Annotated in this window: 73 protein-coding genes and 1 tRNA gene (1 of these 74 only partly in view); 15 read left to right on the top strand and 59 right to left on the bottom strand. The window is 71.1% G+C overall.

Annotation, left to right across the window (positions count from 1 at the left end; all coding sequences use genetic code 11):
* The 4 genes from F603_RS33605 to F603_RS0124500 all read right to left on the bottom strand — a co-directional run.
* Positions 1-1,077, bottom strand: the 5' portion of a protein-coding gene (locus tag F603_RS33605; RefSeq protein ID WP_051096351.1) for a hypothetical protein. Its footprint begins 72 nt before the window's first position; the window shows 1,077 of its 1,149 coding nt (coding positions 1-1,077); its start codon is at positions 1,075-1,077; its stop codon lies off the left edge, out of view.
* Positions 1,078-1,231: 154 nt separating this feature from the next.
* A complete protein-coding gene (locus F603_RS35220; protein WP_019548584.1) occupies positions 1,232-1,378 on the bottom strand; it encodes a hypothetical protein in 147 nt (48 codons plus the stop codon).
* The gene (locus F603_RS35215; RefSeq protein WP_019548583.1) at positions 1,375-1,518 is read right to left on the bottom strand and encodes a hypothetical protein; all 144 of its coding nucleotides are present in this window, start codon (positions 1,516-1,518) and stop codon (positions 1,375-1,377) included. Before F603_RS35215 ends, F603_RS35220 begins: the two co-directional genes overlap by 4 nt.
* Positions 1,518-1,922, bottom strand: a complete 405-nt coding sequence (locus tag F603_RS0124500) for a hypothetical protein (protein ID WP_019548582.1) — start codon at positions 1,920-1,922, stop codon at positions 1,518-1,520. The genes F603_RS35215 and F603_RS0124500 overlap by 1 nt, the downstream gene beginning before the upstream one ends.
* Positions 1,923-2,142: 220 nt before the next feature.
* Between F603_RS0124500 and F603_RS0124495 the strand changes: the two genes are divergently transcribed.
* Together F603_RS0124495 and F603_RS0124485 are read left to right on the top strand one after the other, a co-directional pair.
* The gene (locus F603_RS0124495) at positions 2,143-2,442 is read left to right on the top strand and encodes a hypothetical protein (RefSeq protein ID WP_019548581.1); all 300 of its coding nucleotides are present in this window, start codon (positions 2,143-2,145) and stop codon (positions 2,440-2,442) included.
* A 515-nt stretch (positions 2,443-2,957) separates the two neighbouring features.
* Positions 2,958-3,692 carry a GntR family transcriptional regulator gene (locus tag F603_RS0124485; RefSeq protein ID WP_019548579.1) on the top strand — a complete coding sequence of 245 codons (735 nt, stop codon included), beginning with the start codon at positions 2,958-2,960 and terminating at the stop codon, positions 3,690-3,692.
* Positions 3,693-3,828: 136 nt separating this feature from the next.
* On the opposite strand, the gene F603_RS0124480 is transcribed toward F603_RS0124485, so the two are convergent.
* From F603_RS0124480 to F603_RS32815, 8 genes are all read right to left on the bottom strand, one after another.
* Positions 3,829-4,338 carry a hypothetical protein gene (locus tag F603_RS0124480; protein WP_019548578.1) on the bottom strand — a complete coding sequence of 170 codons (510 nt, stop codon included), beginning with the start codon at positions 4,336-4,338 and terminating at the stop codon, positions 3,829-3,831.
* Positions 4,335-4,937 carry a hypothetical protein gene (locus F603_RS0124475; protein WP_019548577.1) on the bottom strand — a complete coding sequence of 201 codons (603 nt, stop codon included), beginning with the start codon at positions 4,935-4,937 and terminating at the stop codon, positions 4,335-4,337. Before F603_RS0124475 ends, F603_RS0124480 begins: the two co-directional genes overlap by 4 nt.
* Before the next feature lie 89 nt (positions 4,938-5,026).
* Positions 5,027-5,374, bottom strand: coding sequence for a hypothetical protein (locus tag F603_RS0124470; protein ID WP_019548576.1), 348 nt, complete (start codon positions 5,372-5,374; stop codon positions 5,027-5,029).
* Positions 5,371-5,601, bottom strand: a complete 231-nt coding sequence (locus tag F603_RS35210; protein WP_158678685.1) for a hypothetical protein — start codon at positions 5,599-5,601, stop codon at positions 5,371-5,373. The genes F603_RS0124470 and F603_RS35210 overlap by 4 nt, the downstream gene beginning before the upstream one ends.
* Positions 5,602-5,735: 134 nt before the next feature.
* Positions 5,736-6,008 (bottom strand): hypothetical protein, encoded by a 273-nt coding sequence (locus tag F603_RS0124460; RefSeq protein WP_019548574.1) that lies wholly within the window; start codon positions 6,006-6,008, stop codon positions 5,736-5,738.
* A 256-nt stretch (positions 6,009-6,264) separates the two neighbouring features.
* Complete coding sequence (locus F603_RS0124455) at positions 6,265-7,503, bottom strand: MFS transporter (protein ID WP_019548573.1); 1,239 nt, start codon at positions 7,501-7,503, stop codon at positions 6,265-6,267.
* Positions 7,500-8,900 (bottom strand): NAD(P)-binding domain-containing protein, encoded by a 1,401-nt coding sequence (locus F603_RS0124450; protein ID WP_019548572.1) that lies wholly within the window; start codon positions 8,898-8,900, stop codon positions 7,500-7,502. Before F603_RS0124450 ends, F603_RS0124455 begins: the two co-directional genes overlap by 4 nt.
* 295 nt (positions 8,901-9,195) lie before the next feature.
* Complete coding sequence (locus tag F603_RS32815; RefSeq protein WP_019548571.1) at positions 9,196-9,909, bottom strand: class I SAM-dependent methyltransferase; 714 nt, start codon at positions 9,907-9,909, stop codon at positions 9,196-9,198.
* 48 nt (positions 9,910-9,957) lie between these two features.
* Between F603_RS32815 and F603_RS0124440 the strand changes: the two genes are divergently transcribed.
* The 4 genes from F603_RS0124440 to F603_RS0124425 all read left to right on the top strand — a co-directional run bounded on the left by F603_RS0124440 (position 9,958) and on the right by F603_RS0124425 (position 12,459).
* The gene (locus tag F603_RS0124440; RefSeq protein WP_019548570.1) at positions 9,958-10,344 is read left to right on the top strand and encodes an ArsR/SmtB family transcription factor; all 387 of its coding nucleotides are present in this window, start codon (positions 9,958-9,960) and stop codon (positions 10,342-10,344) included.
* Positions 10,341-11,045, top strand: coding sequence for a cation diffusion facilitator family transporter (locus F603_RS0124435; protein WP_019548569.1), 705 nt, complete (start codon positions 10,341-10,343; stop codon positions 11,043-11,045). Before F603_RS0124440 ends, F603_RS0124435 begins: the two co-directional genes overlap by 4 nt.
* Complete coding sequence (lspA, locus tag F603_RS0124430; RefSeq protein WP_019548568.1) at positions 11,042-11,563, top strand: signal peptidase II; 522 nt, start codon at positions 11,042-11,044, stop codon at positions 11,561-11,563. Before F603_RS0124435 ends, lspA begins: the two co-directional genes overlap by 4 nt.
* A 293-nt stretch (positions 11,564-11,856) precedes the next feature.
* The gene (locus tag F603_RS0124425) at positions 11,857-12,459 is read left to right on the top strand and encodes a cadmium resistance transporter (protein WP_019548567.1); all 603 of its coding nucleotides are present in this window, start codon (positions 11,857-11,859) and stop codon (positions 12,457-12,459) included.
* A gap of 91 nt (positions 12,460-12,550) precedes the next feature.
* Here the strand turns inward: F603_RS0124425 and F603_RS0124420 are convergent, their stop codons facing one another.
* Complete coding sequence (locus F603_RS0124420) at positions 12,551-13,123, bottom strand: rhodanese-like domain-containing protein (protein WP_019548566.1); 573 nt, start codon at positions 13,121-13,123, stop codon at positions 12,551-12,553.
* A 69-nt stretch (positions 13,124-13,192) separates the two neighbouring features.
* Here F603_RS0124420 and F603_RS0124415 point away from each other — a divergent pair, with 69 nt between their 5' ends.
* A complete protein-coding gene (locus F603_RS0124415) occupies positions 13,193-13,471 on the top strand; it encodes a metal-sensitive transcriptional regulator (protein WP_019548565.1) in 279 nt (92 codons plus the stop codon).
* Positions 13,472-13,549: 78 nt separating this feature from the next.
* On the opposite strand, the gene F603_RS0124410 is transcribed toward F603_RS0124415, so the two are convergent.
* The 3 genes from F603_RS0124410 to F603_RS0124400 form a co-directional block, all read right to left on the bottom strand.
* Positions 13,550-14,293: a sulfite exporter TauE/SafE family protein gene (locus F603_RS0124410; protein ID WP_019548564.1), complete on the bottom strand. Its 744-nt coding sequence runs from the start codon at positions 14,291-14,293 to the stop codon at positions 13,550-13,552.
* The gene (locus F603_RS0124405) at positions 14,290-14,649 is read right to left on the bottom strand and encodes a rhodanese-like domain-containing protein (RefSeq protein WP_019548563.1); all 360 of its coding nucleotides are present in this window, start codon (positions 14,647-14,649) and stop codon (positions 14,290-14,292) included. The genes F603_RS0124410 and F603_RS0124405 overlap by 4 nt, the downstream gene beginning before the upstream one ends.
* A 65-nt stretch (positions 14,650-14,714) precedes the next feature.
* Positions 14,715-16,082, bottom strand: a complete 1,368-nt coding sequence (locus tag F603_RS0124400; protein ID WP_019548562.1) for an MBL fold metallo-hydrolase — start codon at positions 16,080-16,082, stop codon at positions 14,715-14,717.
* A 209-nt stretch (positions 16,083-16,291) separates the two neighbouring features.
* Between F603_RS0124400 and F603_RS0124395 the strand changes: the two genes are divergently transcribed.
* Positions 16,292-16,654, top strand: a complete 363-nt coding sequence (locus F603_RS0124395) for an ArsR/SmtB family transcription factor (RefSeq protein WP_026328690.1) — start codon at positions 16,292-16,294, stop codon at positions 16,652-16,654.
* Positions 16,655-16,968: 314 nt separating this feature from the next.
* Here the strand turns inward: F603_RS0124395 and F603_RS0124390 are convergent, their stop codons facing one another.
* Entirely contained in the window at positions 16,969-17,385 is a 417-nt protein-coding gene (locus tag F603_RS0124390) for a heavy metal-responsive transcriptional regulator (RefSeq protein WP_019548560.1), read from the bottom strand.
* 93 nt (positions 17,386-17,478) lie between these two features.
* On the opposite strand from F603_RS0124390, the gene merB reads away from it, so the two are divergent.
* On the top strand, positions 17,479-18,441 hold the full coding sequence (gene merB / locus F603_RS0124385; protein ID WP_019548559.1) for an organomercurial lyase: 963 nt from the start codon (positions 17,479-17,481) through the stop codon (positions 18,439-18,441).
* Positions 18,442-18,478: 37 nt separating this feature from the next.
* On the opposite strand, the gene F603_RS0124380 is transcribed toward merB, so the two are convergent.
* From F603_RS0124380 to F603_RS0124335, 10 genes are all read right to left on the bottom strand, one after another.
* Positions 18,479-18,889 (bottom strand): four-helix bundle copper-binding protein, encoded by a 411-nt coding sequence (locus tag F603_RS0124380; protein WP_019548558.1) that lies wholly within the window; start codon positions 18,887-18,889, stop codon positions 18,479-18,481.
* A gap of 142 nt (positions 18,890-19,031) precedes the next feature.
* Positions 19,032-19,553: a DUF4396 domain-containing protein gene (locus F603_RS0124375; RefSeq protein WP_026328689.1), complete on the bottom strand. Its 522-nt coding sequence runs from the start codon at positions 19,551-19,553 to the stop codon at positions 19,032-19,034.
* Between the two features lie 72 nt (positions 19,554-19,625).
* Positions 19,626-20,528 (bottom strand): F510_1955 family glycosylhydrolase, encoded by a 903-nt coding sequence (locus tag F603_RS32810; RefSeq protein ID WP_019548556.1) that lies wholly within the window; start codon positions 20,526-20,528, stop codon positions 19,626-19,628.
* A 96-nt stretch (positions 20,529-20,624) separates the two neighbouring features.
* Positions 20,625-21,251 (bottom strand): DUF305 domain-containing protein, encoded by a 627-nt coding sequence (locus F603_RS0124365; RefSeq protein ID WP_019548555.1) that lies wholly within the window; start codon positions 21,249-21,251, stop codon positions 20,625-20,627.
* Positions 21,252-21,371: 120 nt separating this feature from the next.
* Entirely contained in the window at positions 21,372-21,776 is a 405-nt protein-coding gene (locus tag F603_RS0124360; RefSeq protein WP_019548554.1) for a DUF6153 family protein, read from the bottom strand.
* A 179-nt stretch (positions 21,777-21,955) separates the two neighbouring features.
* A complete protein-coding gene (locus F603_RS0124355) occupies positions 21,956-23,215 on the bottom strand; it encodes an MFS transporter (RefSeq protein WP_019548553.1) in 1,260 nt (419 codons plus the stop codon).
* A complete protein-coding gene (locus F603_RS0124350) occupies positions 23,212-24,360 on the bottom strand; it encodes a PLP-dependent cysteine synthase family protein (RefSeq protein WP_019548552.1) in 1,149 nt (382 codons plus the stop codon). The genes F603_RS0124355 and F603_RS0124350 overlap by 4 nt, the downstream gene beginning before the upstream one ends.
* A 1,018-nt stretch (positions 24,361-25,378) precedes the next feature.
* Entirely contained in the window at positions 25,379-26,437 is a 1,059-nt protein-coding gene (locus tag F603_RS0124345) for an ArsO family NAD(P)H-dependent flavin-containing monooxygenase (RefSeq protein WP_026328688.1), read from the bottom strand.
* A complete protein-coding gene (gene arsB / locus F603_RS0124340) occupies positions 26,434-27,546 on the bottom strand; it encodes an ACR3 family arsenite efflux transporter (RefSeq protein WP_019548550.1) in 1,113 nt (370 codons plus the stop codon). Before arsB ends, F603_RS0124345 begins: the two co-directional genes overlap by 4 nt.
* On the bottom strand, positions 27,543-27,851 hold the full coding sequence (locus tag F603_RS0124335; RefSeq protein ID WP_026328687.1) for an ArsR/SmtB family transcription factor: 309 nt from the start codon (positions 27,849-27,851) through the stop codon (positions 27,543-27,545). Before F603_RS0124335 ends, arsB begins: the two co-directional genes overlap by 4 nt.
* Before the next feature lie 95 nt (positions 27,852-27,946).
* Between F603_RS0124335 and F603_RS0124330 the strand changes: the two genes are divergently transcribed.
* Together F603_RS0124330 and trxB are read left to right on the top strand one after the other, a co-directional pair.
* On the top strand, positions 27,947-28,369 hold the full coding sequence (locus tag F603_RS0124330; RefSeq protein ID WP_019548548.1) for an arsenate reductase ArsC: 423 nt from the start codon (positions 27,947-27,949) through the stop codon (positions 28,367-28,369).
* Complete coding sequence (gene trxB / locus F603_RS0124325) at positions 28,366-29,340, top strand: thioredoxin-disulfide reductase (protein ID WP_019548547.1); 975 nt, start codon at positions 28,366-28,368, stop codon at positions 29,338-29,340. The genes F603_RS0124330 and trxB overlap by 4 nt, the downstream gene beginning before the upstream one ends.
* A gap of 68 nt (positions 29,341-29,408) precedes the next feature.
* Here the strand turns inward: trxB and F603_RS0124320 are convergent, their stop codons facing one another.
* The 10 genes from F603_RS0124320 to F603_RS0124270 all read right to left on the bottom strand — a co-directional run bounded on the left by F603_RS0124320 (position 29,409) and on the right by F603_RS0124270 (position 37,418).
* Positions 29,409-31,562: a hypothetical protein gene (locus F603_RS0124320; protein WP_234350681.1), complete on the bottom strand. Its 2,154-nt coding sequence runs from the start codon at positions 31,560-31,562 to the stop codon at positions 29,409-29,411.
* Positions 31,563-31,761: 199 nt separating this feature from the next.
* Positions 31,762-32,109 carry a helix-turn-helix domain-containing protein gene (locus tag F603_RS0124315; RefSeq protein ID WP_019548546.1) on the bottom strand — a complete coding sequence of 116 codons (348 nt, stop codon included), beginning with the start codon at positions 32,107-32,109 and terminating at the stop codon, positions 31,762-31,764.
* Positions 32,106-33,275: a tyrosine-type recombinase/integrase gene (locus tag F603_RS0124310; protein ID WP_019548545.1), complete on the bottom strand. Its 1,170-nt coding sequence runs from the start codon at positions 33,273-33,275 to the stop codon at positions 32,106-32,108. The genes F603_RS0124315 and F603_RS0124310 overlap by 4 nt, the downstream gene beginning before the upstream one ends.
* Before the next feature lie 41 nt (positions 33,276-33,316).
* A complete protein-coding gene (locus F603_RS0124305) occupies positions 33,317-33,691 on the bottom strand; it encodes a hypothetical protein (RefSeq protein ID WP_019548544.1) in 375 nt (124 codons plus the stop codon).
* A 145-nt stretch (positions 33,692-33,836) separates the two neighbouring features.
* Positions 33,837-34,271: a hypothetical protein gene (locus F603_RS0124295; RefSeq protein WP_019548542.1), complete on the bottom strand. Its 435-nt coding sequence runs from the start codon at positions 34,269-34,271 to the stop codon at positions 33,837-33,839.
* Positions 34,272-34,377: 106 nt separating this feature from the next.
* Complete coding sequence (locus tag F603_RS33600; protein WP_019548541.1) at positions 34,378-35,124, bottom strand: hypothetical protein; 747 nt, start codon at positions 35,122-35,124, stop codon at positions 34,378-34,380.
* Positions 35,121-35,351 (bottom strand): hypothetical protein, encoded by a 231-nt coding sequence (locus F603_RS0124285; protein WP_019548540.1) that lies wholly within the window; start codon positions 35,349-35,351, stop codon positions 35,121-35,123. The genes F603_RS33600 and F603_RS0124285 overlap by 4 nt, the downstream gene beginning before the upstream one ends.
* Positions 35,351-35,530, bottom strand: coding sequence for a hypothetical protein (locus F603_RS0124280; RefSeq protein WP_019548539.1), 180 nt, complete (start codon positions 35,528-35,530; stop codon positions 35,351-35,353). Before F603_RS0124280 ends, F603_RS0124285 begins: the two co-directional genes overlap by 1 nt.
* Positions 35,527-35,976: a hypothetical protein gene (locus F603_RS33595; protein WP_051096346.1), complete on the bottom strand. Its 450-nt coding sequence runs from the start codon at positions 35,974-35,976 to the stop codon at positions 35,527-35,529. Before F603_RS33595 ends, F603_RS0124280 begins: the two co-directional genes overlap by 4 nt.
* Positions 35,973-37,418 carry a hypothetical protein gene (locus F603_RS0124270; RefSeq protein ID WP_158678684.1) on the bottom strand — a complete coding sequence of 482 codons (1,446 nt, stop codon included), beginning with the start codon at positions 37,416-37,418 and terminating at the stop codon, positions 35,973-35,975. Before F603_RS0124270 ends, F603_RS33595 begins: the two co-directional genes overlap by 4 nt.
* Positions 37,419-37,556: 138 nt before the next feature.
* Here F603_RS0124270 and F603_RS32795 point away from each other — a divergent pair, with 138 nt between their 5' ends.
* Positions 37,557-37,772, top strand: a complete 216-nt coding sequence (locus F603_RS32795) for a type II toxin-antitoxin system prevent-host-death family antitoxin (RefSeq protein ID WP_158678683.1) — start codon at positions 37,557-37,559, stop codon at positions 37,770-37,772.
* Between the two features lie 8 nt (positions 37,773-37,780).
* On the opposite strand, the gene F603_RS0124260 is transcribed toward F603_RS32795, so the two are convergent.
* The 20 genes from F603_RS0124260 to F603_RS32775 form a co-directional block, all read right to left on the bottom strand.
* Positions 37,781-37,993, bottom strand: coding sequence for a hypothetical protein (locus tag F603_RS0124260; protein ID WP_019548536.1), 213 nt, complete (start codon positions 37,991-37,993; stop codon positions 37,781-37,783).
* A complete protein-coding gene (locus F603_RS0124255; RefSeq protein ID WP_019548535.1) occupies positions 37,990-38,307 on the bottom strand; it encodes a hypothetical protein in 318 nt (105 codons plus the stop codon). The genes F603_RS0124260 and F603_RS0124255 overlap by 4 nt, the downstream gene beginning before the upstream one ends.
* 78 nt (positions 38,308-38,385) lie before the next feature.
* Positions 38,386-38,550 (bottom strand): hypothetical protein, encoded by a 165-nt coding sequence (locus F603_RS35205; protein WP_019548534.1) that lies wholly within the window; start codon positions 38,548-38,550, stop codon positions 38,386-38,388.
* A gap of 26 nt (positions 38,551-38,576) precedes the next feature.
* On the bottom strand, positions 38,577-38,918 hold the full coding sequence (locus tag F603_RS0124245; RefSeq protein WP_019548533.1) for a hypothetical protein: 342 nt from the start codon (positions 38,916-38,918) through the stop codon (positions 38,577-38,579).
* Entirely contained in the window at positions 38,915-39,175 is a 261-nt protein-coding gene (locus F603_RS36070) for a helix-turn-helix domain-containing protein (protein WP_019548532.1), read from the bottom strand. Before F603_RS36070 ends, F603_RS0124245 begins: the two co-directional genes overlap by 4 nt.
* Positions 39,165-39,569, bottom strand: a complete 405-nt coding sequence (locus tag F603_RS0124235; RefSeq protein WP_158678682.1) for a hypothetical protein — start codon at positions 39,567-39,569, stop codon at positions 39,165-39,167. Before F603_RS0124235 ends, F603_RS36070 begins: the two co-directional genes overlap by 11 nt.
* 263 nt (positions 39,570-39,832) lie before the next feature.
* Positions 39,833-40,189 carry a WhiB family transcriptional regulator gene (locus F603_RS0124225; RefSeq protein ID WP_078503745.1) on the bottom strand — a complete coding sequence of 119 codons (357 nt, stop codon included), beginning with the start codon at positions 40,187-40,189 and terminating at the stop codon, positions 39,833-39,835.
* A gap of 287 nt (positions 40,190-40,476) precedes the next feature.
* Complete coding sequence (locus tag F603_RS0124215) at positions 40,477-40,701, bottom strand: helix-turn-helix domain-containing protein (RefSeq protein ID WP_037956888.1); 225 nt, start codon at positions 40,699-40,701, stop codon at positions 40,477-40,479.
* Positions 40,698-40,997: a hypothetical protein gene (locus F603_RS33590; protein WP_019548526.1), complete on the bottom strand. Its 300-nt coding sequence runs from the start codon at positions 40,995-40,997 to the stop codon at positions 40,698-40,700. Before F603_RS33590 ends, F603_RS0124215 begins: the two co-directional genes overlap by 4 nt.
* Positions 40,994-41,878, bottom strand: coding sequence for a RusA family crossover junction endodeoxyribonuclease (locus F603_RS34295; RefSeq protein WP_078503739.1), 885 nt, complete (start codon positions 41,876-41,878; stop codon positions 40,994-40,996). Before F603_RS34295 ends, F603_RS33590 begins: the two co-directional genes overlap by 4 nt.
* On the bottom strand, positions 41,875-42,096 hold the full coding sequence (locus F603_RS0124200) for a hypothetical protein (protein ID WP_019548524.1): 222 nt from the start codon (positions 42,094-42,096) through the stop codon (positions 41,875-41,877). The genes F603_RS34295 and F603_RS0124200 overlap by 4 nt, the downstream gene beginning before the upstream one ends.
* On the bottom strand, positions 42,093-42,779 hold the full coding sequence (locus F603_RS0124195; RefSeq protein WP_019548523.1) for a hypothetical protein: 687 nt from the start codon (positions 42,777-42,779) through the stop codon (positions 42,093-42,095). The genes F603_RS0124200 and F603_RS0124195 overlap by 4 nt, the downstream gene beginning before the upstream one ends.
* Positions 42,780-42,944: 165 nt before the next feature.
* Positions 42,945-43,586 carry an exonuclease domain-containing protein gene (locus F603_RS0124190; protein WP_019548522.1) on the bottom strand — a complete coding sequence of 214 codons (642 nt, stop codon included), beginning with the start codon at positions 43,584-43,586 and terminating at the stop codon, positions 42,945-42,947.
* Positions 43,583-44,593, bottom strand: a complete 1,011-nt coding sequence (locus F603_RS0124185) for a RecT family recombinase (RefSeq protein ID WP_019548521.1) — start codon at positions 44,591-44,593, stop codon at positions 43,583-43,585. The genes F603_RS0124190 and F603_RS0124185 overlap by 4 nt, the downstream gene beginning before the upstream one ends.
* 2 nt (positions 44,594-44,595) lie before the next feature.
* The gene (locus F603_RS0124180; protein ID WP_019548520.1) at positions 44,596-45,636 is read right to left on the bottom strand and encodes a YqaJ viral recombinase family nuclease; all 1,041 of its coding nucleotides are present in this window, start codon (positions 45,634-45,636) and stop codon (positions 44,596-44,598) included.
* A complete protein-coding gene (locus F603_RS0124175) occupies positions 45,633-45,872 on the bottom strand; it encodes a hypothetical protein (protein WP_019548519.1) in 240 nt (79 codons plus the stop codon). The genes F603_RS0124180 and F603_RS0124175 overlap by 4 nt, the downstream gene beginning before the upstream one ends.
* Positions 45,865-46,740 (bottom strand): hypothetical protein, encoded by an 876-nt coding sequence (locus F603_RS0124170; protein WP_019548518.1) that lies wholly within the window; start codon positions 46,738-46,740, stop codon positions 45,865-45,867. The genes F603_RS0124175 and F603_RS0124170 overlap by 8 nt, the downstream gene beginning before the upstream one ends.
* Complete coding sequence (locus F603_RS35200) at positions 46,737-46,883, bottom strand: hypothetical protein (RefSeq protein ID WP_158678681.1); 147 nt, start codon at positions 46,881-46,883, stop codon at positions 46,737-46,739. Before F603_RS35200 ends, F603_RS0124170 begins: the two co-directional genes overlap by 4 nt.
* Before the next feature lie 84 nt (positions 46,884-46,967).
* Positions 46,968-47,285, bottom strand: coding sequence for a hypothetical protein (locus F603_RS0124160; RefSeq protein ID WP_019548516.1), 318 nt, complete (start codon positions 47,283-47,285; stop codon positions 46,968-46,970).
* A complete protein-coding gene (locus F603_RS32775) occupies positions 47,282-47,560 on the bottom strand; it encodes a helix-turn-helix domain-containing protein (RefSeq protein ID WP_019548515.1) in 279 nt (92 codons plus the stop codon). Before F603_RS32775 ends, F603_RS0124160 begins: the two co-directional genes overlap by 4 nt.
* Positions 47,561-47,807: 247 nt before the next feature.
* On the opposite strand from F603_RS32775, the gene F603_RS0124150 reads away from it, so the two are divergent.
* Positions 47,808-48,284, top strand: coding sequence for a helix-turn-helix domain-containing protein (locus tag F603_RS0124150; protein WP_019548514.1), 477 nt, complete (start codon positions 47,808-47,810; stop codon positions 48,282-48,284).
* A gap of 2 nt (positions 48,285-48,286) precedes the next feature.
* Positions 48,287-48,874 carry a hypothetical protein gene (locus F603_RS0124145; RefSeq protein ID WP_019548513.1) on the top strand — a complete coding sequence of 196 codons (588 nt, stop codon included), beginning with the start codon at positions 48,287-48,289 and terminating at the stop codon, positions 48,872-48,874.
* A gap of 67 nt (positions 48,875-48,941) precedes the next feature.
* Here the strand turns inward: F603_RS0124145 and F603_RS0124140 are convergent, their stop codons facing one another.
* Together F603_RS0124140 and F603_RS0124135 are read right to left on the bottom strand one after the other, a co-directional pair.
* Positions 48,942-50,714: a tyrosine-type recombinase/integrase gene (locus tag F603_RS0124140; protein ID WP_019548512.1), complete on the bottom strand. Its 1,773-nt coding sequence runs from the start codon at positions 50,712-50,714 to the stop codon at positions 48,942-48,944.
* 103 nt (positions 50,715-50,817) lie between these two features.
* Positions 50,818-50,899 (bottom strand) — tRNA-Leu (locus F603_RS0124135).
* A 533-nt stretch (positions 50,900-51,432) separates the two neighbouring features.
* Here F603_RS0124135 and F603_RS32770 point away from each other — a divergent pair.
* Positions 51,433-51,987 (top strand): ABC transporter ATP-binding protein (locus F603_RS32770; RefSeq protein ID WP_245600900.1); only part of this gene is annotated, 555 nt, incomplete at its 3' end.

Here is a 51,987-nt window from a genome sequence, read left to right as displayed (position 1 = left end):
GGGGTGGATCTTCTGTACGCGGGCGAGGAATGCGGGGTCGTCCTTGTCCATGGCCGGGTCCTGGTCGAGGGCGTCGCGGGCCATGGCGGCGATCGAGGGGACGGCGATGTCGCGCACGGCGACGTCGTCGTCGACGTTGTTGTTCTGGCCGCTTCCGGACGTGTCCGCGCCTTTGTCCACGTCCAGTCCGGACGTGGGCGGGGCGGGGGGCGCGGGCGGGGCACTGGCCTGTGCGGACACGGTCACGGACGGCTGTCCGGACGGGGCGGTCTGGACGGGTCGAGCAGGCTCCGGGGCGGGCTCGGCCGGGGCCGGTCCGGACGCCGGGGCGGACGCGTCCGGACGCTGCCCGGACATCGGGGCGGCCAAGGCGTCGGTGGTGGGCGCGGCGGTCATGAGGGCCTGCGCTGCCTGGTGCTCCCGGCCTCCGACCGCGCGCCGGTACGCCTCGCCGCGGTAGAGGCGGCGCAGCCGCTCGCCGACGAGAGCGCGGCCGGCTGCCTCCTGCTCCTGGGTGACGACCCAGTTCGTGACGCCCTTCGACAGGTGGACCTGCGTACGGCGCACGAGCAGCGCCCAGAAGCCCTTGGACAGCAGGTCGATGCAGGCGCCGACGGCGCCGACCCACGGGAGGTCGTTGCTGTAGCCGTAGACGAACACGGCACCCATCCCGATGACGAGGGCGACCCATCCGGCGATACGGGCGGGCTGGGCGCGGTCCGGGTCGATCCGGCCGTCCAGCCACTCAAGGCCGAGGCAGCCCAGCCAGCTCGCGGTGAAGACGAGGCCGATCAGATAGGCGACGAAGGGGTGCAGCAGCTCCGAGAGGAGTCCGCCGACACTGGCCGATGTCCCGATGAACGCGGCGATCGTGAGGAAGGCGGCGAGGCCGATGATGCCGCGCAGGATGACGGTGTCCCAGTCCTTCGGCGGGACGGGCTCCTGGACGTAGTAGTCCTCGGTGTGCGTGGACTCGCAGCCGTCGATGACGGTCACGACCTGCCGCTGCTTCTTGACGCGGCGGTACTTCACACCGGGCTCTCGGTACTGCGGGGCGTCAGGAGTCTCGTCGGGCATCGTGGTGCCTTCCTCTGGGGGCGTTCGGGCGAGGGATGCCGGACGTGCTGCTCCCGGGATCGGGAGAGGGGGCACATCCGGCGGAAGGGCCGAGGCGGGCGGCGCGGGGTCTACCGCCCCGGCCCTTCGGTCCCGTGCCGGCCGCTCCGAGGCGCTACTGCGCGTCCTCGGATGTGGGCGGCTGGGGGGTCTTCTCCGGCGGGTACCAGCCGCCGCGCTCGGGGTCGTAGTCCGTGCGGTACGGGCTGTCGTCCGGCGTTTCGGGTTCGCGGATCGGCATGCTGCGGCGCAGGGGGCTCATGCGGACCACCGCCCCGCCGGCGCCAGTACGGCGACGATGCGAGTGATGCCGGGGTCGAGCCAGCCGTGGCAGCGGCGGCACACGAACTTGCTGCCCTCGCGCTTCATCTTCCGGCCGCAGCACTTCGGGGCGTCGGACATCAGGAACGCCCCCCTTCCGGCTGCGGCTCGCGGCGCGGCCCGGGGATGCGCGGGATGACCCGCTCGTTGTCGTCGCTGGCCTGAGCGATCTCCGGCGGGAGGCCGACGGTCTTCCGCAGTCGCAGGGCGTACTCGCCTCGGGTGATGGCCTGCTCGACGGCGGGGGCGACGGACAGCGTGGCGCGGGAGATGTGCGCGGCCTGGCTGCCGATGCTCCGGCCGCAGACCTTGTACGATTCCGCGCCGATGCTGACCAGCAGCGCGTTCTGGTCGAGGGGTTCGGTCGGCCGCGTGGTGGTGAAGTGCTCCGCGACGTTCACGAGGACCCTTGCGACGGTCTCGACGAAGTCGGGGCTGTCGGCCGAGGCACGCTCGGCCGGTTTCAGATCAGTAGAGTGGCCCATACGTCAGCTCCTGTTAGTGGCAGGTGTCTGGCGCCCGGATTCCGTGTGCGACCACGGGCCGGGGTATGAGGCGGTGTCCGGTGTGCGACCACCGGGCACCGCCGCTTTGTTCAGCGCCCCGGCTCTCACGTGCGACCGCGAAGCCGGGGTTTTGTGCTGTTATGGATCAGTCTACCTGTTTTCGCAACTCGCGCAAACAGGTTCGTGAGAGGATGGCGGTATGTCCGACTCCCCCGACGTGGAGCCGCGCGTGGACGAGCAGCCTGTGCTCGTGTCGATTCCCGAGATGCCCGACCATCTGGAGGCGGCCGGGCTACCGCGATTGACCCCCGCCCGCATCCGCCAGCTCGCGCGTACACCCGCCTTCCCCCCGGTCGTCTACGAGCGGGGGCGACTGCGGCTGTGGATGTGGAGCGCGGTGGAGCGGTACTTCCGGAGCCGGGAGCTGAACCCCGGACAACGGACCGACTTGGAGCGGGGGGCCAGCAAGTCACCAGATGGGACCGGCGCCGGGGGCTGATCTGCGCGTTCATCAGGTGTTTACCACCGCACGGTCGGGCGGCGCGGACACCGGCCCGGCCCGGGGCGAAGGCGTCGCCCCGGGGCGGTGGGGCAGGCGGAAGCGGGCACGTCGAAGCCCCCGTACCGGTGCTCTGGTACGGGGGCTTCGGGTATCGGGCCGGCGTCTACTTTCCGCTCCCGTTGCGGCTGCGGTCGTTTACCTCGCCGACCTTCTTGGAGAGTTCTTCCCTCTCCTTCGGGTCCTTCGTGTCGTGCGAGAGAACGGCGTTGTCGAGATCCATGTTTCCCCCCTCCTTGGGTGCGACGTGGGGATGAATCTGCTCGGCGCAGGCGTGCGACCGCCTGCGCCGAGCGCGCCCCGAGACGACGTCGCCGGCGGTTAGTGGCCACTCGGCGCCGCCTCGCGTCTCGGCGCGAATGCGACTGTCGGAGCAAGCCCCGACTGACTTAAGATGTCTTAAGACACCGGGGGGTGTCAACCCGACCACTCTCCGTCACAGGAAGGAGCCTGCGATGGCAGCTCATGGAGCCCTGTCGCCGTATCGCCGGATCGCGCAGCAGATCATCGACCGGATCGAGAGCGGTGACCTGCAACCGGGCGACAAGGTGCCCTCGGTCCGCGACATCGTGCGGGAGACCGGGGTCAGCTCGGGCACGGCCTCGAAGGTCCCGGGCGTCCTTCGGGAACTCGGCTACGCCGACGCGGCCCCCGGCGTCGGAACGGTCGTTCGCCCCCGGAAGTCGGTGACTGCGGGCGCTGACCGGCTCGCCCTGGTGCGCGCCGCGCGGCCGTCGGTCGGTGAGGACGAACGCGTCGAGATTCTGGACCTCCGGCGAGAGGAGGCGTCACAGGAAGTTGCCGATGCCCTCGGCGTCGAGCTGGGCGTCGAGGTGGCGCGGCGGCGCCGGATGTATTGCGACGCCGCCGGCGTCGTCACGGTGTCGGCGACGTGGGTCACCGGCGCGGTGGCCGACGCCGCCCCGGAGTTCCTGGAGTCGGCGCCCCTGCCGAAGCTGACGTTCGGGCTGATCGAGGAGCGCACCGGGCGGGCGGTCGCCGGGCGCCGGGACACGTACGAGCTGCGGCGGGTGCCGACCGATGTCGCCGCGCACCTGGGCGTCGACGAGGGCGCCGTCGCCCTGGCGGTGGTGAATCACTACTGGGACGCCGACGGTGAGCCGACCGAGTACGCGGTCGACTTCCTCGGCCCGGGGCGGTCGCTGGTGATCGAGCACGACGTCACGTGACCCCGGAACCGGCGTACAGTCTTCGCCGGTGCACGGTCGCGGCCCCCTCTCCCTTGTGTGCGGGAGAGGGGGCCGCGCCACGTCCGGACGCTGTCCACGTGTCCTGTCCGGACGTTGTCCGCCCTGGTAACGAGGGTTATCGCCGTCCGGCGGCGACGGCCGCCGCGAGGCCGATCCAGGCCCGGTGCCATGCCTGGTCGAGGAGCGGGCCGGCCGACGGGTCGCGGGTGAGCCATTTGCTCTTGCCCGCCGCGTGGGCGGCACGGACCAGCCGCGGTGCACCTTCTTCGGCGGTCTCGTGCCAGTGCCCGTTGCAGCGGTCGGCGACGTAGTGCGTGACGGCCGACAGCGCGAGGCCCGCGCTCGCGCGGCGCCAGCCGAGGCCGAGACGCAAGTACCGGTCGGCTGCCGCGAGCGCGACCGCCTGGGTCGCGGTGTACGAGGCGACGTGGCGGAGGCAGGCGGCGGCGCCGTCGGGGCCGTGCTTGCCCTTGGCGACTGCGTCGCTGTCCCGCTGGAGTATGTAGTCGCCGACTTCGTGCGCGGCCATCAGGGCGGCGTACGCGGCTCCGGCGCGGGCGCCGGCCGAGGCCCCGGCCGCTCGGGCTTCCTTGGACGTGGCGCGGCGGGCGGGATCGAGACTCACAGTGAGACTTCTTCGGTGCGGGCGCGGGTGGGTGCCCCGGGCGGTGGCGGTGCCTCAACGTCGGTGGCCAGGAACAGGTGGGAGCCGAACCCGGTGTCGTACCTGCCAGGTACGGGCGGCGGCTCGGGCCACGGATACGGGGCCTGCGCTGCGTGGGCGTGGCCGGCCGCGTGCAGGTGCACGCCGCGTTCGTCGGGCAGAGGCCAGTCCTCGCGGTCGAGGTGCCGCCAGAGGGGCACGAGCATGTAGGCCCAGAAGCCGCCTGCGGCACGCGACCAGCAGTCGACGGACACGTACGTGTTCCGCCGCTGCCACAGCCCTTGCGCGAGGGCGGCGATGTCGGCGTGCTGCGGGTGCTCGTGCGGCGCGGTGATCCCCACGAGGGACGGCGCCACGTAGGACCGCATTCGGTCGCTGGGGCGGGCGCGGAACGCCGGCTCGTAGTTGCGGAGGGCGTGAAGCAGGGTGACCGGCTCGGCGAAGTGGTACGTCAACGCTGCGTCGTGGTCGGGCATGCCGCCCTCGTGGGGTGTGATCCGGATGGCCTCGCACGCGGTACGGGTCGGCGCGCTCGTGTCTGTGTTGTCATCGTCGTGCACGGTGTGGCTCCTTTCGGCGTCGGGTTCCAGCCTTCACGGGCGGGGGTGGGCGGTGTGCCCACTGGTGTGCATTGGCGTGGTGGGACACCTCACCGAAACCGGCGGCGGGCCGGTGGGCCGTACGGCGACTGCCAGACGGGCCGGTCCCGTCGGGGGCTGCGGGCCGGCTGCTGGAGGTTCAGGGCCTTGCCGAGCTGAGCGGCGGCGGCCTGCACGGCGGGCGCCAGGCGGCGGAACGCCTCGACGACGGGGGCGAAGGCGGTAGCCATGTCCCGCATGATCGCGCGGGCCTCTTCGACGACGAGGGCCGTGTGCGGGCCGGTCTCGCCGCGCTGCACCTGGTCGACGGCGGTGAACGCCTGGCTCACGGTGATCCCGTGCCGGTGGACGAGGCAGTGGGTGAGGAGGACGGCGGCGCGGTCGGTGTTCCCGGTCATGGGGTGCGGTTCCTCCGGGTGAGGTGCGGCGGGATGTCGAAGGCGCGGTTCGTCGCGGCGGCGACGTCGGCGCGGCGATCGGGGGCGGGCGGCGGGTCCTGGTCGTCGGCGGTCTCTCGGGCGATGGCGGCCAGGGCTTCGGCGAGAGCCGCGCCGAGAAGGTGACGGGGGACGCGGGCGCGGTACTCGACGCGGACGCCCTGTCCGGACGTGTCCGCGCTGTCCATGTCCGGACGTGTCCGGGCGGTGTCCGGCCTGGTCGGGGTGGGGCCGGAGTCCGGGCCAGACTCTCCGACGGGCGGTGTCCGGACGATGCCGCCTTGCGCGTCCGGGACGTTGTCCGGCGTGTCCGGACGGCCCGTCACAGGCCGGCCTCGTCGGCGTCGGCGCCGTCGGGCACCAGGGCCTCGTCCCACGCGTAGTCGCAGCGCTGGCACTGCCGTTCCAGCCGCTCGGGCAGCGGGCCGCGCCGCTGGAGCCGCCCGTTGAACTCGTCGAGGACGGCCTGCGTTGCGGACCGGTACAACGTGTACGCCTCCGGATAGCGGCACTTCGGGCACGGGGTCTCTTCGCCCGAGTACGGCGGCAGTGCCTCGGTCTGGTCTGCGGGCTTCGTCTTCTGGTCGGTGGTCATCGTGCTTCCTCTCGTTGGCGGTCGCTGTGCCGCCCGCGCGGGGCGGGCGGCACAGCGACGGGGGATCGTAAGGGCCTCAGAGCCCGCCGGGGCGGCGCTGCGCCCATCCGGGGTCGTAGGTCGGGACGGGGGCGCGGAGAAGCGCGCGGGTTGGCGGATTCCTGGAGGGCTCAACCGTTGAACCCGCGCGTCGCCCCCGGGTTGAAGATCGGAATGAGGGCGGGTTCGCCTGTGCCTGCAGGGGATTTCGCGGTTGTCACTGCCTGGGGCAATGGCGTATGGCGTCGGTGGATGTCCACGGTGCGAGGAGCGCGGCTGCCACGGAAACGGCGGCCAGGAGGAAGAAGAGCGGTCCGTAGCCGCCGAGGGGTACGGCGAGGGCGGCGCCGGCAAACGGTGCGAGTGCTGCTGCTGTGTGGGCGGGTGCGGCCAGGAGTCCGGAAAGTCGGCCGTAGTGGGTAGTGCCCCAACGGTCCGTGATGGCGGTGGCCTGGAGAAGGGTGAGGTTGCCGCGCACCATGCCGGCTACGACCGAAACGGCGATGAGGAGGCCGTACGGGCCAGGGGCGGCGGTGAACGCGGCCGTGGTCAGAGCGCCGAGAGCGATGAGGCTCGTGGTGCGGGCCGTGGTGCTGGTGCGGCGGGCGAGGGTGGCGTACAGGGTGCGGCCGAGGGTCTGTCCGGCGCCGCCGATGCCGAGGGCCCAGGCGGCCTGGCTGGTGGTGTACCCGCGTTCCAGGAGGAGCGGGACGAGAGCCACGACGACGGCGTACATCGCAAAGGCCGACAGGGTGAAGGTGGCTGCGAGCAGCATGAACGGACGGCTGCGCGCAACATCGGCAGCGTCGGCGGCCTGGTGGGCAGGGCTTGTTGAGGCGTCGGGCCAGGGTGCGCGCAGGGCCAGTGCGTGGGCCGGGATGGTGACGGCGGCGAGGACCACGGCGAGCACGAGGTAGGTGTGGCGCCAGGACAGATGGTCGGCGAGCGCCGCGGTGAGGGGTGCGAAGACGGTGGAAGCGAGCCCGCCGGCGAGGGTGACGATGGTCAGGGCGCGCACGTGATCAGGGGCCCACCACCGGGTGAGCGCGGCGAACGCCGGCTGATAGAAGGTGGCCGCCATTGCGAGCCCGGCGAGCGTCCAACCGGTGAAGAAGACCGGCAAGTTGGCAGCCGCGGCCACGATCAGCAGGCTGACCACGCCGAGTACGGATCCGGCGGTCATGACGGTGCGTGGGCCGCGCTGGTCGAGGATGCGGCCGACTCCGATTCCGGCGAGGGCGGAGACGACGAGGCCCAGCGAGAACGCCGCGGTGGTCGCCCCGGCCGGCCAGCCGGTCGCGGCGTTGATCCGGGGGTTGAGGACGGGGAAGGCGTAGTAGATGATGCCCCAGCTCACGATCTGCGTGGCGCAGAGGGCGGGAAGGGCGGCGCGGGGTCGCGACCGGTCCCCCGTTCCGGTCGCGGCCCCGCGCGCAGGAGTGCCCAGGTCTGTCACGAGCCGCAGCAGCCGCCCGCCGGACTCTCCTCAGCAAAGGCCCCGACTGAGACAGGGGTGCCGAGCTGGACGAGCTGTGGCGTCGGCGCGCAGCAGCCGCCGTCGGCCTCAGCGGCGTCGGGGGCGTCGAACAGGCCGGCGCCGCCGCAGACTCCGGTCTCGGGGAGGGTGAGTTCCACGCGGTCCGCGGACTCGAGGTCGCCGGCGATCGCTGCGGCCACCGAGCGGACCTGCTCGTAGCCGGTCATCGCCAGGAACGTCGGGGCGCGGCCGTAGGACTTCATCCCGACCAGGTACACCCCCGGTTCGGGGTGGGAGAGCTCGCGGTGGCCGTGCGGGTAGACGGTGCCGCAGGAGTGCTGGTTGGGGTCGATCAGCGGCGCCAGCTCGACCGGTGCTTGGAGGCGCTCGTCGAGGCCCAGGCGCAGCTCGTCGAGGAAGGACAGGTCGGGGCGGAATCCGGTCAGCACGATTACCTCGTCGACCGCGTCCAGGCGGCGTCCGTCCTCGCCGACCAGGACCAAGCGGCCGTCGGTGTCGCGCTCGACCGCTTCGGTGCGGAAGCCAGTCACGGCGTTCGCATGGCCCTCGTCGACGGCTGCCTTCGCTGCCAGGCCTAGGGCGCCGCGGGCGGGGAGCTGGTCGGCTTCGCCGCCGCCGAAGGTGGAGCCGGAGATGCCCCGGCGGAGGATCCATACGCCCTTCGTGCCCGCGCCGTCCTCGGTCTTGGCGAGGTCGGCCAGGTAGGCGAGGGCGGTGAACGCGGAGGCGCCGGAGCCGATCACGGCTGTGCGTCTGCCCGCGTACCGGGCGCGGACGGCGGGGTCCTTCAGGTCCGGCACGCGGTAGGTGATCCGGTCGGCCGCCGCACGCTCGCCGAGGGCCGCGAGACCGCTGCCGCCGACCGGGCTGGGCGTGGACCAGGTGCCGGAGGCGTCGATGACAGAGCGCGCGAAGACGCGCTCCTCACGGCCGTCGGCGTGGGTGAAGTGCACGACGAACGGCTGCTGGTCACGGTCGGCGTCGACGATGCGGTCGCGGCCGGCGCGGGAGACGCCGGTGACCGTCGCACCGGTGCGGACGCGGTCGCCGAGGACGTCGGCGAGCGGCTGCAGGTACTGCTCGGCCCAGTCGCCGCCGGAGGGGTAGGTGTCCGGGTCGGGCCGTGTCCAGCCGGTGGGCGCGAGGAGCTTCTCGGCGGCCGGGTCGACGACCTCGCCCCAGGTGGAGAACAGGCGCACGTGCGCCCACTCGCGCACCGCGGCACCAGCCTTCTGACCGGCTTCCAGGACCAGGGGTTCGATGCCCTGGTCGAGCAGGTGGGCGGCGGCGGCCAGGCCGGCGGGTCCGGCCCCGATCACGATGACGGGCAGCTCGGTGGTGGCGGGCGCGTTCACGGCGGCTCCTTGCGTGGTTCGACATCTGTCGATGGCTTGCGCGGCCCAGCATGACACCTGCATTGATGAGCGTCAACATAGACAATCATCGAAACTGGGTGGTGTTCGAGCGCTGTGAAGCAGGTCGCCGGTGGCGGTCGGTCCGGCGTTGTCGACACCCGCGGACGGGCTGCTGCACCGCGGGGTGCCCACTGCGGCCAGTGGTCGACATGATGCCGAGGTGGTAGGTCCTGGGCTGCGAGAAACTCACCGAGGTGGACCCGCTGGCCCCTCCGGTCCGGACGCATGCGAACCGCTACGGCCGGTTCCAGCTGGGCCTGACCGCAACCGTGCCCGGCTCGCGCACCCCGGACGGTGCACGAGCCGGGCACGGTCGCGGTCGGGCCCGGTTCGCTGCCCGCTTTCGGGCGGTGCCGAGCAGGTAGTCGCCGCTGATGCGGGTGAAGGCGCCCGTGGCCGCCAGGCCGTGGCGCGGCAGCTCGGCCAGGAACTCCCTGGCGGTGAACCTGTCGTGCTCAGGATGGTCGAAGAGTCTGCGGTAGGTGGGGCGGGCCAGGGCATGTGCGGTGACCTCGTCGAAGACGAAGACCCCGCCCGGCTTCAGGACGCGGGCGATCTCGGCGACGGCGGATCGCCAGTCTGGGATGTGGTGGATGATCGCGAAGTCGAACGCCGCGTCGTACGTGCCGCCCTCGGCGCCGAAGGCCGCCTTCAGGTCGGTGGCGTCCCCCACCTCGAGGCGCACCCGCCCCGGCCGGTCGGACAGGCGGCGCCTCGCCTTGGCCACCATGCCCGGGTCCAGGTCGAGGGCGTCGACCTTCGCGGCGCCGAAGCGGTCGAGGATCATCCGTGTCCCGTACCCGGAGCCGCAGCCGACCTCCACCGCCCTCGCTCCGGGCGCGAGCGGCCCGCCGGCCAGCTTGAGCAGGGCCGGGACCTCGTAGAAGCGTTGCAGGGCCCGGCGGGCGGGATTGTTGACCGCCGCCTTCTCGATCCGGTTCATCAGCATGACACGACCCCCATGGATGTTATCGGTTCCTGTGGCTATCATCGCTCCATGACGATGAATAGCACGGAGGCCGGCAGTACGGCCACCACCTCGTGCGGGGCGCCTTCAGCGGCGGTGGCTCTGTTCCGGTCGCTGGGCGACCCGGCCCGCCTGGCGATCCTCAAGCGGCTCGCGGAGGGCGAGGCCCGGGTCACCGACCTGGTCGCCTGCGTCGGGCTGGCGCAGTCCACGGTCTCGGCGCACCTGTCCTGCCTGCGCGACTGCGGCCTGATCACCTCCCGCCCGCAAGGGCGGGCCACGCTGCACTCGCTGGCCCGCCCGGAACTGCTGGACCTGCTGGCCGCCGCCGAGCAGCTACTCGCCGCGACCGGCGAGGCCGTCGACCTGTGCCCCACCTACGGAACCCACCCCGCCCCCGAGGAGCCCGCCCGATGAGCACCACCCCCGCCCCCGTCCCCGACGTGACCGGGCCGGCTGCGCACCGCGCGGTGCGGTACGCGAAGTTCACCATCGGCTACAACGTGATCGAAGGCGTCATCGCCATCGCGGCCGGCACGGTCGCCGGAGCGGTCTCCCTGATCGGCTTCGGCATCGACTCCGGCATCGAGGTCGCCGCAGCCGTCGTCGTCCTGGTGCGGCTGCTGGCGGAGATCAAGGGCGGTGAGCCGGACGAGGCCAAGGAACGCCGGGCACTGAAGTTCATCGCGATCACGTTCTTCGCGCTCGCCGCATACGTCACCGTCGAAGGCATCCGCGACCTGTTCGGCGGCGAGAAGCCCGACACCTCGATCGTCGGCATCGCCCTGACCGGCCTGTCCATCGTGATCATGCCGTGGCTGGCCCGCGCCAAGCGCAAGGCCGGACTGAAGATGAACTCCCGCCTGGTCGTCGCGGACGCCGCCGAGACCAAGCTGTGCGCCTGGCTGTCGGTGTCCACCTTCGTCGGCCTGCTCGCGTTCGCCGCGTTCGGCTGGACCTGGCTCGACCCGGTCGCCGGCTTCGTCATCGCCGCCTTCGCCATCATGGAGGGCAAGGAAGCCTGGGAAGGCGAACTCGTCTGCGACGACGGCTGCGAGGACGACAACAAGCCCACCACCAAGACCGGCGACTCCTCCTGCTCGGACGGATGCAAGTGACCGCGCCCACCACAGCCGTGGCCCCCTCCGGCGCCCTCAAGCGCCGGACGGGGCTGCTGGCCCTGGCCGCCGCCCTGGCCGGAACGGACCTGGGCATCAAGGCATGGGCCGAGCGCGCCCTGCCGGGCTCCCCGATCGAGGGCGGACCGCTCGATCTGGAACTCGCCTTCAACTCCGGGGTCGCGTTCTCCTTCGCCGCCGGTGCCCCGGCCTGGACCGTCGTCGCGGTCACCGCCCTGATCACGACCGCCGTCGCGGTCGTGCTGTGGCGGACCGCCGCGGCGTCCCGACGGCTGTGGGGCATCGCACTCGCCGCGGTCCTGGGTGGTGCCCTCGCCAACCTCATCGACCGCGCCCCCGACGGGCGGGTCACCGACTACCTGCACACCGGCTGGTGGCCCACCTTCAACCTCGCCGACGTCTTCATCGTCGTCGGCGGCCTGCTGCTCGTCGCCCTGTCCTGGCGCGAGGACCGCCCCGGGCGCGGCACCGAGCAGATTAGCTCAGCACCGCAGTAGCCGAACTCCTGCTGCGGCACCCCGGCCCCGCGTGGCCTTGTTCACGAGAACCGGCTCTGGCCCAACTTCTGACTTCTGTGATGTCGGGTCGAACCGGCCGGGGCCCCGCCACCGCACAAGCCGCTGACCTGCTGGTTCTCTCGCCCGCTGACCCTCGGGTACCGAGCAGCCGTACTGAATCACAGAAGTTGAGCCAGAATCCGAGAATGGACAGCACCGGCCTTGACCGCTAGGTCCTGCGGGCTCCCCGGTAGCGTCACCGAGACACCCGCATCAAAGGAGAACCGCTACTCGTGGACTTGGGCATCATCGGGCAGGCGGCCGGCCTGTTCGCCGTCACCAACATCGACGACATCCTGGTCCTGGCGCTGTTCTTCGCCCAAGGCGCGGGCCGCACAGGCTCCACCCGGCGGATCGTGCTTGGCCAGTACCTCGGCTTCGCCGCGATCCTCGCCGTTGCAGTGGCCGCCGCCTTCGGGGCCACCTTCCTGCCTGAGTCCGCCATCCCGTACCTCGGTCTGTTGCCGCTGGCGCTGGGCCTCAAGGCCGCCTGGCAGGCATGGAAAGGCCGCCGCGACGGCAGCGAGGCCGAGGAGGAACAGGCCGCGGAAGGCGGGCCGGGCCCGCTGGAGGTCGCGGCGGTCACCTTCGCCAACGGCGGCGACAACATCGGCGTCTACGTGCCCGTGTTCGCCACCGCGGGCGTCGGCGGGATGAGCGTGTACGCCGCGGTGTTCCTCGTGCTCGTGGCCGTGTGGTGCTTCGCGGGCAAGTTCCTCGCCACCCGACCCGTCATCGCCAAGGCTCTCGCCCGCTGGGGCCACATCCTGCTGCCCCTGGTCCTGATCACCATCGGCCTGCTCATCCTCATCGAGGGCGGCGCATTCGGCCTGTGACGACAGGCGGGGCATCACCGGACCAGTTCGAATCCCTCACGCTGCCGGGTCTTCCCGTGTCCAGAACCAGGCCCCGCGGCGGCCGGGCGAATCATGCAGCCACGCGCAGCAGGGTGTCCTGGAAGGAGACCGTGCTCTTGGGCGGCCGGTTGTGGGGGAGCTTGGCCAGGGCTGCGGCCATGCCGCAGGTGTTGGTCGCGCCGGAGAAGACGAGTCCGGCGCCAATGGCCCCGGACAGCCAGTGCGCGGGCGTCCAGGCCAGGCCCGCCAGGAAGCCGGTGAGGACCAGGGTGCCGGCGGCGAGGCGGACCTGCCGGTCCATGGGCCAGGTCGCTCGGGCACCCACCGGGCGCTCCGTCTCCTGGCCCCCGGCCACCCAGGCGCTGGTGCCGCCGTCGAGGGTAGTGGCCGCTATGCCTTGGGCGGCCAGCTTCTCGCAGCCCTTGGCGGAGCGGGCTCCGGAGGCGCAGACGATAAGGAGCGGGGCGCGCTGGGCGGCCTTTTTCAGGGCGTCTGCGGCTTCGTCGAGGCGGTCCAGGGGGATGTTGTGGGCGCCGGGCAGGTGGCCGCCTGCGTACTCGCTGGGGGTGCGGACGTCGATCACGGTGAACTCGCCGAAGCGGGCGGCGGCCTGGGCGGGGGCGATCGCGGTGGAGGTGGTCATGGAATGGTTCGCCTTTCTGAGCGGTTCCCCCACGGTAGGATACCCGTGGGGGTATGTGAGGAGGTTGGTGTGCAACTCGACATGAGTGCCGAGGAGCTGAAGTCGGCGCTGAACCGGCTGCGGCGGGCGCAGGGTCAGCTCGCCGGTGTGATCAAGATGATCGAGGAGGGCCGGGACTGCGAGGACGTGGTCACGCAGTTGTCGGCGGTCTCCAAGGCGCTGGACCGGGCCGGGTTTTCGATCATTGCGACGGGTCTGCAGCAGTGCATGACCAGTGAGGATCCCGAGGTGCGGGATTCCGCGCAGATGCGGGCCCGGCTGGAGAAACTGTTCCTCTCGCTGGCCTGAAAAGCTTTCGCCTTCCGTGGGGCCTGCCGCGGACGCACCCGGTTCGCCGGGGTGTCCGCGGCAGGCCCCACGGGTGTGTCACAGCAGGGTGCCCGTCGCCATCACCGCGGCGACCGCCAGCAGCAGGGTGCCGAAGACCCGCTGCAAGGTGGCGGGCCTGACCTTCGCGGCCAGCCGTTTGCCGTCCCAGGCGCCCAGGACCGCCGTCGCGATGAACGGCATGATCAGGGCCCAGTCCAGGCTGACCTCGGTCGTCGCGCGGGCCGCGAGAGCGACCAGCGCGTTGGCGATGATGACCAGCAGGCTCGTACCGACGGCCGCGCTCATCGGCACCGCCAGCGCCGCCACCAGGGCGGGGACGGCCAGGAACCCGCCGCCCACCCCGAGGAACCCGGTCACCGCCCCCAGAGCTGCCCCCGCTCCCGCTGCGCGGGGCGCCGACGCCGTAGCCCCCGCGGACGGTGTCCTGCGGCGCAGCATGCGCAGTCCGGCGAGGACCGCGAGGGCGGCGAAGGCCAGGGTCAGCACGACGGCGGGGATGTGCGCGGACAGCAGGCCGGCCGCCGCGGCGGGGCCCAGCCCGGCCGCGGCGAACAGCAGGCCGGCCCGCCAGCGCACCGTTTTGGCCCGGGCGTGGGCCAGCAGCGCGGTGAGCGAGGTGACGATCACGATGATCAGACTGGCGGTGGTGGCCTCGGCCGGGCTGAAGCCGAGCAGGTAGATCAGGGCGGGGACGGTCAGGATGCTGCCGCCGGCCCCGAGGGATCCCAGGGCGAGGCCGACCAGCGCCCCGGCGAGCAGGGCGAGAACGAGCGCGGTCATATGACGGTGCCCGCCGCCCCGTGTGCGTCGTGCACGGGCAGGCCCTCGGCGGCCCAGGCACGCATGCCGCCGGTGACGTCGACCGCTGTGACACCGCGGTCGGCGAGCAGCCGGGCGGCCTGCTGGGAGCGGTGCCCGGAGCGGCAGATCAGCACCAGGTCGCGGCCGTCCTCCCGGCCGGGCAGGCCCGTGCCTTCGGCCAGCTGCGACAGCGGCAGAAGGATGGCCGCGGGGGCGTGACCGGCCTGGAACTCGTCCTCCTCACGGACGTCGGCGAGCAGTGCGCAGCCGTCCTCGACGGCACGGTGGGCCTGTGCCGGTGTGACGCGGCCCGGGCCGCATTCGGGCAAGAGCATGGTGCTTCCTCTGGTGCCGGTGACCCGGCCGGCGCTCGTGGCCCGGCGGGGGTCGGGTGGTGCGGTCAGTGCTGGACGGGCGAAACGAGGGTGAGACCGGCGTCGGCGGCTGCGGCGTAGCCGTCGTCGACGGCGACGACGTCACGGCCCGAGGCGTCCAGGACGGAGGCGGCGATCGCCGCGCGCATACCGCCCGCGCAGTGCACCCACACCGTCCCGGCGGGCACCTCGTCAAGGCGCTGGTGGACCTGGTGGACCGGGATGTGGACGCTGCCCTCGATCCAGCCACCGGCGCGCTCGCCGTCGCGGCGCACGTCCAGCACCACCGGCTCCTCGCCCCGCTCGCGCGCGGCAGCCAGGTCGGCGAACGTCGCCCGCGGGAACGACGCAATCGGTGCAGCTGTCCAGTCGGACGGGGAGCCCACGGCCGCGGCGGCGGGGCGGTCGATGCCCACCCGGGACAGCTCACGCTGCGCGCGGGCGAGGTCCTCGGCGCTCTGTGCGAGCAGGGTGACCGGCTTGCCCCACGGCATCATCCACGCCAGGTAGGTGGCCAGCTGGCCCTCGACCTCGAAGTTGAACGAGCCCGCCACATGCCCCTGCGAGAACGCCACACGGCTGCGCAGGTCCACCACCCACTCCCCAGCCGCCAGACGGCGCGCGATCTGACCGGCGTCCGCGCGCTCCGGGACGGTCAGGTCCACCGGAGCAGGGCCCGCGGCGTTGGCCGGGCCCATGTGCGCGTAGTAGGCGGGAACGTCGTCCAGGCCGGCCAGCAGCTCCTTGACGAACGTCTCCACGTCCTTCAGGAGCGCCGGGTTGGCCGCCTTCTCCGTGCCGATGGTGCTGTGCTCGCCGCCACTCTGGCCGGCGGAGCAGAAGCTGCCGAACCCGTGCGTCGGCATCACCGCGACCTCGTCGGCCAGCTCGGAGGCCAGCCGGTGCGCGGAATCGTGCTGAGCCCGGGCCAGCTGCTCGGTGAGCCGCGGCTCCACCAGATCGGGGCGCCCCACACTGCCGATCAGCAGCGAACCGCCGGTGAACGCGGCCACCGCCCGCCCGTCCTCCTCCAGCACGTAGGAGGTGTGGTGCGGGGTGTGGCCAGGGGTGGCCACGGCGCGCAGCGCCAGGCCCTCGTCGATCTCCTCGACATCGCCGTCGGCCACCGCGACCCGGGCATACGCCACCGACGCACCGGCGGGCACCAGGTAGCGGGCACCGGTCAGCCGGGCCAGCTCCAGACCTCCGGTGACGTAGTCGTTGTGCACGTGCGTCTCCGCGATGGCCGCGATCTGGACCCCGCGCCGGGCCGCTGCCGCGATCACCCGGTCGATGTCGCGCGGCGGATCCACGACCACCGCCGCCCGGGCCCCGCCGGCCAGATAGCTGCGGTTGCCCAGACCTTCCGTCTCCAGGATGTCGGCAAAGAACACGGCACACTCTCCTCACAGCAAATTTACCCCCCGGGGTATCTGAATCCACCGTAACAGAGATACCTGGGGGGGTATCCAAAGAGGTGTGGGCAGCTGTCGCGCGAGTGGGGTCATCGGCTCGCAGAGGGCGGCTCACGCAAACGGTCCTTTGCCCGAGCGGAATCGGCCAGGGGGGGACCCCCTGGTTCGACGTGTGTCAACATAGATGCATGTCGAATGCCAAGGCGCTGTCGCTGCTCGAGCCCGCCGATGGTCAGGGTGTGGTGCCGTGTTGCCGGCCGCTGACCGAGCGCCCCATGAGTGCCGCGGAAGCTGACACCGCGGCGCGGATGTTCAAGGCCCTCGGCGACCCGGTGCGGCTGCGGCTGTTCTCCGCGGTGGCCTCGCACGAGGGCGGGGAGGCGTGCGTGTGCGACATCTCCGACGTCGGCGTCTCTCAGCCCACCGTCTCCCACCACCTGAAGAAGCTCAAGGAAGCCGGGCTGCTCACTTCCGAGCGGCGCGGCACCTGGGTGTACTACCGCGTCGAGCCGTCCGTGCTCGCCGCCATGGGCGCGCTGCTGACGCAGTGAAGCCCAGCGGCACCGGCGTGCGCGTCGCGTTCATGGGCCCCGTGCACACCACGCAGGTCCTCGCGATCTACTGGGTTGGGCATCGACGAGACAATGCCACCTTCAGGCCGACCTAGGACGCAAAGGCCCTGGGTCAGGCCGACGTCGCGCCGGCCTCTCTCCGGCGCACGTGCGCCGATGTCGTCGAGGCGCTCCGTCTGCGTCCACCGCGATGCCCGCGGCCGCAGCGCCGGTCTCGCGTTATGACCGCCGTGCATCCGGGATTTGGAGGTGCAGTCCGGCACCTTCAGGCAGCGCCCCGTCGGACGCCGACGTCAACCCCGCGGCTTCTCGCGGACCGAGGAGAGGATCGTGCAGATGTCGCTTTCCCTGCACGAGGTGGGATCGGTCAGGGCGGCCCGTCGGGCGAGGCCGTTCAGCGCGTCCCTGGTCTTGGCCAGCTCGGTCAGGCGCCGCTCGATGTCGTTGAGGCGCTGATGTATCAGTGCGGTGACGTGCGCGCATGGTGCCTGGCCGCTGTCGCGCAGCACGAGGATCGAGCGGATCTCCGCCAGGGACAGGCCGGCGCCTTGGCTGTCGCGGATGAAGGCGAGTCGCGCCACCGCCTGCTCGGGGTAGTCGCGGTAGCCGCCGGGTGTGCGGGGAGGCGCGGGAAGCAGAGCACTCTGCTCGTAGAAGCGGATGGTCTTGGTGCTCAGTCCGCTCCTGGCGGCGAGATCGCTGATGCGCACGTGGTCAGCCTACGCCCTTGACCTTCCAGTGCGCTGGAAGGTCTAGCGTGCAGGCGTAGAGGCGAACCATCGGACCAGCGGAAGGGCCGAGCGATGCGGATCACGGTACTGACGGTTCCCGGGTGCCCGAATGCGGCGCCCGCGGCCGAGCGGGTCAGGGCCGTACTGGCCGGGCGGGAAGCGCAGCTGGACCTGGTCGAGGTGCATGACCTGGCCCAGGCCGCGGAGTGCGGGATGACCGGATCGCCGACCATCCTGGTGGACGGCGTCGATCCGTTCGCATCCGAAGGGGTGGAGCCGAGCATGTCCTGCCGCCTGTACCGGGGCGCGGACGGCACGGTCTCGGGCGTCCCCGGCGAAGCGGCGCTGTGTCAGGCGCTCACCGGGCCGCGGCTGGCCGCGTCCGACTGCTGTGAGACGTACGGGCTCGATGCGGTGGGGCGGGCGGGCCGCGGGCGTCGCGCACCGGGCGAGCGAGGACTCAGGGCGGTGCACCAGGCGGTACTGCGGCACTTCGCCGCCACGGGCGGCCCGCCCGATCCTGCTGCACTCGAGCCGCTCGCCGCGGAAGCCGGCCGGACGGCAGGTGAGATTCTTCAAGAGCTGGCCGGCGAGGACTTCCTGACCCTGGACGGCCATGGCCGGATCCATGCGGCCTATCCCTTCTCTGCCGCGCCGACCCGTCACCGGGTCAAGATCAGCGCAGGTGCCGAGGTGTGGTCGATGTGCGCGATCGACGCACTCGGCATTCCGGCGATGCTCGGCCGGGACGTGGTGATCTCGTCCACGGACCCGGTGACCGGCGAGCCGGTCACCCTCACCACCGCCGGCGAGGCAACCGTGTGGAGGCCGGCGAGCGCGGTGGTGTTCATCGGGCAGCGCCCTGGAGGCGGCCCGGCGGCGACGGCCTGCTGCGACGCGCTGAACTTCTTCACCAGCGATCACAACGCCGGCGCCTGGGCAAGAGAACACCCCGAGGTTCCCGGCCACGTCATCAGCCAACAGCGCGCCGCTCAGATCGCGGCACAGACCTTCGCCGGCCTGCTCGATGCCTGAACCGCCGCACCCTGCCCGTCCCGGAACCGAGCCGATCTCAGCCCAGGGACTCGATCAGTTCGTTGCAGGCACTCTCGCAGGAGCGGCAGGCTTCGGCGCAGACGCGGCAGTGCTCGTGCATGCCGGCGTGGGATGCGCACTCGTCGCCGCACGCCTTGCAGACCATGGCGCACGCCTGGAGCATCGCGCGGGTGATGTTGGCGTCGTAGCCGGTGTGGCGGGAGAGCACCGAGGCGGTGGCGGTGCAGATGTCGGCGCAGTCCATGTCGGTACGGATGCACTTGGTCAGGTCGCCCACCATGCCCTCCGACAGGCAGGCGTCCGCGCACGCCGTACACGCCTGCGCGCAGGCGATGCATGCTTCGATGCAGGCGGTGAGCTTGGCCTGGTCGATGTCGCCGAGGTCGGCCGGGTAGGTGGCGAGCATGTCCTTGACGGTGCTGGACATCACGGGTGCCTCCTTCATACCGCGGGCCGGCGGCTCCGGTCGGCCGCCTCGCGAGCCCCGGTACACCTCCAGCTAACCCCCGCCGGCGCGAACGCGCCCGGCGCACCAGGAGGTGCGCCGGGCGGCCGGGCGAGCGGCTGAGTCAGTGGTAGGCGTGGACGACGGCGTGGCCCTTGCCGCGGCCGATCATCCACTTGTTCACAGGCGTGGTGATCACGAACGCGACCGCGAAGCCGCCCAGGAGCGCCGACCAGAACAGCCCGTCCGACAGGTGGGCGTCCATCGCGCCCGGCACGGCCGCGATGATGCCGTTGTCGACGAGTTCCATCACCGCGATCGATACGGTGTCCGCGGCCAGCGCGACCTTGATCGCGCTCTTCCAGTCCAGTCCGGCCCGGCGGACCGCGAACAGGGTGAAGGAGTAGCCGAAGACGAACGCGAGCGCGATCGCCAGGACCATGGTCTCCACGTTGCCCCACATCAGGGCGGTGCCGATGACCATGCCGAGGATCTCGCCGATAGCGCAGCCGGTCAGGCAGTGCAGCGTCGCCTTCGCCGCCGTCGGCCAAGACGCCCCGGCCGCGTGGCCGCCGTGGCCGTGACCGTTGTGTGCCTGGTGGGCGGCGTGGTCGTGCGCGGTGCCGGTGTGGTCCATGACGTTCATCTCCATTCCCGTCCCATGTGGCCCGTTCCCGGATCCCACACCCAGAACAATATACCCCCCAGGGGTATTCCTCTAGTGGTTGTCGATGGCTGCGGAGGGGCGGTGGAGGACGGTCCAGGTGCGGCCGGCGTCGGTGGACTCGTAGACGGTGTCGGTGCTGTCGGCGGCCAGCAGCCGCTGCGCGGTCACCGCGGCGAGCACGGTGGGCTCCCCTCCTTCGGGCAGGCGGCCGTTCTCCGTCCACGTCCGGCCGTCGCGGCTGTTGACGAAGCGGCCGTCCGCGGCCAGCGCGATGAGGAGTCCGGGCTCCGGCTCGTCGACGGCAACCAGGCCCAAGGCTGCGGGGACAGCCCGGAAGGTGCGCCCTGCGTCCGTGCTGCGCTCAAGTCCCTTTCCGGTGGCCGCCCAGACGGTGTCAGGGTTCTGGGCGTGGGCGGCGAGGTCGAGCAGGGGCAGCGCGGCGCGCTGGTCCCAGGTGCGGCCGCCGTCGGTGCTGGCCCACAGCTTCCCGCTCTGGCTGTCGAACCCGTACAGCGTGCTGCCGGCCTGTTCGAGGGCGTGGAAGTCTGCTTCGCCCTCGGCGGAGAGGGTGTTCCAGGTGCGGCCGGCGTCCGTGCTGCGGATCAGGCCCAGGTGCGGTGATCGGGCATCCGGGTCGGTCGGGGAGGGGTGGCCGCTGGCCAGGAAGGTGGACGGGCCGGTGACGGTGAAGCCCATGGTGTCCTGGTAGCGGCCGGCCACGCGGGCCGCCTTCCCGTCGCTGAGGCGGAAGACGCCGTGGTGGCCGGCGGCGTAGACGGTGTTGTCCGACGGGTCGACGCCGAGCCCGTGCAGGTGACCGGTGCCGGGGTCTGCGGCGGTGGTGGTGTTCTGGTCGGGGTCGGAGGTGGAGCAGGCGGCAAGCAGGGCAACGGCTGCTGCCAGGAGGGCGGCCGTCCGGCCACCGCGAGGGAGTATGCGGGCGGGGGTGATCACGGCGGGTCCAAGCTGTCGGTGGGGAAGCGAAGCGGGGGTGTGCCGCGGCGGGCGGGCACCGGCTGGCGCCCGCCCGCTCTCGTCTGCGGCGTCCGGTCAGTTCTTGCCGAGCAGCTTGTTCATCTGGGTGATCTCCGCGGTCTGGGAGGTGATGATCGCTGCGGCCGTGGTCTTGGCGGGCTCGTACGCTCCGTCGGCCTGTTCGGTCTTGGCCATCGTCACGGCACCTTCGTGGTGCTTGATCATCATTTCCATGAAGGCGGTGTCGAACGCCTTGCCCGAGGAGTTCTTGAGCTTGTCCATCTCCTCGGCGCTCATCATGCCGCTCGTGCCGTGCATGGAGTGGTCCATGGCGCCCTCGGCGGGCACCTCCTCGCCCCAGGAGGTCAGCCATCCGGACATCGTCTTGATCTCCGGGTCCTGGGCCTTCTTGATGTCCTCCGCGAGCTTCTTCACCTCCGCCGACCCGGCCCTGGTGGGGGCGAGGTCGGCCATCTCCACGGCCTGGCGGTGGTGGGGGATCATGCCCTTGGCGAAGGCGACGTCGGCGGCGTTGTGCTGGCCTTGGGAGGCCGGCGCCGACGATGACGGGGACTTGGTGGTGTGGCCGTCGTGTCCGGCCGAGCTGTCGCCGTTGCCGCCGCAGGCGGCCAGGACGAGCGCGGCAGCACCCGCGGCAGCCACGACGGCGGTACGACGGACGTGAGAACGCTTGCTGATCATGGTGCAACTCCTTGGGCGCGCAGCCACGTCGGGGCGCGCGCATGTTCATGGGATGAGGGCGTGCCGAAGCGCGGCACCGGCAACCGGGAACAAACCGGTCAGGGTGCCGTGCGGGTCGCTCTAAATCCGAAGAAGTTGCAGTTCAGACAGGTCCGGGGGCGCCCGGCCGGTCTCCGCCGAGGCCACAGCCGGCATGAGCGAGGCAAGGGTGGGGGACCCGTCCGGCAAGGCGCCGGCCAACGCGGGCGGCGCATAGGCGGAACCGATACCGGCCGCTGCGCAGGACCCGTCCGCGTGCTCAAGGTGATCCGGCCCGCCGTCCGTGTGTGAGCATCCCGCACTCGCGTGGGAAGCATCGGCGGACACGGCCATCACCATGTCGTGGTCCGCCTCCGCGCGTGGTGACGGCGCTCCGCCGGGGCCGAGAGCATGCATGCCCAGCAGGCCGGTGAGCACCGCCATCACCAGCAGCGCGAACAGCCGCCCCGCAGGGCGGCGGCTCGACAGCTGCACGGAGGACGTCATGCGCCCATCGTACGGTCCGGCCCCCGCCCCGGCCTTCCCCCCACCCCCAGGGTCAGCCGGTCGGTGGACACGCGTCGTCCACCGCGCAGAAGACCTTGGAGTCAAGGTGGTGGGCGGGTCCCCGGCGCCGTCGGCGGCACCGGCCCCGGCGGCCGGCCCTGTGCCGGGGCCCGTGCGGGTCAGGCGGTCGCGGGGTGTGGCCGGGGTGTGGTGAGGCGGCCGGAGCGGGCCAGCAGCAGGACCGCGCTCGCGCAGACGCCTCCGGTCAGGGCCAGTGCGGTCCACACCAGCCACAGGGCCTGGTGGCGTTGGGCGTAGTCCCACAGGGCGCCGGTGGCGAGGTTGCCCAGGGTGATTCCGAGACCCGAGACGGTGTTGTAGAGGCCGTAGTGGGTGGCAACGAGCCGGTCGCCGGACAGCGAGACGACGGTGTCCATCTCGAAGGGGTAGACGATCGCGCTGCCGGCGGCCAGGGCGACGACCGCGGCGGCCAGCGCTGCCAGTGCCACCGCCCCGGGCGCGGGTGTGCCCCGCGCGGCGACCAGGGCGAGGGGGAGGAAGGCCGCGCCCATCAGTGAGAGGCCGCGGACCAGGGCGTCCTGGCAGTTCCAGCGGGTCTTCGCCCAGGCGGTCAGCCGCAACTGGCCGGCGACGGCCACCGCGGCGGAGAGCACGAACAGCAGGGTGGTGGCCTGCGTCCCCGCCGCGCCGAGCGTGGCCCCGGCGGCGAGCGGAAGCGCGAGGTAGACCTGGAAGGTCAGCACGTAGGAGCCGATCATCGCGCAGGAGAACAGCAGGAACGGCCGGTTGGCCGCCACCGTCCGCCACTGCGCCAGCACTCCGCTCTCCCGCCCGCCGGCGGCGGCGCCGCGGGCAGGCAGGCAGCGGCTCTGGAGCACGGTCAGGGCGGCGAAGATGCCCGCCGCGACCAGGCACACCGCGCGGAAGTCGGCGGCCAGCAGCGCCAGGCCGACCAGCGGGCCGGCCAGCATCCCGGCCTGGTAGTAGACGTTGAACGTCGCGAACGCCTCCACCCGCCGCTCACCGGCCCCGGCGGCGAGATAGGCGCGCACCGCCGGGTTGAACAGGGCGCCGGCGAACCCGGTGGCCGCCGAGGCGACGATCAGGACCGCAAGGCTGTCCACCACGCCCAGCAGGGCGAACCCGGCCGTACGCAGCAGACACCCCGCCATGATCGGGATCTTGTAGCCGTAGCGGTCGGCGATCGTACCGCCAATCAGGAACATGCCCTGCTGGGAGAAGTTGCGCACGCCCAGCACCAGGCCCACCGCCCAGGCGGCCAGGCCGAGCTCGCCGGCCAGATGGGCGGCGAGGTAGGGCATGAGCATGTAGAAGGCGAGGTTGATGGCGAACTGGTTGGCCATCAACAGCCGCACCGCGGGCGGGAAGCTCAGCGTGGACGTCCACAGGGCTTTCACCGGGCCGCTCCCGCCAGCAGTGCCGCATCCGCACCGCCCGGCCGGGCGGCGGGCGCCGGGTCCACGACGGTTTCGCACTTCGTCCACCGGGTCACTGTCCGCTCGGCGGGATGGCAGATGATCTCCGGAGCATCGGCCGGTTCGCTGCCCAGCAGTTGGCGCTCCCGGCACCAGGTGTCGTCGAAGACGGTGCCGGCGTAGCGGTGCGGGCCGTCGGGGAAGACGGCGGCAATCCTCGCCTCGGCCGGGAGGGTCGCGGTCAGGTGGCGGGCGACCAGGGCGACCGCGCCGACGCTCCACCCACCGGTGGCGTACCGGGAACGGGCCAGCGCCCGGGCGGACCACACGGCTTCACCGGCGGCCACCCAGTGGACCTCGTCGAACAGGGCGTAGTCGACGTTGCGGGGGTAGATGCTGCTGCCCAGCCCGCGCATCAGCCGAGGGGCGGCCTCCTGCCCGAAGATGGTCGAGCCCGTCGTGTCGACGCCCACCACTTTCAGGGCAGGGAAGAAGCCGCGCAGCACCGAGGCGACCCCGGCCGAGTGCCCGCCGGTGCCGACGCTCACCACCAGGGCGTCGATCCGCCCGAGCTGGGCGACCAGTTCGTGGGCCAGGCCCGCGTAGGCGGCCACGTTGTCGGGGTTGTGGTACTGGTCCGGGCACCAGGCGTCCGGATACACCGACAGCAGTTCGGCGACGCGGTCACGGCGGGCCTGCTGCCAGCCCCCCACCGGATGCGGTGCACCGACAGTCTGCACGTCCGCGCCGTAGGCGGTGAGCAGACCCGACACCAGCGGTTCCATCCCGGGGTCGGTGACCACGGTGACCGGGTGGCCGAAGACGATCCCGGCCAGTGCCAGTCCCAGGCCCAGCGTGCCGGAGGTCGACTCCACGATCCTTGCTCCGGGCAGCAGGTCGCCGCGTTCACGGGCGCGTTCGACCATGAACAGCGCGGTACGGTCCTTGATCCCACCGGGGTTGTGGCCTTCGAGCTTGGCCCAGAAGCCGCGTCCGGGCGCGGCGAAGGGCTCCCCGACCCACAGAACCGGGGTGTCGCCCACCAGAGCGGCCGGGCTGTGGGCCCGCAGGGAGGGAGCCGCGGTCAGCAGCTGGGCGGGGGCAGGGGGCATGACAGAGGTGTTCATCGCACGGGTCTCCAGCCGGCCGCCGCAGCGCCACGTCACAGGCGCCGACGGCCGGGGGGTTTTGGGGAAGCATCAGGAGCGACGGCGCCGCTGTCCGCGTGACAGACGCGGCAGCAGGCAAGGCCGCTCAGGCCCGCCAGATTCCCAGCGCGGCCCGCTGACGTCCGTGATCCGCCCGGGTGCCGCCCGGGCTCCTCGGCCGGTGCTCCCGCGCCCTGTGCAACTGCCCGGTAGTGCAGTCGGGCGCAACGAGCGCCCGGCAGGCAACAAAGGTCGGCAGATCCGCCCGAGAGCCGACCACAGCGGGCTCGTCCACCCCTGTGCAGCCCGCCCCCGCGCCGTGATCACACAGAACGTCCGCCACCGGCGCCGCGGGATGGCCGTGCGCCGGAGCAGTCACAACGGCCAAAGTGTCGGTCCGCGGGGCTCCAGCGGCCTGCGGACCGTGTGCGCAGCCAAGCACGTGCAGCAGCCCGGCCAGCACCATGACCAGCACCAGCCGCCACGGTCCGGGCCGGCTCATCCACCTATCCACAGACACCGACACGGCACACACAGTATTGGATTGGTTACATAAAGTGCTTGTTAGGTGGGCGGTCCCGCAGTCCGCCTCTCACACATGGCCAGTGGCGAGAGTTCTGCCAAGCCCCCCGGGTCGATCACATATCCGCAGGTCGCCGTTCGCAGGACCCCTCTCGAAGGGGTGTTGTGCAAGACAGTTCTGACACGCTGCGCCAGTGGAACTGACTCCCAATCACGCCGAAACGCGTCGAGCACCTACCTGTACGCAGTACTTCTCCTCGGTCAGGTCCTCAACGCGACCCTCGGCTGGCCCTGGGCCGACCCCGCCGCTCTCTTTCACCGCAGCAGCCATTGCGGTGAACGAGAGCGGCGCGGCGCTACCACCGCGAGCGGGCCCGGAGGATCCCTGCGGCTGCCGCCCGGGGCGTGGCTGCCGCAGCTGGCAACCCCGCCTGGACCGGCCGGCCGCTGCAGCTTCACACGGGCGGCGGGCCGCTCAGAGCAGCCCGGCGATGTGACGGACCGCGTCCCGGGCCGGGCGCCCCACACCGATCAGGGTGGCAGAGGCCGCACCGGTCCAGTCGCCGTAGCCGAGCAGATGCAGCCGCGGCTCGCCAACAGCACATGTGCCGTCGGTGGGGATGTGTCCCCGCGGCCCGCGCAAGTTGAGCGGGGCGAGCTGGGACAGAGCCGGGCGGAAGCCGGTGCACCAGACGATCGCATGCGCATCGCTCTGGCTGCCATCGGGCCACCGGACACCGGTAGCGGTGAACTGGGCGAACATCGGCTTGGCGGTCAGTAGTCCGGCGTCCCGGGCCGCGCGGACAGGCGGCACGGCCACGATGTCGCCCAGTGAGGCCACCCCACCGGTGTCGGTGCGGCCGGCTTCGAGCGCACGGCGGCGGGCGGTGGCGACATCGAACAGGGCCCGGCCGTCGATGTCGTCGGCCAGGAAGCGCGGTGGGCGCTGGGTCACCCACGTGACGTGGACGTTGCCGTCCAGAGCGAGGTCAGCGGCGATCTGCGCGCCGGAGTTCCCGCCGCCGACCACGATCACGTGCTGGCCGGCGAAGTCGGCCGGAGAGCGGTAGCTCACCGTGTGCAGCTGCCGTCCGGTGAAAACGTCGCGGCCGGGGACGGCGGGAAGGAAGGGGCGCGTCCAGGTGCCGGTGGCACTGATGGCCGCGCGGGCCCGCCACGTGCCCGAGTCGGCCTCGACCAAGAGCCTCTCGCCGTCGCGGCGCACGGCGTCCACGCGGGTGCCGTGCTGGACGGGCAGGTCGTAGCGCTTCTCGTAGTCGGTGAGGTAGTCGACGACGTGCCCTGCGTCCGGGTACGTCTCGCCGGGCTGAGCGGGCATGAGCCGGCCCGGCAACGAGGAGTGATCCGCCGGGGAGAACAGGTGGAGCGAGTCCCACATGTGCTGCCAGGACCCACCCGGCGCCGGATCGGCGTCCAGAATCACGAAGTCGAGGCCCCGGCGACGCAGGTGGTAGCCGGCGGCGAGTCCTGCTTGGCCGCCACCGACCACCACCACATCCGTGTGCCGTGTCACGGGGCCGTCGTCACCGCGTCGGGGCCGAACTTCTTGCGCCAGGCGAGCGCGACGTAGACCAGCCCGATCAGCACCGGGACCTCGATGAGCGGTCCGACCACGCCCGAGAGGGCCTGTCCGGAGGTGACGCCGAAGGTGGCGATGGCGACCGCGATGGCCAGCTCGAAGTTGTTGCCTGCCGCCGTGAACGCCAGGGTCGTGGTGCGGTCGTAGGCCAGGCCGAGGCCCTTGCCGAGGAGGAAGGTCCCGAAGAACATGATCGCGAAGTAGACCAGGAGCGGCAGCGCGATCCGGGCGACGTCCAGCGGCTGCGAAGTGATGGTCTTGCCCTGGAGGGCGAAGAGGATGACGATCGTGAACAGCAGTCCGTACAGGGCCCAGGGGCCGATCTTCGGCAGGAACTTTGCCTCGTACTTCTCGCGGCCCATCTTCTGCTCGCCGATGCGGCGGGTGAGGAAGCCGGCCAGCAGGGGGATGCCGAGGAAGATGACGACGTTCAGCGCGATGTGCCACACGGACACGTCCAGGCCCTGGCCGTCACCGAGGTTCATCCAGCGCGGCAGCAGGTCGAGGTAGAACCAGCCCAGCAGGCCGAACGCGAGGACCTGGAACACCGAGTTCAGTGCGACCAGGACGGCGGCGGCCTCCCGGTCGCCGCAGGCGAGGTCGTTCCAGATGATGACCATGGCGATGCAGCGGGCGAGACCGACGATGATCAGGCCGGTGCGGTACTCGGGCAGGTCCGGCAGGAAGATCCACGCCAGCGCGAACATGACGGCGGGCCCGATGATCCAGTTGATGACCAGCGAGGACACCATCAGCTTCTTGTCGCCGGTCACGCGGTCGAGTCGGTCGTAGCGGACCTTGGCGAGCACCGGGTACATCATCACCAGCAGGCCGAGCGCGATCGGCAGGGAGATACCGCCGATCTCGATCTTGGCGAGCGCGTCGTTCATGCCCGGGATGAGGCGGCCCAGGCCCAGGCCGACGGCCATGGCGAGCAGGATCCACACCGCGAGGTAGCGGTCGAGGGTGGAGAGCTTCTTGACGATCGAGTCGTCCCCACCGCCGGCCGGAGCGGGGGCGGTGGTGGGCTCTGTGGAGGTCACGGGCAGGCCCTCTTGTTCTCGGAAGCGGTGCGGGCGGAGTCGGCCAGCGCGGCGAACTGCTCGGACAGTCCGGCCAGGACCTCGGGCTTGAGCTTGTAGTAGGTGAAGCGGCCGCACGGCTCGGTCTCCACGATCCCGGCCTCGCGCAGCACCTTCATGTGGTTGGACAGGTTGGTCTGCTTGGCTCCGGTCTCCTCGACCAGGTGCGTCGTGCAGAGCGTCTCGCGCGCCAGCAGGGTCACGATCTGAAGGCGGAGCGGATCGCCCAGCACCCGGATCACATCAGGATCGACTGAAGTCAGCATGCACTGATACTCTCACATCACCGCCCGCTGATACCAGCGGGGGCTGAAGTCATTGGCGGCCGGGTTCCGCCATGCGACGAGAGAGAACGATCACCATGGCCGACAAGCCGTCCGTCCTGTTCGTCTGCGTCCACAACGCCGGCCGCTCCCAGATGGCCGCAGCCTGGCTGACCCGCCTGGCCGGAGACCGCGTCGAGGTCCGCTCCGCCGGCTCCAACCCCGGCACGGCCGTGAACCCGGCCGCCGTGGAGGCCATGGCCGAGGTTGGCATCGACATCTCCGCCGAGACCCCCAAGGTCCTCACCATCGACGCGGTCCGCGAGTCCGATGTCTGCATCACGATGGGCTGCGGCGACACCTGCCCCGTCTTCCCCGGCAAGCGCTACCTGGACTGGAAGCTCGAGGACCCCGCCGGCCAGGGCGTGGCCGCCGTCCGCCCGATCCGCGACGAGATCAAGACCCTCGTCGAGGGCCTGATCGCCGAGATCGCCCCGGCCAAGCCGGAGGCGACGGCGTGAGCGAGATACGCGAGGTCGCCATCATCGGCTCCGGCCCCGCCGGATACACCGCCGCCCTCTACACCGCCCGCGCCCAGCTGAGGCCCCTGCTGTTCGGCAGCTCCATCTTCGTCGGCGGCTCGCTGACGACCACGACAGAGGTCGAGAACTTCCCCGGCTTCCCCGACGGCGTCGACGGCCCGGTCCTGATGGAGAACATGCGAGCCCAGGCCGAAAGGTTCGGCGCCGAGATGATCGACGACGACATCGTGTCCGTTGACCTGACCGGCGACGTCAAGCTCCTCACCGACTCCGCCGGCACCGTCCACCGCGCCAGGACGGTGATCATCGCGACCGGCTCCGGCTACCGCAAACTCGGCCTGCCCAAGGAGGACGAGCTGTCCGGCCGGGGCGTCTCGTGGTGCGCGACCTGCGACGGGTTCTTCTTCAAGGGCCGAGACATCGTCGTGGTCGGCGGCGGCGACACCGCCATGGAGGAAGCCACCTTCCTCACCCGCTTCGCGAAGTCGGTCACCGTCGTCCACCGCCGCTCCACCCTGCGCGCCTCGAAGGTCATGCAGGACCGGGCGTTCGCCGACGACAAGATCTCCTTCGCGTTCGACAGCGAGATCGCCGAGATCAAGGAGACAGGCGGCATGCTCGCCGGCGTCGTCCTGCGTGACGTCTTCACCGGCGCCACCCGCGGTCTGGACGTGACGGGGCTGTTCATCGCCATCGGGCACGACCCGCGCACCGAACTCTTCGCCGACCAACTGACGCTGGACGGCGAGGGCTACATCGAGGTCGTCTCCCCGACGACCCGCACCAGCCTTCCCGGCGTGTTCGCGGCCGGCGACGTCGTCGACCACACCTACCGCCAGGCCATCACCGCCGCCGGCACCGGTGCCGCCGCAGCCCTGGACGCCGAGCGCTACCTCGCCGCCCGTGGCGCTGCTGAAACCGTGCCCGAAGCCGCTGCCGTACCGGCCTGAACGGCACTCGCAGGCGGGGCCGCCCGGGAAGCTCCGGGCGGCCCCGACGCGGTCGTTCTCACCGGTCGTCACCGGGGAAGCTGGGAGGTCTTCTCCGGGTGGGCGACGGTGACGTAGTGCATGGCGGTCTTCTCCGTGATGCCGAACAGGCGCATGAGCTTCAGAGGGTCGCCGGTCTCGAACGCCTCGTTGAGGATCCGGTCCTGTCGCAGGCCGTCCAGCGTGAACCCCTTGGGCAAGTGCCTGTGGAGCATGGTCATGCTCACCGGGGGGTGGTCGGGGTCGAGCGCGGTGCGCTGGCTGACGAGCAGGTGGGGGTTGGTCGAGGCGGGCCAGCGGTGGTGGCGGTAGGTCAGCCACTCGGCGGCGAGGGTGTGGGTGAACTCCTCGGTGTAGAGGGTGTGGCGCAGCAGGCCGCGGCGGGCTTCGAGGGTGCCGTGGGCGAGATTGAGGTCGCAGGTCAGCAGGGTGGGGATCTCGTGGCCGGGCAGGGCGTGAACGGCGGTCAGGGCGATGACAAGCCGGCCGAGCGGGGTCGTGGCGCGGTCGAGGAGTCCAGCGAGGAGGTCGGCGGGCACGGACTTTGGGATGCCCTTGAGGTCGCCGACGGGGAGGTTGCGGGTGGGGTCGCGGAAGACGACGCGTTCCTGGCGCAGGGCCTTGAACAGGCTGCGCAGGCTGATGGCGAGTTGTCGGCGGGCGCTCCCGGTGAGGCCGTCGATGGCGGTGGTGGCGTGGTCGCTGGTGATCTGCCGCAAAGTGGTGATGCCGCTGCTGGTCCAGGCGGTGAGGGTCGGCTCGAGGGCGAAGAGGTAGCGGCGGATGCCGTCGTAGCCGCGGGCCTCGTGCTCGCGCCGGCCTTGGCCGCGCAGGACCTGTACCCACAGCCGGACCTCGTCGGCGACGGTCGGGGGCAGCGTGCTGATGGTGGCTTCGATCCAGACCTGGTCCGCGTCCCGGTGTAGTTCGGGGTCTTCGGCCAGCAGGCCGCGGGCGGCGAGGAACTGGCAGACCCGCTTGGCCCCGAGGTTGGGGTCGAGCAGGGCGAGGTCGTGGACGTCCCGCTCCTGGAAGACCGTCTCGGCGCCGAGCCGGTACACCAGGATCGTCAGGGTGCGGATGTCCTTGCGGTACGCGGGGTCCTGCCGGCCGCGGCGCAGCCGGTCCAGTTCCTCAGTCAGTGCACGGGCCGCGGTGGTCAGCGGCAGGTTCCTGTAGCTGCGGCGGCGCAGGCGGGCCATGACCGGCGACCAGTCGCGCCGCATTCCGAAGAGCGGCTCCTGCCCGCGGGCGGCATGGAGGGCGGACACTGCCTCGTCCTCGTCTTCCGCCGGCGCGGGTTCGTCGGCCGGGATCAACTGGGCCTGACCGGGAGCCCCGTGCGGAAGGTCGATGACCAGCTGGGTGGCGCGCACTGTGGCAGGGCCTGAGTCGTCCAGGTGCTGGTAGAGGCGGCAGGTGCGGCATCGACTGCCACGCAGCGGCAGCTCGTCCCTCAGGCACCGCACGCACCGGCCCGCAGGGCGGAGCTCGCGCCAGTGACGGCACGGATTGCAGCGGGAGCCTCGTTTTCCGCTGGCCATCCAGGCATCGCAGTCGCGGCATGACCGCGCCACGGACGGCGGCAGGGGCGCCGGGGCGGTGATGTAGGTCGTGGTGGGCTGGTTGGTGGTGGAGAACCGCATCGGCTCCGGCGCCTGGTCGAGCAACCCGGCCCGCAGCAGGACCAGGCGCACCGCGTCCCCGTTGGACGGCAGGTCCCGAAGCATCGGCTCGGGTAGCCGTGCGGCGCCCTCGGCCTCTCGTACGGCCAGCGCGAGGCGGACCATCTCTGCGATTGCGCGCTGCCAGCCCACGGACAGGCCGTGCTCGGCCGCCATCACCTCGATCACTAGGCGGCATTCCTCCCACCCGGCGACCGGTCGGCCGACGATCGCGCTGACCGTGGCGTCGGTCAGCACTCTGGGCACTGTGAACAGGGCAAGCTGGCCGCACACCTGCGCCTGAAGCACCGGTGGCCCGGCCGGGGCGGCGCGCTGCTTCCGTAGCTTGATCCACCACTGCTGCCCCACCTTGAGCCCGTTCTTCGCGGGCCGGCGCAGTGGCCGGGCGTCCGCCGACCGGTCGCCGTACATCCCGCCGACGATCAGCTGGACCGGCCGCGGCCGCGCCTCCGGCAGACCCAGGGCCCATTCGGCGTCGTCCTCGGTCCGGATCGCCATGAGGCACGGCTTGCACAGCCCGTCCGTGTTCAGGTGCGCCTCGTGCCGGCACCGCGGGCACACCCCGCGCTCGGGGTACTTCCCCGCCCAGGGCCGGCAACCGGCGCACACCCGATACCAGTGCACCACCAGCCAGCCCAGGCACACCGGACAGCTCCGCGCCAGCCCTTGACCACGATCCTTCGTCACCGCGGGCCCCTCAATTCGGCGGGAGCGAGCGCGGCCCGGCGCCACGGCGGCTGCGCGGCACAGGCCGGACCGGGCCCGCGGTCGGCCCTTCCTCGGCGCCGACCGCCCGTTGGCCGGACTCCGGCACCCCCTGGGCATCGGCGAGCGGCTCGGCCTGGAGCAGGTCGGCGACCGTGCAGTTCAGCGCGGCGCACATCTTGTCCAGGTCCTCCAGGCGCACGGTGACCGGCGTGCCGCCCCACAGGGCCGCGACCTTGCTCAATGAGGGGTTGAACCCCACCTGCTGGAAGGCGGCCAGCACCTCGGTCGGCCGCCACAGGTCCCGTTGGGCGGCCACCATCCGAAGGTTCCACTTCACCGTAGGTTCCCCTTGTCCATCACCAGTCGTTGGGCCGCCCGGGAGCTCGCGGTCAGGTTCGCGTGCTCAGGGTCGGAGTGAGCGGTCGCCATGTACCGAAGTGTCGTAGTTGCCCAGTCATGTCCGAGGACTTTCTGCACTTCCCACAACGTCATCCCGCGCTCGTAGTTGTGGGTCGCGCAGGCGTGACGCAGCAGGTGCGGGAAAAGATCGGTGACTGGCCCATTCAGGTAGGTCGCGGCCGCCGTATGCAACGCCTTGCGGAACGTGGACGGCACGATCGCCGGCGCGATCGGCAGGTTCAATGAGGCGATCGCGGTCGGCTTGCGCTCCGAGGGCCACAGCGGTGCCCGCGGGTGCTCGACGTCGTCGCCGAACTCGCCCCGGATCTCCTCGATGTACCACCACAAGAGGGCGCGGCCCTCCTGGAACATGTAGGCCTCACGCGGCCTCGGCCCCGAACCGTGAGCGCCCTTGCCCAGCACGACGAAGCGGCCCCACTGGCCGTGCTCCCAGTGCAGATCGCCCATGCACACCCCGCACAACTCTGCGGCCCGGACGCCGGAGAGGTAAGCGACCTTGGTCATCACGTAGTCGCGGCACGCGACCAGGTACTTCCGCGCGTTGGGCAGGTCCTCGCGCCACCGGCCCAGGAAGTCCCGCATCGCCGTCTGCGACGGCGGGATCCGGAGGCCGAAGTCTCCGCGATGACGCGGCCGGTTGAACGGGTCGATCGGCGACTCCACGGCCGCCCCGAAGCGCCGCATGATGTCGCCGGCGTATCGCTGCTCGAGGAACGCGAAGTAGGCGTCGATCTTGTTGATCTTCCCGCGCAATGTCGATGGCGCCCGCTTGCCCGGTCCGGCGAAGTAGCGGTCCACCTCACGCGGGGAGAGCTGCCACGGCACGGTGCCGTAGTACTCGCAGACTTCCACCACGGGCTTGAGCAGGCCGTCGAGCGTCGTTGGCGCCAGGCCGGCAGCGTCCCGGGCCCACTGGTACTCCGAGAGCGTGTCGAGGAAGAAGCTCTCCTCGTCGACGGCGGAGATGCGGGCCTGGCGGCGGCGCTGCAGGGTGACGACGTCCGCCAACCCCGATTCCACCGACACCGCCGCCGGGTCCACCACCGCGCTGGCATCGGCGCCTGGGCGCACCAGCGTCAGCACGCGACTTTCGGAATCTGACACGAACCGTGAAATTACAGGGACTACGCGCAGAATCTGCGAGTTACTGCTGAGATCCCACACCAACGAGTGAACGCCACCAGAGGAGCGTTCTGCCTGCTGAAATGCAGCTTCACTGGGTCAGGCAGCGGCAGACGAACCCGCCCGTACTCCACTAGGGCCTGCTGCTCGCGCCAGAAGCGGCGGTTCGCGGCAGTCTGCTTCGGGTGGAGAACCCACGCGGAAGCGATGGCGGCGAGGAGGACCGGCACGGCGGTGAGGAACCCGGGGTGCCACATCGGGTGCCGTTCGCACTGGTCCTCGGCCCAGCCCAGGAGGCGGGTGCCGACGCTGAACCTTCCGGCGAGGTATCCGACGGTGGCGCCGAGCGCGGCGACCAGGAGCAGCAGCAGGTTCACGGGGCGGTCCTCCTCGAGGGGGTGGGTTGCGGGGCAGGGAGCTCGGACCAGCCAAACGGCGACTCGTTCCGGTCCTCCGGACACTCGACGGCCAGGAGCCGGCCGAGGCGGGCGTCTTCGTCGCCGAGCTGGGCGTGTGTATCGGTCACGTGTCCGGCTCTCCCCGGTGCTTCGCCGCGGTGGTGGCCACTGCCATGTCGTAGACGACGGTGATGGCCTCGGCGAGGTCCGGTGTCTGGTTGGTGTCGGCGTGCTCGGCGAGGACGGCGAACAGCGCACAGGACGTCTCGTGGTCCTTGTTCGCGCAGGCGGCGACGAACCGGGTGGCGAACCGCAGCGACGGGGGCAGCTCGTCGACACTCGCCGGCCGCCCGTCCGGCCCTTCGACGTGGATCATCACCGGGTTGTTCGGGTCGCCGCCGTCGTTCTGGGCGAGGTTGGCGAGGACGCAGAGCATCCCGTACGTGGAGGCCGGTCCGGCGTCCACGTGCGGCTGGAGCATCCCCATCGCGGTGTCGTGCCGTCCGAGGACGCCGTACGAGACGGCGTCGAGGATGGCGTCCGGGTCGGGTGTCGTCATGGGTGGTCGCTTTCTTGTCTCGCGGGGCTGGCATGATTCGGGCCGGCCCGGCGCGGTGAGCGCTCCTGGTGAGGTCGGGAGCGACCGCCGCGCCGATGCCGGTCGGTCAGGGGGTCGCGGCGGCGGTCATCTCGCGGCCCAGGGCCTCCCCGACGGCCTGCACCAGGTAGGCGCGCGCCTCGTCGTCCAGGCCCTCGTGGAACGCGAAGTGAACGCGGACGATGGGCTGCGGTCCGGCCGCCCAGGTGAGCGTGTGCGCGTCGGGCTGGAGCCGGTCGGCTTCGAGTCGGGCGGCCCACGCGGTGACGTCAGCGGCGTCCTCCGGCGACTCGCCGGTCTCCACCCTGGCGTCGGCCGCGGGGCGCAGGTCCCAGTGCGGTTGGGGCTCGGTGACGCTCGGCAGGGACTCGGAGCAGTCGTTGCAGCGGCGGGACTTCACCCACCCGGCGTCGGTGCGGTGCTCGCCGGTCACGTCCCACGACTCGTGTCGGCAGTCCTCTTCCGGGCCGCACCCGCCATCGTGGGCGACGCGCCGGTAGCAGGTGTACGGGAACTCCGTGCGGTCGAGGGTGGAGCCGCAGTACCGGTACTCGTCGACCGGGTCGGTCTGACCGACGGCGAGCTGTCCGGAGGCGGCCAGCGCGGCGGCGATCACGACCGAGTCAGCGACATCGCCAGGGAAGTCGGCGACGCCTCCGCCGGGAGTGTCCACGCCGCAGTCGCCGGCGTCGTTGGCAACCGCCCACACCGCGCCGGAGGGGTGCCGCAGGATCTCCAGCGGCCTGTCGTCGTCACCGGTCCATCCGGCGCGTTCCAGAGCCTCGGCGACGTCGAGGCGGCTGTTCCAGGTCATGCGGTGATCTCCAGTTCTCCGAGCGGGCGCCCGGCGTCGATGTGGTCGTGCAGCTCCCGCAGACGCGCGATGGCGCGGACGCGGTCACCGCGTGCGTTGAGGGCTCGTCGGGCGGCGGCCGGGAGCTGGCCCCAGCAGGCGCCGCACAGGTGCAGGCGGGACGGTTTCGGCGTCCGGCAGGAGCGGCACGGGGTCGCGGTGTACGCGCCGCGGGGGCGGGTGGCCATCAGGCGCCCGCCGGGACGAACGGGGGCTCGCCGACGCCGTCGCAGCGCTTCCCCGTCGAGAATCCCGCCTGGGTCATGCCGTAGTGCCAGCCCAGCAGCCGCTCCCGGGTGAGCTGGAAGTCACGGCTGCACGCGGAACATTCGCCGCGCTCCTTCGCCTTCGGCTCGTTGGTCTTCACTCGTGGTCTCCTTCGGTGTCGGGGTCGTACGGCTCGACGGGACCGCCGGGCCGCGGGTTCGAGAGGTGCCGGCCGCCGATGGCCAGGGCGCGGGCCACGGCACGCGCCCCGTAGCGGGCAGTCGCGGTGTCGTGTCCGTCCTGCTCGATGGCGCGCAGCACCTCGCCGGGCTCGACGCCTTCCGGCATCGGCCGGGCGGGGGGTCGGGCTGCGGTGCCGCACAGCAGGCACCCGTTCTCGGCGGTCGGGTCGACCGGGCCGCCGGGGTGCCGCGCGCACTGGTGGCCGCCCGGCTGCCTGCCCTGGGCTTGGAGCACCAGGCGGTGAGCGCGGTGCAGTTCGCCGGCTAGGTCGACGAGCGTGGCGTCGGTGATGTCGGGCCGGTTGCTGTACGCGCAGATGTCGCGCAGGGCACGGCCGATGGCGGGCAGCAGGTCAGGGTTCATGCGCCTACCGCCTCGCGCTCGTTGCCCTGGGTGGCGGGCCGCGGGTGCCTGTTCCGCCAGCCGTTCATGTGCTGGCCCACCTGGTGGTCGAGCTTCACGCCCCACACTCCGGCCCGAGCGAGCGTCGTCCGAAGACGGCGTTCCTCGGCGGCCTCGGCTTCCTTCCAAGCGTCCAGGGCGGCCTGAGCGGCGCTGTGAGCTTCGCCGTGGGCCTTCCACCGGGCGGCGGCCTCCGCAGCGGCGCGGGCGGCCTCACGGCGCTCAGCGTGGCGTTCCTCGCAGGCCCGGCACCGGCCGCCGTCGATGATCTGCCCGTCCTCGCATCCCGGGTCCGGGCAGTCCTGGGCGAGGATCGCGGCAGCCAGCCAGGAGTTGCGGTTCTTGATCCGGTCGCAGCCCTCGGGGTTCTCGAGGTCCCGGCGAGGAGTCGTGCACCCCGAAGCGGTGCAGCGGTCGCAGCCGCGGTAGTCGGCTGCCGCGCGGTCCTCGGCGTTCTCGCCGTACCAGCGCCGGTTGATGCGGGCGATCACCTGTTCCGGCGTACGGCGCGGGATGCCCGCTGACGCGTTGCCGTCGAGCAGGTCGTTGATCGCCCGGTGCAGGCCGGGGAACAGCTTGGTGCCAGGGCTGGCAACCGCGGCGGGGATCGCGGACCGCACCAGCTCGAACCCAGGTGACTCCTTGCGCGGCTGAGTCTTCGTGGTGCCGCGCCTCTTGGACGCTTTGCTCTGGGCGGGGGCGATCTTCGCGGACGCGGCGGAGCCGCCTTCGTCCTCGCCGGTTTCACCAGCCGCGCCGTTGCTCGCGCCCGCACGTGCGAAACCACCCGCACCTTGGCCTACGGCGTCAGGACCAGCGTCTTCGTCTTCTCCCATCGTCTTCTTGCTCACCGTCTTCTTAGAGACTCGGGGGTTCTCCGGGACCCGGGAAACCCCCGAGTCGGGGCCGACCTGCGACGATGCGGCGTTTCCCCAGGTCGGCTCCGAGTCCGGGTTTTCCCGGACTCGGGGGGCGCCCTTTTTGACCAGCTTTTCCCGCCGGGCTGCCGCCTTCTTGATGGCCGTCGCCGTTGGCGGAATGACCTCTACGCGGCGGGCCTGGGCGTCCTCGGCGCGGATGACTGCGAGCAGTTCCTCGACCTCGGCGTCGCGAGCGGGCGGGGCGAAGACAGCCATCTCGGTGCGCCACTGGTTCTTGGCGCCCATCACGCGGACCTTCACGACGTAGCGGGCGACCTGGAGCAGGCCCATGGCAGCAGCCATGGCGTCCTCGCCGTACCCGTACTGCCTGCCGATGTCGGCGAGCGTGATGTCCCAGCCGTCCTTGTGGCGCAGGAGCACGGTCAGAAGGCCGAGCGACGTCAGGTCCAAGTTCCAGGAGTCGTCGACTGTCTCGTTCGGCACCTGCGCGAACCGGGGCGGTCGTCCGCTCCGCTTCCTCATGGTGTCTTCTCTCGGTCGTACGTCGGGTGGATCAGGTCAGGCGGTCTCGTTGATCAACATGACGCCATCATAGCCTTTATGTACACGAGCGCTATATAGCCGGTTACCGTCTTCATGGCCGCCGAGTACACTGCCGCTATGACCGACACCAGGAATGAGCACGAGGAGCGGATCGCTGACGTCCGCAACTCCTTCGCCGACGCGGTCGGGCGAGCCCGGTACAGCGGCGAGGTCACCGTGCTGACCAGCCGCGGTAAGCGAGCAGCGGCGATCGTCCCCATGGACTTCTACGAGCGCGCACTGGAAGCCCTCGGCGAGCGCGCTGTGCCCGTCGAGAAGCCAGCCGCTTCCTGACGCCCGGCTCACCACAGGCCGTCCTCGACCGGGGCGGCCTCTTCCGTGTGTCCAGGCGCCCAGGTCACGATCTCGCCGCGCTCCTCGGTGAGCGTGGCCGTCGACCAGCAGGGCGTGCACAGCAGCCGCAGGAGGCCGTCCAGCGTCGACCGGTGGGCCGTCAGCGCCCGGTGGTAGCCGCAGCCCTGGCAGCGCCCCACGGACGGCACGGCGGCGCTCACGGCCGACCCCGGTTCTTGCGCCGGTAGGCGGACAGATCAGCGACGCCGGCGGGCAGCGAGGCGGGCAGCGAGGATGCGGCGGCCGGGCGCCGGCCGGTGCAGGTGGCGACGTGCGGCTTGTGCAGCTTCTCCCAGCCCATGAGCGGCAGTTCGACGGACGGGCGGCGCGATCGGTGCGTACCGGTGCCGTCCCGGTAGACCGCCGTGTTGCCGTCGTCGTCCGGGTGGGCGTCGATCAGGAGCCGCTTCCCGGCTTCTGTGACGGTCCACAGCACGGCAGCGCCGCACTGCGGGCACCGCATGGCCGCACGCATACATCTCTCCTCTCTCGACAGTGGGGGCGGGCCGTGCCGCCCTCGCAGCAACGGGGCGGCAGGGCCAGGGGCAGCCGGTCAGTCCGTGAACACGTCGGCCAGGTCAGCGGCGTACTTGCCGAGCCAGACGAGGGCGGCGACGACCAGCCCGACCAGCCACCACCAGGGCGGCGTCTGCGTGATCCCGTACGTGATGCCTCCGGCGACGCCGCCGAGTCCGGCGCCGAGGAGGAAGCGGGCCAAGGGGTCCGTGCGGGGTCCTTCTCTGCTCAGTCGCACAGGTCGACGTCGATGTCGACGCCGTGCCCGCGCTTGTGCTTGGTGGGCTTGCCGCTCGGCCGGGACGTGGCCGGCGGCTGCTTGCGGATGTCCGACCCGGCGGTCGCCTTCGTCCGGCGCGGGGCCGTCGGCTTCACCGGGGCCGCGGAGCGCGGCCGTACGGTCGTGGGCGCCTGCACCGCCGCGGCGGACAACGCGAGCCAGCCGCACGGCCCGCTCCCGTCGTCCTGGCCGTCGTCGACCGCTCCCGCGATGGTGAGGACCAGCAGGAGCAGCGCCAGGAGGGCGACGACCGTGACGACGACGCGCACGGCGCGTTCCGTGCCGTTCACGAGGAACGCGTCTCCCTGCCACCACGCCGGGACCGCAGCGTCACGCCGGCTTCCAGCAGCAGCGTCCGCGTCAGCCCGTACGACAGGCCGTGCTCGGCGATGAGGTCACGGATCGATGCGCCCGCCTCGTACTGCTCGCCGAACTGCTTCGCCATCGCGGTCCGCTCGTCGCCGCGCAGCCTCGGAGGGCGGCGCTTCACCTCGCCGCGAGCGCCGTGCTGGGCCTTCTCAGACTGCACCGTCGGGTCAGTGCTCATCAGGGGTCGTTCCTTCCGTTCGGTCGTTCAACGCGGCGCGGGCAACAAGCCCGGCCGCGTACGTCAGCAACTCCCGCAGGGAGCCGCGCCGCTCGTCACCGCTGGCCCGGGTCAAGACCAGGACCAGGGCGGTGACCGTGTCGCCGTCCTGGTTGGCGTGAGCGGTCACCAGCCGGGCGGCGAACTGCCGCTCGGGCCGGTCCTGGGCGTCGCCCAGGTCGTCGAGGACCCACATCTCGCCTCGGGCCGCGCTCAGCGGCCCGTGCAGGGCGACCAGGGCACGCACAGCGGTGCTCGCGAACGCCCGGCACGCGGCCAGGAGGTCTATGGCGTCGCCGCGCTGCACGAGCCGGTGGATCGCCTCGTCGACGTCGTGGAGATCTCCGGTACGCATGGCGTCTTCGGCCTCACACACAAGTAGCGTCAGCAACCGGGGACTCAGCACGTCACAGCTCTCCCTGCGCCCGGTAGACGGCTTCCGCTTCCTGCTGCTGTTCGGCCAGCGCTCCCTCGGCGCAGACCTTGTGCGCCGGGGACCGCTTGGAGTCGCGCAGGTGCGTCAACTTCCCGCAGTACCGGCACGGCCGGGCCTGGTCTGACCAGTGCGCCGACGAGGACCAGACCAGCAGCCCGCCCGGAGCCGGCGGCGGTCCGCTTCTACGCCGCCGCGGTGGCATCGGCCGCCTCCTTCGCGCGGCGCTCCTTCAACTCCCGCCGACGGCGCCGCTCAGCTTCCAACCGCGCCTCGCGCAGCATCGCGGCGCGCTCGGACTCGCTGAACCCGCCCCACACCCCGTAGGCCTCGCGGAAGGTCAGGGCGTGGCGCAGGCAGTCGACGCGCACGGGACATCGCGAGCAGAACGTCTTGGCGTACTGCTCGTCGGTCACGGTCGGGACGCCGCTCTTCCCGGCGGGGAAGAACAGGGCGGTCTCCTCGCCCTGGCACACCGCGTCGTCCGACCAGTGGTACGGGCGGGGCAGGCTGTCCGGGGCGTAGCGGCTGGGGCGCGGCATGGCGTTCGCTCCTTGTTCGTGGTCGGTGGTCCAGGTGTCCGGACACGTGGCGGCGGACATGTCCGGTCACGTGTCCGTGCAGGTCACCCCTCGGGTGGCTGTCCCGGCGGGTAAGTCCGGGTCCGTGTCCGGACGCTGTCCGGGCGGTGTCCGGCGTCTCCGGCGGGGTGTCCGCCGCAGGCCCCAGCCGAGCGCCGCAGCGCCCAGCAGGACCGGCCCCCACACGCGGCTCGTCGAGACCACCGCGCCGACGGCGGCGCCGTACGCCAGGAACAGCTCGACGAAGATCACGACTCGGCCCCGTCCTCGTCGCGCCAGCGCGTCACGGTTCGCTCGGCGACGCCGATCCGCTCGGCGATCTCCCGGGCGGACATCTCCGCACCGGTCATCTCGCGGCAGGCGTACCGCTTCTCCTCGTCCGTCAGGACCGGGCACGGCCCCCGGCCCGACATGGCCCGCTCGACCGCGATGAGGTCGATACCGCGGTGCCACGTCGAATCGGGGGGCATCACGCCGCGCCCCCGTCCTGGTCCCGCATCACGCGGTCCCGGAGGTGCGCGCCGGCCACGCACGACGGGTACGAACACCCGGGCCGCACGTTGCCCTCGGGCTCCCGCCCGTGGTGCCAGCGGAACGCAAGCCGATACGCCGTCTCCACCTGCGAGTTCATCGCCAGGACGGGCGTGCCACGGGCGCCGGTCGCGCCAGTCCAGTGCAGGTGACCCCCGTCTACGACGACGGTCCGCTCGCCGAACGCGGCCCGCCACGGGTCGGCGTCGAGCGCGGGGACGGTCTGGTCTCCGGTCATGACGTCACCCCACCGTCCGGCTCGATGCGCCTCTTGTTGGGCGAAGCGAGCCAGCAGGCCCGGCAGCGGCCACCCCGGTTGTGGGAGAGCTGCTTCCCGCAGTCCTCGCACCTGCTGCGGTTGCTCTTTCGATTACGGGGACGGCCCTTCTGGTAGACCGCGAAACAAGCCGCGTTGCAAAAGCACTGCTCTGACGTCTTCCGCCTGAACTTCGTTGCGCAGCCCTTGCACTTCACGGGAGCTGTCAGATCCCGGCCCTTCGAGGCGTTGAAGCACTGCTTCGTGCAGAACCGCTTCTGGCCAGCAGCCCCGGCGCGCGGGAAGGTCTTGCCGCAGTGCTCGCACACCTTCACGTCGTTCGTGCCGCGTTCCAGGGAGGACCGGTGGCGGGCGACCACGAGGAGGGTCCGCGGCTCGTCGGCGTCCAGCTCGGCCGCGCCGTAGACGGCCGTGATCTGCGAGTCATCCAGCCACGCGATGCCGTTAGCGGCGTCGCAGACGTGCTTGAGCATGTTGTCGACGTCGATGCGCTGCCGGTTCGGCCGGAAGAACACACACCCGAGGGCGAGGTTCCCAGTCCACGCATCCCGGAAGACACGACGGAAGTGCCATCCCGTGCGGGCCTCAGCGTCGGTGTCGGCCCTGGTCTTGTACGTCTTGCCGTTCCGGGAGAAGCGCGGGCGGCTCTTACTCGCCGGCTCGCCGAGGATCGTCAGCACCTTTACGTCGCTCGTGCCGGGAGCCAGAGCCTCGACGAGCCGCATGGCCCGCTCGTGATCGTGCCTCCTACCACCAGCGGGCAGGTAGCTGTCCTCCGTGCAGTCAGAGCGCGACATCGGGTCATCCGGGCCAGCCACCCCGAACAGCGTCGGCTCGCTCATCGCCGCCCCCGATCCGAGAGGCGGCTCAGGAGGCTGGCGGCGGCCGAAGCGGGCCACATCACGGCGAGGATGGCGGAGAACAGGCACGTTCCCACGGGGTTCGCGTCGAACGCGGTCCCGAGCCACGGTTCCTCACGGGCGAGGTGCACGATCCCGGCGGTGACGAGCGGGATTCCGACCGCCCAGACCACGAAGATGATCACAGCGACGGTGTTCACTCCGCCTCACCGCCGGCCGTCCACTCCTGCGGGAGCTGCGGGGCGTCACGAAAGTACGTGAGGACCAGGCGGTCAGGGTCCTCGGCGTGGCAGTTGGCTTCTGCCTCCATCCACCGGCCGGGGAGCTGGTCGGCGTCGAGGCCGGAGTCGTTCGTCACCTGGTCCATGAGGACGGTGACCGGCTCGCCCGGCCGCCACGCAGCGACCTCGATCCGGGCGGTGCGGGCCTTCTTGTCGACGTCGAGGACCTGCACGACGGTCGCGGCCCGCACGTCGTCCCGCGCCGCGAGGTACGTCCTGCCCAGCTCGGTGATGGCGGGCAGCGCGTTGATGATCTGGATCAGGCCGCGCACCTTGAGCTGGGGGGCAAGCACAGCGTCGCCCTGCGCCTCCCCGGCGTCGGCCAGCCTGCGGAGCAGCTTCTCCGCCGCCTCGTCGACGGGCATCTCACGGGCGAGTCGGGTGACGCGGACCTGCGCGACGCGCCACGACGCCGTGTGCCGCGTCGTCGCCGCCGAGCAGGGGCAGCCGTAGACCGTCTCCTTGTGCTCCTGCGGGGTAAGCCCAATGCACTCCATCACGCTGTTCCGGCCCCGGTCGCACAGGTCGACCGTGCAGCAGCCGCAGTTCGGGCAGTCCTTCTGCGGTGGCCGGACGTACTTCGGCCCGAACGATTCAGTCATTCGTCGTCCTTCGTCGTGGTCGTCTTGCACACCAGGCAGCGGCGGCGCCCGGCGTCGATTCGGTGAGGGGTGGTCCGGTCTTCGGCTGGGCAGTGCGCGTACGGCGCCCCCCGGTAGAAGCCGGCCGGGCGCGGCGCCGCCGAAGCTGCCGCGCGGCGCAGCGGGTTACGCATCGGCCCACACCCCCGGTCGCATCGGAGGAATCAGCGGCCAGTCGGCGCGCACGGTCAGCGCCCGGCGCTCCTTGCCGGGGGTCCGCGCGAAGTAGTCGCGGAGACCTGCCTGCTGCTCGGCCGCCCAATACACCTGCCGCTCGTGCAGCTCCTCCAGCGGCGTACGGATCATCCAGCGGTGCCGGTTGGCGATCTTCCAGGTGACCGCGCAGGCCGCGACCGCGTCCGCGCCGGAGTCGTGCGCCGCGTCGAGCGGCACCACGTAGTGACGGCACAGATCCTCAAGGCGGCGCCCACCGGGCCGGTACTGGTCGACGTGCTTGTCCAGCACGCGCGGGTCCAGAACCATCGGCACCGAGGAGGAGAACAGCGACTTCACGCCGTGCCGTTCGGCCTCGGCCTCGGCCCCGGCCGGGCGGCCCGCAGAGCGGGCCGCCGCGGTGGTGAAGCCGTGGACCTTCGTCGCCTCGGCGGGGATCTCCGCCCCGTCCGCGTCCGAGATCCACGTGTGCACCTGGTTGGGCAGGCCGCCGCCGTAGCGGACGACGGCGGCCGTCACGATCCGGTCCGTCTCCGGGTCAACCCCGGACGTCTCCAGATCGAACCCAGCAAGCGGGCGGCGGTGCCAGGTCACCGGCGGCGCCCCTTCCCGTTCTGGCGACGGGCCTTGCGGCTGGCGGACCGCCGGGGCTGGACCCGCTTGCGGGGCAGCGTGGCGACCCGCTGCGGCTCCTGTGAGCCCTCAGCCGCCTTGTGGGCCGTCGTGGCGTCAGCGAGGGCCTGCGCGTCCTCGTCGGGCGCGTGGAGGACCTGCGTCTGCCCGGCGTCGCCGGCGTCGTCCGCCTTGGCGAGCTGCACCAGCTCGGCGCTCATGGGCACGACCTTGTGCAACCGCCGCAGCGCCGACTTCGTCCACATGGCGTCGAAGTCGGTGTGCCAGAAGGAGTTGCACTTCCCGGACTCCTGCGCCCGCCGGTACGCCTGGCTGTACTCGTCGCGGATCTCCTCGGCGTCCTCCCGGGAGAGGACGACGACCTGCGAGCGGGCGCCGGAGGTCATCCAGCAGAACGCGTACGCGAGGATCGGCGCCCCGCGCTCGGCGCGCGGCTTCTCCACCGCCGGCTTGTGCGTGAAGTCGAGCGGCGCGGGGGCGGTGGGCTCGTAGTTCCACTCGTCGCCCTCGTAGATCAGCCCAACGTGGACGGACCCGACGCGGCCTGAGCGGTACATCAACTCGACGTAGCCCTGGTACATCGGCACGAAGACGGCCAGCTTGCCCTCGCGCTTGATGATGGCGTGCCGCCCGTCCGGGACGAGCCCGAACCGGGCGCACGTCAGCAGGGCTTGCAAGAGGCTCGCCGGGGTGCACGGGGCCAGGCCCGGCAGGATCGCCCGTACGGCCGCGAAGAACGCGCCCGTGTCGACGTGGGACGGAAGGGACTTCGTGAAGTGCGAGCTGTACCGCTCCAGCCACGCCAGGACGGCGTCGGTGGTCTCACCGCCCTCGGCCTGCTCGGCGGCGTGCAGCTCCTCGGCGGTGCCACCGTCGACGGTCTCCGCCCGCCGGGCGACGAGCTTCGGCTTCGGGGCGTCGGCCTCGACGGTGGCCGCGCGGACGCGGTCCTTCAACGTGCTCGGCATGGTCAGACTCCCTTCGCGGGCACGTTCAGCACCCGGGCGCGGTACTTGGCGTAGATGTCGGGCTTCTCTTCCTTGAGCCGGTCGAGGTCGAGGGCGGGCGCCATGTGCGTGTAGGCGGCGGCCAGTTCGGGCTCGGCATCGCGGAACTTCTTGCTGGCGAAGGCGCCGTTGGCCTTCCACGACCAGGCCGGCTTGCCGTCGGACTTGGCGACCTCGTTCTCGCCGGTCAGGCGGCGCATCTCGTTCTCGACGGTCCGCAGCTCCTCGGCCAGCTCCTTCGAGCGGGCCTTGAGGCCGGCGCGGCGGGCGCGCAGCTCCTTCGCCGTGGCGAGGTCGATCTCGGCGATGGCCTCGGGCCTGACCGACCACAGCTTGGCCAGCAGCTCCGTGGTGGCCTCCAGGCCGTCAGCCTCAGGCGGCAGCCCCTCGACGATGTGCCGCTGGTACCACCGGCCGCACGTGTCGACGAGCCAGCCGCACATCTCCTCGTCACGCTCGATGCGGTGCCAGCGGAGTTTGTTGCCGCCGACGAGCGCGGCCACGTACCCGTGGGACCAGCCGCCGACGGTGATGTACCAGTGGCACTGGATCGCCGGGGAGTCCGGGACGCCGTCCTCCCAGTCCTGGATCTGGTACTCGGACCGGTTCTTGCACTCGACCGGCCCGGCGACCCGCCCGAACGTGTCGAGGGCGTACCGGTCGACGTTCGCGAGCATCCACGACCGCTCGTGGTTGACGAGCGTCCCCGGCGGCATCGCGATCGGGACGCCGGACCGCTTGGAGAACAGCCCGGCGATGAAGTCCTCGATCTCCGTGCCGATCTCGGCGGACTCGTTGCCCTCGAACGTCGGTCGGCCGTGCTTGTCCTCGAAGACGTGGCGGGGGCCGCGGTACTTGTCCAGGCCGAGGATCGCGGCGACGTCCGAGCCGCCGATCCCGGCCCTGCGGGTGGCCTGCCACTCCGCCTCGGACGCGTCGGCGGGCAGCAGCAGGCGGGCGGTTGGGGCGCCCGACTCCTCAACGGGGCTGATCGCTGTGGTCACTTCGGGTCCTTCCGGAAGGTGTTGAGGCGGCGGGCGCCGGCCAGGGCTTCGATCTCGGCGGCGACGCGCACCGGGTCGGCGTTCGACCACCACGCGGTGGCGAGGTCCTTGCCGTTGCGGAGCGCGGCCGTGGCGGCGTCGAGCAGGGCGAGGAACCGTTCCGGGTGCTCGCTGGTGTCGGCGCGACGTAGGGCGACCACGTCGATGGGGCGCTGGTCGCGGGGCAGGTCACGCACTGGGCGTCACCTCGCGGCGGCAGACGCGGCACGGAAGGCTGACGAACTCGCCGTCGCGGGCCTGGTAGTTGATGCGGCCGTTGTCGCAGGCAGTGCAGGCGGCGCGGGCGGCGGCCAGTTCGGTGAGGAACAGCGCGGCCTGGTGGGCGGACATGTGCCCGCGGCGGTCGGTCAGCTCCTCCTCGACTCGGCGCGCGGCCTCCTGGTGGCCCTTCATGTCGAGGTACTGCGCGGCCTGCTTCGCGTGGAGCCCGGCGTACTCGGCAGCGGCGGCGTTCAGCAGTGCGACCGCCGCGGTGTACTCGCCGGCGTCGACCGGTGCGCCAACCGCACGCGCGGCGGCCTTCTGCTCGGCCTCCTCGATGGCGCGCACCCGCTCCCGGAACTCGGCCAGAACCGCGTCGTACACGTCGGTGTGGCCGCACGGGTTGTCCCACTTGTCGACCACGTACCAGTCGCCGTCCTCGTGGAACCGGTACGGCACCGCAGTACCGCGCGGCCCGCCACAGCGGGGGCACTCGGCGGCGACCTTCACAGTGACGACGCGGACCCCGACGTAGTCGCGGCCCGATCCCCGGTCGCACACGCGGTAGGTCATCGTCGACGGGCGCGGCTCCGGCTTCGGGAGGCCGGCCACGTACCGGACCCAGACCGCGGTCCCGTCGTCGTGGCGGGCGGCGTACGCCTCGAAGGTGCCGGGCGGCCCGTACGCGGGCACCCGCTCAGCCTGCGGGATACGGCGCGCAGCGGACCGGCCTGCTTCGAGCGACGGGTACACCGCCGCGAGGAGCCAGGTGCCGCGCTCGGCGCGGGCGCGCTCGGCGATCTCGCCGTGCTTCGGCGCGATGCGGGGGCCGCTGCGGGTCACTTCGCGCCCCCGCTCTCGCGGCTCGCAGCGGCGGCCTGCCGGGGCAGGGCGGCCAGCGCGCGGCGCGTCTTGAGCTGGGAGGGGTGCCGCAGCGGCGCGCACATACGGCACGTCCGCGCGTCGTGGGTTACGTTCTTGCTCACGGTGCCTCGATTTCGTCGTGTATTGAGGTGCCTGGCGATCCCGGCGGTCACGGCCCTGGCCGGCCTGGCCGTCCGGGATGGCCGTCAGGAGACGGCCTTGCTCCGACGACGCGCGCCCGAGGGGCGGATCGTCATGAGGTTCGGGAGAGCGGCCTTCGAGTCCGGCGATTCCTCGGGGACGTCCTCGGTGAGGACTCCGTCCGGGAGCACGGTGCTCATGGCCTGGATGAGAGCCAGCTCGCAGTCGCAGAACGCGACCGAGCCGCCGATCTTCTGGTGCGGGAGGCGGCTGATGTTGTTCTCCAGCCAGCGCCGGAAGCACTTGAGCTTGCTGGCGGCCTCGTCGTAGTCGTAGTTCTGCACGGTCGTGCAGCGGCAGTACGTACCGCGGTGCTGGTTCACGCCGGGACCGCCTTCCGCTTCCGGCTCGCGTGCTGCGCGGGAACCGTGCCGAACGGTCGCGTGGTGCGGCCGATCACCAGGTCATCGAGCGAGCAGCCGTACGCGTCGGCGACGGCAACGAGCGTGGTGAGCGAAGGGACGGTGCGGCCGGACATCAAGCGAGAGATCGTCGACTCCCGCAGTCCGGTCCGCAGCGCGATGGCGTAGAGCGTGATGTCGCCTGCCGCGGACGCCCTCTTGGTCAGGACGTCCACGCGGAAGCGCGCCGTGTCCATGTGACCCCCTATTCCTAGCTTGCACGTATGCAAGTCTTGCGTGCAAGCACAACTTAGACCAGTAGCTTGCGTGCATGCAAGTGGGGGTGCATGGGTGACAGTGGGGTGAATTTCTACGACGCCGCCCCGGCGTACGCCGCCCCCAGCCTGGGCACTTCCAGATCAGCGGCCCCGACCTGCGGTTTTGCATGCATGCACGCCATTCCTCTTGACGTGCTTGCGCGCTAACCTCCGATACATGCGGAGCATGGAGACCACCCAACTCGACGACGCCGAGTCGACGGCGAAGAGGTTCGGCGAGCTCATTACGCGGCTCGCCATCGAAGCCGGCTACAACCTTGACAGTGGCGGCGGCGGAAGATCAGCACTGGCCCGAGATACCGGCATGAGCGCCTCCGCTATCGGCCGGATGCTCAGCGGACGTTCCCTGCCGATGCCTAGCCAGCTTGAGAGCATCGCGCGCGCAGTCCGGACGGACGTGCGAACTCTCCTGGTCACCGCAGGGGTGATCTCTGAGCATTCCTGGCCACACGCCACAAAACCGGATGTACTGTCTGTGACCCAACAGTCACCATCCCTCTCCCCTGAAGCCGCAGCAGACGCCTGGGGCATCACAAACCCCGGCATCCGGTCCATGTTGCTAGCCAGCATCGAGCAAGCGATTCGACTCCAAGAGGCCAGCTCCCGGAAGGTCGAGCGGGGGGAGACAGCTACGAGGGAGTAGGTTTGCGCAAGATCGCCACCGCGACGGCATGCGGCATGGCCACCGGAGTTGTGTTCACGGTAACCACCGTCGAAGACGTACCGACACACGGTGCAGCCGCTCTCCTTCTGTCCCTCGCGAGCCGGGTCCTCCCGGTGATCATCGCTACCATCCTCATCACCTGCGCCTTCCAGAACTGGATGACCAAGCGGGAAGCCGCTGAGGAGCAACGACGCAGGCAGGAAGAGCAGCTTCAGCAGCGAGCCAACCACCTTGACCTGCGCGAGGAAGCCCTCAACCACGCGAGAGAAGCCATCGAAGAGCGCATCGCGCTACTCACCAAGCACCTCGAAGAGAACCAGATCGAGCTCCTGACTGAACGCGAAGGCCGAACCAAGCTGCAAACCGACTACGATGAGCTGGTTGAGGAGCACAATCGGATGGTCATCGACGTGCTCCAACACCGCGCGGACGCCTTCGCCCGCCCAACTGCCGCTCCCGTGAATCCTTCCGCGCCACTGGCGTCGGTTCGCCACATCGTGGTGCGGCAATACGACAACGGCGTTACGCAGCACGAGCTGCGTAACGCCGTCGATCCGCACACCGGGTAGAATGTGCACCTCGCCATTCGAGTCCCCTGTCAGTAGGGGGTTGGCAAGGTCAACCCGGCGAGACGAGTTAGACCCCTTCCCGCTGCCCCTTCACTGGGTTCATTCCACAGACCCGAAGCGCATCGGATTTGGCGGAAGCGTACGCCGCCTGCACCTCATCGCGGTTCAGCCCCCACGCGGCGGCCTCCGTCACCGGCCGCCCGGTGCCCCACGACGCAGACGACTCCGCCGGCTCATCGGTGTGGCCGGACTCGAAGTCCCACAACCACTCGCCACGCAGCTCGTGTGCCTCCGGCCCGGCAGACAGCTCGGTGCCGTCTGCGGCATACACCGTCGGCCCCAGTCTCCACACCCACGCTCGATCCGGCAGCTCGGCGCGAACGTCCTTGAGCCCGTTGCCGACCTTCGTCACCCACCAGTCGGTCGTCCACTTCTCCACGCGGACCGCACCACCGCGCTCTGTCGCCCAGCGGGCCGCGATCTCCTCGGCGTGCTCGACATTCCAGAATCCGGCTGTATGCGGCCCCATGTGCGCGACGTACAGGGACTTCCCCGGGTCCCGCACCGGGACGTTCTCCTCGAGGACCTCGGTGCCCGAGCTCAGCCCGTCGTAGCCCAGCGCACGGTCGATCGTCGCGAGGGCTTCCGCATGCGCCTGTGGCAGCAGGTGTCCGTACCGGTCAGACGTCGTCTGGATGCTCTCGTGCCCGAGACGGCGCTGCACATACGTGAGGCTGTGCCGGCCGTCGGACAACAGCGCCGCGACGTGGCTGTGCCGAAGGTCGTGGAACGTTGGCCGCTTGAAGTCGGGAATGTGCCCTTCCTCCTGAGCGGCCTTCACGGCTCCCACCCACCGATCGTAGAACGTCGAGTAGCGCAGTCGCTCACCATGCCCGTTGTGGAAGATCAGGTCGGCTGACGTCATCTCGGCCAGACCCTGGTCCAGCAGCTCGCCCCACACCCGCTCGGAGACCTCGACCGACCGGCGTGAGCACTTCGTCTTCGGCTTGCCGAGGTAGTGCCCGCCATCCTTCTTCCACTTCCACGCCCGGGCCACCCGCAGCTTGAACTCCCCGTCGGCCGCATGCACCGCGTGCCGCTTGGCCAATGCGGTGATCTCGCCCCACCGCATCCCCGTACCGTAGGCCACGCGGACGAACCGCCGGTCCTCCTCCCGCTTGAGGCAGGACACGATCCCGGCAACTTCCTGGGGCGTGAGGAACTCCATGTCGTCGCCGCCGTCGTCGTCATCGTCGACACCGTCGTCGTCAACCCGCGGCAGCCGGGTTAGGTCGCACGGGTTTCGGGCACGCAGCGGCGGCTCCTCCAGCATGGCCTCATTCAGGATCGACGACAGCAGCCCGTGCAGGTTGCGGAGTGTCTTCGACGACATCGCCTTATGCGTGGAGCCGCGCCATACCTTCGTGTTGGCCATCGCGTTGACCCACGCCCCGACGGTCGCCTTCGAGAAGTGTTCAGGGCTGCGGACATCGCAGTTCCCGAACGTCGGGAACACGTACGTCTCCAACTCCTTGAGGCTCGCTGCCCGATAGCGCTCTTCGACGCCGGTCCGGTTCTTCAACGAGGCGCTGGCGTACGTGGAGAACACGAACCGGTCCTCGACGCCCGCGGCCGGGTCGATGTACCCCTTGCCCTTCACCCAACCCGGCGGCCACTGCTGCCCATGCTCGTCAACAGCCGCCTTGAAGACCTGTGCTGAGTCTTCGTCGTCGAACCGCTCTGTCTGGAACGGCGCTGAACGAGCCCCGCCCGCCCGCCACTTCACCTGCCAGCTCGTGACCTCGCCAGCCCTGTTCTTCCGCCTCGCGATGTACGCCATGGCAGGAGAATAGGCGCACCGTGCGCCCGCCGTGCGCCCAAGTCCTCAGATCGACCGCATGAGAACCAGCCATTTTCGCAGGTCACAGCGGCGGTCAGGTAGGTGCCCGGAGCCGGACTCGAACCGGCACGGCCCGAAGGCCAACGAGGTTTAAGCTCGTCGTGTCTGCATTCCACCATCCGGGCACCGGCTCCTGGAACGCATCGTGCGCCGCGGGACGCACGTGGCCCTCCCCAGGGCGCGGGGATGAGCCTATCCAGGGTCATCCCCCGAACTGCGAAGCGAGAGACCGATGTTGTCTTATTTTATTGGCAGCTGATGCACCGTCAGCAACCGCACCGCGTACTCGTAGCCCTGTGAAGAGGGCGAGCGTGCAACAGCCCGCGAAGTACGGAATGACGGAAAGTCGCCGCTCGTCTGGATCATGGTCAGCCGCCCGTTATTCGAACCGTCGGGCCCGGCATCGAAGCGGAGCGCAAACCACCGGTTCGGGGGCCGTCGGCCGCCGCAACTCGGGGCCGTGTGTCATACCGGGGTAGGACGCCGCTGTGCCGGCGTACCTCCGAAGGCCCCCCGGAGAACGGGAGCTCGGACGGACTGCTCGGCCGCCGGTCGACGCGAGGATGGTGGGGTTCCAGGAAGCACGAGACGGGAGCCCACCGTGACCACGAGTACCCAGTCCCAGCCCGCACCGGGCGGTCCCGAGACGCGGTCCGCCGTGCCTGCCGCACACGCCGTCGAGCTGTCGAAGGTGTACGGCGAGGGCGAGACCCGCGTCGTCGCGCTCGACCGGGTCACCGTGGAGTTCCGGAAGGCCGAGTTCACCGCGATCATGGGGCCTTCCGGCTCGGGCAAGTCCACGTTGATGCACTGCATGGCCGGGCTCGACTCGGTCTCCTCCGGTCGCGCGATGATCGGTGAGACGGAGATTACGGGGTTGCGGGAGAAGTGGTTGACGCGGTTGCGTCGGGATCGGGTGGGGTTTGTTTTTCAGGCGTTCAATCTGCTGCCGACGTTGTCGGCGTGGGAGAACATCACGTTGCCGATGGATATTGCGGGGCGGAAGCCTGATCGGGCGTGGGTGGAGCAGGTGGTAGCGACGGTGGGGTTGGGGGATCGGTTGCGTCATCGTCCGGGGCAGCTTTCGGGTGGGCAGCAGCAGCGGGTGGCGGTGGCGCGGGCGTTGGCGTCGCGGCCGGAGATTATTTTCGGGGATGAGCCGACGGGGAATTTGGATTCGCGTTCGGGTGCGGAGGTGTTGGGGTTTTTGCAG

The organism is Streptomyces sulphureus DSM 40104 (assembly GCF_000381025.1).
GTDB lineage: Bacteria > Actinomycetota > Actinomycetes > Streptomycetales > Streptomycetaceae > Streptomyces > Streptomyces sulphureus.
This window is presented reverse-complemented; position numbering and strand designations above follow the sequence as displayed.

Bases quoted from the DNA above. Each gene is read 5' to 3' on its own strand.
- F603_RS0124460 (WP_019548574.1), bottom strand. From the start codon at position 6,008: ATGACCACCGACCAGAAGACGAAGCCCGCAGACCAGACCGAGGCACTG.
- F603_RS33600 (WP_019548541.1), bottom strand. From the start codon at position 35,124: ATGACCTGGAACAGCCGCCTCGACGTCGCCGAGGCTCTGGAACGCGCC.
- F603_RS35215 (WP_019548583.1), bottom strand. From the start codon at position 1,518: ATGTCCGACGCCCCGAAGTGCTGCGGCCGGAAGATGAAGCGCGAGGGC.
- F603_RS32815 (WP_019548571.1), bottom strand. From the start codon at position 9,909: ATGCTGATGAACCGGATCGAGAAGGCGGCGGTCAACAATCCCGCCCGC.
- F603_RS0124225 (WP_078503745.1), bottom strand. From the start codon at position 40,189: ATGCCGCGCCCCAGCCGCTACGCCCCGGACAGCCTGCCCCGCCCGTAC.
- F603_RS0124365 (WP_019548555.1), bottom strand. From the start codon at position 21,251: ATGATCAGCAAGCGTTCTCACGTCCGTCGTACCGCCGTCGTGGCTGCC.
- F603_RS0124395 (WP_026328690.1), top strand. From the start codon at position 16,292: ATGTCGAATGCCAAGGCGCTGTCGCTGCTCGAGCCCGCCGATGGTCAG.
- F603_RS0124360 (WP_019548554.1), bottom strand. From the start codon at position 21,776: ATGACGTCCTCCGTGCAGCTGTCGAGCCGCCGCCCTGCGGGGCGGCTG.
- F603_RS0124350 (WP_019548552.1), bottom strand. From the start codon at position 24,360: ATGAACACCTCTGTCATGCCCCCTGCCCCCGCCCAGCTGCTGACCGCG.
- F603_RS0124335 (WP_026328687.1), bottom strand. From the start codon at position 27,851: ATGCTGACTTCAGTCGATCCTGATGTGATCCGGGTGCTGGGCGATCCG.
- F603_RS0124295 (WP_019548542.1), bottom strand. From the start codon at position 34,271: ATGACGACACCCGACCCGGACGCCATCCTCGACGCCGTCTCGTACGGC.
- F603_RS0124235 (WP_158678682.1), bottom strand. From the start codon at position 39,569: ATGCGTACCGGAGATCTCCACGACGTCGACGAGGCGATCCACCGGCTC.
- F603_RS0124440 (WP_019548570.1), top strand. From the start codon at position 9,958: ATGACGATGAATAGCACGGAGGCCGGCAGTACGGCCACCACCTCGTGC.
- F603_RS0124140 (WP_019548512.1), bottom strand. From the start codon at position 50,714: ATGGCGTACATCGCGAGGCGGAAGAACAGGGCTGGCGAGGTCACGAGC.
- F603_RS0124380 (WP_019548558.1), bottom strand. From the start codon at position 18,889: ATGTCCAGCACCGTCAAGGACATGCTCGCCACCTACCCGGCCGACCTC.
- F603_RS0124485 (WP_019548579.1), top strand. From the start codon at position 2,958: ATGGCAGCTCATGGAGCCCTGTCGCCGTATCGCCGGATCGCGCAGCAG.
- F603_RS34295 (WP_078503739.1), bottom strand. From the start codon at position 41,878: ATGAGCGAGCCGACGCTGTTCGGGGTGGCTGGCCCGGATGACCCGATG.
- F603_RS0124185 (WP_019548521.1), bottom strand. From the start codon at position 44,593: ATGCCGAGCACGTTGAAGGACCGCGTCCGCGCGGCCACCGTCGAGGCC.
- F603_RS0124195 (WP_019548523.1), bottom strand. From the start codon at position 42,779: ATGACTGAATCGTTCGGGCCGAAGTACGTCCGGCCACCGCAGAAGGAC.
- F603_RS0124330 (WP_019548548.1), top strand. From the start codon at position 27,947: ATGGCCGACAAGCCGTCCGTCCTGTTCGTCTGCGTCCACAACGCCGGC.
- F603_RS33595 (WP_051096346.1), bottom strand. From the start codon at position 35,976: ATGAACCCTGACCTGCTGCCCGCCATCGGCCGTGCCCTGCGCGACATC.
- F603_RS0124285 (WP_019548540.1), bottom strand. From the start codon at position 35,351: ATGGCCACCCGCCCCCGCGGCGCGTACACCGCGACCCCGTGCCGCTCC.
- F603_RS32775 (WP_019548515.1), bottom strand. From the start codon at position 47,560: ATGGACACGGCGCGCTTCCGCGTGGACGTCCTGACCAAGAGGGCGTCC.
- F603_RS0124420 (WP_019548566.1), bottom strand. From the start codon at position 13,123: ATGACCACCTCCACCGCGATCGCCCCCGCCCAGGCCGCCGCCCGCTTC.
- F603_RS0124375 (WP_026328689.1), bottom strand. From the start codon at position 19,553: ATGAACGTCATGGACCACACCGGCACCGCGCACGACCACGCCGCCCAC.
- F603_RS0124410 (WP_019548564.1), bottom strand. From the start codon at position 14,293: ATGACCGCGCTCGTTCTCGCCCTGCTCGCCGGGGCGCTGGTCGGCCTC.
- F603_RS0124435 (WP_019548569.1), top strand. From the start codon at position 10,341: ATGAGCACCACCCCCGCCCCCGTCCCCGACGTGACCGGGCCGGCTGCG.
- F603_RS0124500 (WP_019548582.1), bottom strand. From the start codon at position 1,922: ATGGGCCACTCTACTGATCTGAAACCGGCCGAGCGTGCCTCGGCCGAC.
- F603_RS0124270 (WP_158678684.1), bottom strand. From the start codon at position 37,418: ATGAGGAAGCGGAGCGGACGACCGCCCCGGTTCGCGCAGGTGCCGAAC.
- merB (WP_019548559.1), top strand. From the start codon at position 17,479: ATGCGGATCACGGTACTGACGGTTCCCGGGTGCCCGAATGCGGCGCCC.
- F603_RS36070 (WP_019548532.1), bottom strand. From the start codon at position 39,175: ATGAGCACTGACCCGACGGTGCAGTCTGAGAAGGCCCAGCACGGCGCT.
- F603_RS0124150 (WP_019548514.1), top strand. From the start codon at position 47,808: ATGGAGACCACCCAACTCGACGACGCCGAGTCGACGGCGAAGAGGTTC.
- F603_RS0124320 (WP_234350681.1), bottom strand. From the start codon at position 31,562: ATGGCGATCCGGACCGAGGACGACGCCGAATGGGCCCTGGGTCTGCCG.
- F603_RS35210 (WP_158678685.1), bottom strand. From the start codon at position 5,601: ATGGACAGCGCGGACACGTCCGGACAGGGCGTCCGCGTCGAGTACCGC.
- F603_RS35220 (WP_019548584.1), bottom strand. From the start codon at position 1,378: ATGAGCCCCCTGCGCCGCAGCATGCCGATCCGCGAACCCGAAACGCCG.
- F603_RS32795 (WP_158678683.1), top strand. From the start codon at position 37,557: ATGACCGACACCAGGAATGAGCACGAGGAGCGGATCGCTGACGTCCGC.
- F603_RS0124470 (WP_019548576.1), bottom strand. From the start codon at position 5,374: ATGACCGGGAACACCGACCGCGCCGCCGTCCTCCTCACCCACTGCCTC.
- F603_RS0124405 (WP_019548563.1), bottom strand. From the start codon at position 14,649: ATGCTCTTGCCCGAATGCGGCCCGGGCCGCGTCACACCGGCACAGGCC.
- F603_RS0124255 (WP_019548535.1), bottom strand. From the start codon at position 38,307: ATGCGTGCGGCCATGCGGTGCCCGCAGTGCGGCGCTGCCGTGCTGTGG.
- F603_RS0124495 (WP_019548581.1), top strand. From the start codon at position 2,143: ATGTCCGACTCCCCCGACGTGGAGCCGCGCGTGGACGAGCAGCCTGTG.
- F603_RS33590 (WP_019548526.1), bottom strand. From the start codon at position 40,997: ATGACCGGAGACCAGACCGTCCCCGCGCTCGACGCCGACCCGTGGCGG.